The following is a 57,671-nucleotide window of genomic DNA, read 5'->3' as shown; positions in this document are numbered from 1 at the left end:
TATTTGCCAATACATATTTAGCCATGAGGGTTGCCTTTTTTAATGAACTAGATTCATATGCAGAAGTACGAGAACTAGATACCAAACAAATTATTGATGGAGTTGGATTGGATCCGAGAATTGGTGATCAGTATAATAATCCATCTTTTGGTTATGGTGGCTATTGTTTACCTAAAGATACGAAGCAACTCTTAGCGAATTATGCGGATGTCCCTAATAATATAATGACAGCAATTGTTGATGCAAATAGAACAAGAAAAGATCATATTGCAGAAATGATTATAAAGAGAAATCCTAAAGTTGTAGGTATCTATAGATTAACTATGAAAATGGATTCAGATAATTTTAGACAATCGGCTATTCAGGGAGTTATGAAGCGCATTAAAGCAAAAGGAATTGAAGTCGTTGTATATGAACCAGCACTTCGTGAAGAGACATTTTATAATTCTAAAGTAATTAATGACTTTGAAGAATTTAAAAAAGTAAGTAATGTAATTGTAGCTAATAGATTAACTGATGATTTATACGAAGTAGAGGAGAAGGTTTATACAAGGGATTTATTTAGTAGAGACTAGCAGTGAAGGCATATTGGTTTTATTTTGTAGATTTAAAAGAAAAGGGTACATGGTTAGTATTACTGAAGAATTTTTCAACACTGATCAAGTTATTTAATACAGCCTTTTTATGAATTTTATGATAGATCAAAAAGGTTATTAGGATTAAAAATCAATCGGTCTTCTTGGAGATATCTCTAAAAAATAAAAGGGGAATTTGAAAAGAAATTAAAAATTAACTTCAGTAATGAGTTAACGGTGGAGGATTATATATGAATATCTCAAATAGATGGATTGCTATTTTTTTGCTTCTACCCCATCTGAATATTTATTTTTTTAATTTGGATCATATTAATAGCTTTGTTTTTGCGTGGAAATCATTAATAGTGTTAGTAGCCTTTTGGTTAATATTTAAGCGGATAAATATTTTGAACCTGCTAATAGTGTGTTATATGATGGTAGTTCTATTTTCTGCTGTTATTAATGGGAATTTGACTAATGGGATTACAGTTACTATAGTAATTTTTATGTCTTTTTGTATTTATATTTCTTATGCTATGAAAGAATCTAAAGAGTTTTTTAGCGGGGTATATTATTTATTTTCAGTTATTATTATTTTGAATTTCCTGACAATAATAATGGGTGGAGTTACAATTGATAATAATGGATTTCCCGTGTATTTACTGGGAGGAAAAAATGCAATTACAATGACAGTATTACCAGCAATACCGATTACATTTATTTACTCTTATATAATGTATAAAAAGCTAAAGGTATTCCCACTCATTGTGATAATATTAAGTATTGTATCTATCTATTTATCGGCAAGTGGAACGGGAATTGTTGTGGCAATAGTAACGACATTATTTTTAGTGGTAAACAAAAGATACTTCCCGTCTTTAAAAAACTATCTCTTAATTTATGTTATACTTTTCTTCTCCATAGTCGTTTTTAGATTGCAAGAATTTTTATTTGGGGATTTTATTATAAATGTTTTGCATAAAGATATAACATTTACGGGAAGAACTTATGTGTGGGACTTAATATTCAATACTATTCAGGATTCTTATTTTATAGGTTTTGGAAGAGGAAATAATATTATTAACCAACATTTTATTAATTTGTATGAGGCACATAATGGATTACTTGAAATTCTTATGTATTCTGGCATTTTTGGTATCTCCTTTTTTATCATAATTTTAATAATGGTCGCTAAAAACTTAGGGCGTTTTAAGAATCACGTTATATCTAAAGTTTTGTCCTTTTCAATTTTCGCATATATGATAATAGGTTTAACAGAGAGTGTTTTTTTCAAAAATGAACTTTGGATGTTAATAATTATTTCATATGGAATCAGTAATATTATAAAGTGCATCGAAATAGAAAATTAGCGATTAGATAAGTAAATTTGCAAATTTTCAATAATGTATGGTGTTAATTTTGTATAGGATTGAGTCTATGCGAAAATATAGTTGTATTAGGCGTTAAGTAACGAATAGGGCACCGTTGAATAAAGAAAATCAATTCTTTGATGAACCTATAAGGTGGTTTTAAGAAAGAAGGTTAAAAAATGAAAAAGAAAATCCTATTTTGGATATTAGGAATCATAGGAGTCCTAATTATAGGCGGAGGAGTCTATGCTTATAATATATATTCTTCCGTGTCAAAAACGTTAGATGAAGTTCATAAACCATTAAAGCGTGATGAAGGTAATAAACAAGAAGAGAAAATCAGTAAATCAGCACCAGTTTCAATCCTATTATTAGGAGCTGATGAACGCGGTGAAGACAAAGGACGTTCAGATTCTTTAATGGTCATCACATTAAATCCTAAAAATAATTCAATGAAAACAGTAAGTATCCCTCGTGATACATATACAGAAATCGTTGGAAAAGGGAAAAGTGATAAAATTAATCATGCTTATGCATTTGGTGGCGTAGACATGTCTGTAGCGACAGTGGAAAAATTCTTGAATATTCCTATTAACTATTATATTGAAGTGAACATGGAAGGGTTTAAAGATATTGTAGATGCAGTTGGTGGTGTAGATGTAAATAATGATTTAGAATTTACACAAGATAAGCACCATTTCGCCAAGGGAAATATACACTTAACAGGTGATGAAGCTTTAGCATTCACACGTATGCGTAAAGCAGACCCACGAGGTGACTTCGGTCGTCAAATGCGTCAACGTCAAGTGATGCAAGCTGTTATTAAGAAAGGTGCAAGCTTCTCTTCTTTATCAAGCTATGGAGATGTACTTACAGCGATTCAAAAGAATGTGAAGACAAACTTAACGCAAGATCAAATGTTTGATATGCAAAAAAATTATAAAGATTGTCTGCAGAATAGTGAAGATATCCAAATCTCAGGTGACGGTCACATAGCAGCTGATGGTATTTGGTACTACTATGTTCCAGAGGCAGCAAAACAAGATTTAACGAATAAGTTAAGAGCGCATCTTGAAGTGACTAAATAATATGTAATAACCCAACTCCTTTGGAAGGAGTTGGGTTTATTTTTGCATGGATTTATATTAGTATTATATATTGTGAGATTAATAGATGAGGTGAATCGATGAATAAGAAAGCAGTACTTGTCCTTGTTATTTTTGTATTGTTTGTTGCTTCGATTGTGAGCGGTAAATTGTACTGGAATAAGAAGATTGCGAATGCAACAGGACAAACGAGTGAAGTAACGAAAACAAAGGCTGAAGTGAAAGATAGCGGAGCAAAGAAAGAAGAGAAAAAGGAAGAGAAAAAACAAGATACAAAGTCATCTTTTAATGAAGCATATGCGAAGAACTTGCCAGATGCAGTGAAAGAGAAGTTAAAGAAAGCTGCTGAGGCTAAAAAGCCAGTAAACCTTGTTATTGTTGGTGATGAAGCTTCTTCATCTGCAAAAGATGCTTGGGCAGCTAAGTTAACAACTAATTTAGAAACAGCTTACGGTAAAGGTTTATGGAATGTGACGGTAAAGGAATATAAGGGTGAAAGCACAGAAGAGTTAATCGCGAATAAGCGTGATAAAGAGATTGCGAAAGACAATCCAGATGTGATTTTATTTGAACCACCATTCATTACTGATAACGGTAAAACTGGTAATGGGAACTCTGTTGTGAATACACAGAAGTTTGTTCAAGCACTTTCTACTAGTGCAAAAGGCGCTACGATTATGATTCAACCATCAAATCCAGTGTATGGTGCGAAAAATTATCCGAAATCGATTGAAGCATTAAAACAATTTGCAGCGCAAAATAATTATACATATATTGATCATTGGGGAGCATGGCCTGATGCGACAACAAAGGCTATCCTACCATATTTACAAGAAGAATTTGGTTTCCCAAGTGCAAAAGGACATGACGTTTGGGCGAAATATGTAACTGATTATTTTGTAGCTAAGTAATGAAGGAGAGATAAAAGGTGTACGAGTTCTCGTATACCTTGTCTTTTTATAATTAAGAGATTTGAAAATAGTAGGAGGAAAACAATGAACTCAATCCTAATCTGCGGCGGAGCCGGGTACATCGGTTCTCACGCTGTGAAAAAATTAGTAGACGAAGGTTTATCTGTAGTAGTAGTAGATAACTTACAAACTGGTCATGAAGATGCAATTACGGAAGGCGCGAAGTTTTATAATGGCGACCTTCGTGATAAATCATTTTTAAGGGATGTTTTTAAACAAGAAAATATTGAGGCGGTTATGCACTTTGCAGCTGATTCTTTAGTTGGAGTTAGTATGGAAAAGCCCCTTCAATATTATAATAACAATGTGTATGGTGCACTTTGTTTATTAGAGGTAATGGATGAGTTTAAGGTAGATAAGTTCATTTTCTCTTCTACTGCGGCAACGTATGGTGAGGTAGATGTGGATCTTATTACTGAGGAAACGATGACAAATCCTACGAATACGTACGGAGAGACGAAGTTAGCAATCGAGAAGATGCTTCATTGGTATAGCCAAGCTTCTAATTTACGTTATAAGATTTTCAGATACTTTAACGTGGCTGGTGCAACTCCAAATGGTATTATTGGGGAAGATCACCGTCCAGAAACACATTTAATTCCTCTTGTGCTGCAAGTGGCTTTAGGTCAACGTGAGAAGATTATGATGTTTGGTGATGATTATAATACACCAGACGGTACTTGTATCCGTGATTATATTCATGTTGAAGATTTAGTAGCGGCTCATTTCTTAGGGCTTAAAGACTTGCAGAACGGCGGAGAGAGTGATTTCTATAACTTAGGAAATGGTAATGGTTTCAGTGTAAAAGAAATCGTTGATGCAGTTCGAGAAGTTACAAATCATGAAATTCCTGCTGAGGTAGCACCGCGCCGTGCGGGCGATCCAGCACGTTTAGTTGCTTCTTCTAAGAAAGCGAAAGAGAAGCTAGGATGGGATCCTAAGTATGTAAATGTTAAGACAATCATTGAACATGCTTGGAATTGGCATCAAAAGCAACCGAATGGATATGCTAAATAAATATAATAAGTGAAAGAGAGGGTATCGTCGACAAAATATGTTCGACATTACCCTCTCTTTTTTTGTACGATTTTTGCTATACTAAACTGTACTATAATACATGATGGAAGGAGGAAAATAATGAAAATACTTGTGGTTGATGATGAATCGAGTATTCGTAATTTGATTCGGATGCAGTTGGAGATGGAAGGTTATGAAGTATTGGCAGCGGCTGATGGGAGAGAAGCTTTAGAGCGATGGAATGAAGGGCCGGATGTATTGATTTTGGATGTTATGCTTCCGGATACGGATGGGTATGAGTTGCTTCGTTTGTTCCGTGAGAGGGATAGGGATATTCCGGTGCTTATGTTAACGGCAAAGAGTCAGATGAATGATAAGTTGCTTGGATTGCAGCTTGGTGCTGATGATTATGTGACGAAGCCGTTTAATTATGCGGAGCTTATTCTTCGGGTTAAGAATATGGCGCGGCGTGTAAAGAAGACGGAGGCGGCTGTAAGTCATGAAGTAATTGAGGCTGGAGAGATAGTGATTTGTCCTAAGGAAAGAAAGGTACATGTGAGTGGACAAGAGATTCAGTTAACGTACCGAGAGTTTAATTTATGTCAGTTGTTTGTTTCAAATCCGCAGCGTGTGTTTATGAGGGATGAGTTGCTTGAGAAAGTATGGGGATTTGAGTATATCGGAAATACGAGAGCAGTTGATATTATGGTACAGAGACTTCGAAAGAAGCTTGGGACGAGCGGAGAATATATTAAGACAATTTATGGCGTTGGCTATAAACTAGATTGTTAAGTGGTGATGGTATGTCTTTAAAGCGAAATATGGTGTTCGGAATAGTTGGGCTGTTAATTCCGATTTTTGTTCTTTTATATGCAGTTGTTTATATTACGTTAGAAAAGAATATGTATCATAACGCAGCAGATTCTTTAGAAAAATTAAGTGTAGAAGCACAAATTTATACGATGAATTATTTAGAGAAGGAAGCAGAAGTGGATACGCTTGGTCCTAATTCACTTTTAATTGCGTCGTATTTAGCGAAGCGTATGGATGTCCGTGTGCAAATGATTGGAAAGAATGGCGATGTTGTTGCAGATACACAAAAAGGAGCGTTGCTTCACCGTAACGTCGACATTGAGAGTTCTTTGAAGGGGAAGAAGTCTTATGTTTTTGAGGAGGCGGATCCCGCTCCCATTCTTTTGTTTTCAAGCCCAGTGTATTATGGAAACGATGTCATTGGAAGTATTCGTTTTATAAATGAGTTAACGGGTGAGAAGGAAGTTTTAACAAATGTGAGCTGGACTTTCTTAATGACGTCGCTTTGTTTAGTAGCTATCGGTATTTTCTTTGCGATTCGTTTGGCGAAGTCTCTTCATAAACCAATTGATCAGTTGAGACAAATGGCACAGCGGCTTGCGAATGGTGATTATAAGAGTAAGATTGAGTTAAATGAGTACGTGGAAATCGCTCAGCTTTCAGCATCTTTTAACGCGATGGCTGATGGAATTGAACTGCATATTAAGCAATTGCAGGAGGAGAAAGAGAAGCAGAAAGATTTCCTAGATCGCATTACGCATGAGCTAAAAACACCGCTAACAGCAATTATCGGTTATGTTGATTTAATTCCAAAGTTACATTCGAAAGAAGATGTACAGGAAAGTCTTCGTTATGTGGCTGTGGAAAGTGAGCGTTTATTATCACTTGTAGAGGAACTGCTTAAGTCCTCGAAATATGGGACGAGTACGTTTGAAGTGTCTCCTACAGTTGTGAATATAAAGGAATTGGCAGAAGAAGCAGTTTCAATTGTGAAACCTCGTCTAAATCAGTTTGAAATTGAAGTGATAAATGAGTTAACGGATGTACATGTTGTTGCGGATTTTGATAAGACGAAGCAGATTTTCTTAAATGTGCTTGATAATGCAATTAAGTATAGTGATGCTTCGCACATTCGTATGAATGTAATTGTGAATGAGTATGAGGCAAAGGTTTTTGTTCATGATGATGGGATCGGTATAGATGAAGTGGTGCTTGCAGAGTGGAATGAGTCTCCGAAAGGAAAGGCACTTCCGTCTAGTTACGGGAATGGTTATGGTTTGTATATTTGTCAGGAGATTATGAATAAACAGGGCGGAAGCATGCGGATTGAGAGTAGTGAAGAAATAGGTACTACAATATTCATTACATTTTTGCTTCCGAGAAGGATGGAAGACATAAAAAACTTGAAAGCGGTTAAATGATACATTTATGAAACAATTATGCGGTATTTTCGAAACAACGTTTTTTTATCTTGGAGGTAGGCAGAAATGAAAAGGCTATCATTTCAAATTCTTATGTTTGTCATTTGTATGATTGTTTCTCTTGTTTTGTTTTATGTTATGGAGAAGCAAATCTATAATCGAATTAACATTGTAAATGATAAACAAGCCGTTTTACAAAGGGTGAATGAATCTCTTCCAATTGAAGTGAAAGTAAGACATGAAAAGTGGGGAGAAATTGTTGTAACGGATGAAGTTCGTTTGCATACGATTGTTTCATTCTTTGACCGAATTCGAATAGAGCCTGAGGGCGTTAAGAGTCAAGAACAAGTATTTACTGGAGAAGTAACGTACTTGAATGGACATAAGCGTACTTTTGCAGTAGGTGACTTGTTCCAGTATGGGGAAAATGTATACGGAAAGAATGGCATGGATCCGATGATTTCAGCACTTCAAACGTATTTATTAAGCCTGTATTACACGCCAGAGCGTATTAGTGATTTCTTTGCTTCAGCAAAGGACGTCGTAGTACGTCAAGGCGATGTGGTACGTACTATCAATCTTACGCACATACTTGATTCTATTCGATACGCAAAGCAAATTACAGATTACGGAGAAATTCAGAAGTTATTACAATCGCAGAATGAACCGATTGCTTATATTACAGCTTATAAAACAGGTAAGCGTGTAAAGAATGATCGTGAAGATATTCTTACGATTTCTGTGTATCCATCGTACTTTGTTGTGCAATATCTCGGTGATAATAACGGAAATGTCATGTATATGAAAGGCTCTCTAGCAGAGTTATTAGTAAAGGAGAATGCGTCATGAGAAAGATAGCCTTTTTCTTCTTTTTGCTAGTAATTGGAGGAGCGATGTCTAGTTGCTCTCGAGATACAACCTCTATTAAATATAGTAAAAATGGTCTCCCTATTTTGGATGATCGTCATATTGTTGCGTATGTAGCGGCTCGTGAGGAAGTTGGTGAAGCGTTACTTTCATCGTTTTGTAAGCCGCGCGGATGTACGTATGAATTTATTCGTCTTTCAACAGAAGAACTTCTTCGTAGAGTGGAAGAAGAAGCTGGAAATCCGAAGGCGGATATTATTATTGGCGGTACAGTAGATGCGCATCAAATGATGAAGCAAAAAAATCTTTCTATTCCTGTGATAAGCCAACATGCAAATCGTATTTCAAAAACTGTTAAAGATAAAGATGGTTATTGGTACGGTTATGAAGTGGAGAAGCTGGCAATTGCGATTAATAAAGAGCGGTGGAACGAGGAAATAGCACCGCTCGGTCTCTCGTATCCGTTAAGATGGAAAGATTTATTGAATCCAGTATATAAGGGAAAGATTGTCATGCCCGATCCAAATGTTTCAGGTACAGCATATACGTTTTTTCAATCACTTATTGATACGTTAGGTGAAGAGGAAGCGAAGGAATATGTGAAAAATCTGGCAGAACAAGTTGGAGAAGTAACAGTGAATGGTTACATCCCAGCAGAACTTGTTGCGAGTGGTGAATATATGATAGGCATCAACTTTATGGGAGATCAGAGAATGCTTCAAAAACAAGGCTTTCCGATTTTAAGTAACGAACCTGAGCAAACAGGGTTATCCGTTAATGCGATTTCGAAACTAAAACGTGCACCGAGTGGTATTATTGCGGATTTATTTATTGATTATTGTTTATCAGAAGAAGCGGGTCACATTTTAGAAAAAGTGTCGTTTGGCGTACCAACGATGTTTGCGAAGAATGAGAAAGAAATAGAAGGACAGCCGGTTAGAAGGACGAATCAAAATATATCAAATAGCGGAATAATCGAGATATGGAATAGACAGCGTCTCTCTCTGAAGTGAGAAAAGGAGACGAAAATATATGTTTAAATGGCTCAAGCCAGCACCTGCAATTGAAAGATTGCCAGCGGATATGATCGACCGTGTATATCGATTACTACGTATTCGTGTGTTAATCGGGATTTCAGTTGGATATGCTGCTTATTATTTAGTTCGTAGTAACTTTACGTTATCAAGTACGTATTTAGTACAAGAATATGGTTTTAGTACAGCTGAAATTGGTCTACTAGGTTCAGTAATGGCAATTGTTTATGGATTTAGTAAGTTCTTTATGGGTAATTTATCAGATAAAGCTTTCGCCCAGCGCTTTATCGCAGTCGGTTTATTCTTATCAGGGCTTGTAAATATTTGCTTCGGCTTTGCATCATCATTTGGGATGATTGTTACATTACTTGTTGTTAACGGTATTGTACAAGGTATGGGAGCACCACCTTGTAGTATTGTTATGACGAAATGGTTCTCGAAGAAAGAACGCGGTACGAAAACAGGTCTTTGGAATATTTCACATAACGTTGGTGGAATGCTTGTGCCACCACTTGTCGGAATTGGTGTAGGTATTTTTGGTGAAAACCATTGGCAAGGCGGCGTGTTTATTTTCCCTGCAATTATCGCAATGGTAATTTCGGTTCTTGTTTGGATTAATGCGAAGGATACACCAGAATCTGAAGGTCTTCCTCCAATTGATGAGTATCGTAATGACTATGAAAATCTTGAAAAAGCAGATAATGCTAACAAGATGTCACCAAAAGAAATTTTAATGAAGTATGTAGTGAAAAATAAATTTGTATGGTTCTTATGTATTGCGAATGCTTTTGTTTATTTAATTCGTTTCGGTGTTATTAACTGGGTTCCACTTTATTTAACGACAGTTAAAGGATTTTCAAAAGCAGAAGCGCATGCGGCATATGCAATCTTTGAAGGTATGGCAATTCCAAGTTCATTAATCGTTGGTTTTTTAAGTGATAAATTGTTTAAAGGAAAACGTATGCCATTATGTATTATTAGTATGGTTGGAGTTGTTATTGGTACGTTTATATATTGGCAAGCAACTAGCGTACTTGTTGTAAGTATTGCAGTTTCTATTATCGGTTGTTTAATTTATGTACCACAGTTCTTAATCGGTTTAAGTGCGATGGAATTAGTACCGAAATTTGCAGTAGGTACGACAGTTGGTATGTGTGGTCTATTCGGTTATGTAGGCGGAAGTCTTGTAGCTAACGCAGCAATTGGTGTTATTGTTGATCGTTCTGGTTGGGATGGTTGTTTCATCTTACTATTAACAGGTGCGGTTTTATCAACAATCTTTTTATTTATTGTTCAACGTGGACATGAGAGAAAAGATCCTAAAGTAGCGTAATATTTTGTTTGAAAAAGCTATCCAATTGTGTGTGATTGGATAGCTTTTATATTAGAAAAAACAAACAGTATGTAAAATTGCAGTTTAATATATAAATGATTTTTGTTAATTAATATAATTTTTTTAGATTTAATAAACCAATTACGTACATAGTTAGACCGAAAAATCCGCCGCCACAGATGAAAATTACAACCTTAAATAAAGAAATAGAGATTTCTTCTGAACCTACATAGGGAAGGATATAATTCATAAAAACAAACATTTGAAAGCCCCAAAGCACACCTGCTTTTAAGCCAGCTTTTCTTAATTTTTTCTTGTGCTGTAAATATTCTTCTTTTGTTGCACATTCAGTATCACTTAAACCTTTTTTCTTGAATTTAAAGGCTAAGTAATTAGCGTAAATCATATTAGATAGAAAAATAAATATAGTTCCTATAGATATTGTGTGATTCATAGTATCAACAAGTAACATAATAAGCATTACCAACATATTTAACCACCACAAACCAATTCCAGCTACAGATAACTCTTTATTGATTTCTTGTTTTTGGTATTCATCTCTCTCACTTAGTGTTCCAACAAAACTATTATAAACTCTTTCTTTCCATTCAATTTTCATCATTTAATCTCCCTCCCAAAATAGACTATTTAAATCTGTTTTTAGTGCTTTTGCTAATTCGATACATAAGGCTAAAGAGGGGTTATATTTATTGTTTTCAATTAAATTTATTGTCTGTCTCGCTACGTTAACTTTTTTAGCTAATTCTAGCTGCGATAAACCTTCAGATTTTCGATATTGTTTAACGTTATTCAAATATAACCCTCCCATTGATGGTTGTAGACCTCGTGTACCAAAATGTCATTTATATGTGACATTTTATAATTGAATAGATGAAATGTCAAATATATATGACAAAATAGCGATGATGCAATTAGGAAAATGATTTTAATGATTCATTTTGGCAAGAAGTTTGTTAATAAAGAATGGCTTCCATTCAATTAAAATTGCCCTTTTTCCTTTCCTTAAATCTATCTTAAAAGATATAATGTCATATTTCTAATCATTGGAATTTTTGTTACAATATAAATGGATGTGTAAAACTTTGTAAAAATAATGTAATAATATGTAATCTATTTTCAGAAAGTTTTATACAATTTTTATATTAAACTATTAAGTTATAAAAGGGAGCGAGAATATGTTACCAAATACGGTTCGTACTCCAAACAAGAAGAAATGGATTATTATTGGGGTTATTGCACTAATTGTTATTGTAGCGGCAATTAATATTTTTGTTATGCAAGGTAAGAAGAAGGGTGCATCAACAAATGCTGATGCTGTAAGTTTTGAGAAAGTGACAGAGCGTAAGCTGAATAATACAAAGTTAATTTCTGGTCAGGTGAAGCCTGGTAATATTGAAAGCTTCTATGCAGATCCGGCCAAAGGAAAAGTGAAAGATATTGAGGTAAAAGAAGGGCAAGAGGTAGAAAAAGGTACGAAGTTATTCTCTTATGACAATGAAGAGATTAACCTTCAAATGAAGCAAGCTGAGCTTGATCAGAAGATGGCGGATATGCGTTATGATCAAGGAAAGAAGAAGATTGATTCGCTCAAGAAAGAAATTAAGAAGGCAAAAGATAGCGGAGCTGGGAAAGAAGTAACAGATCCGATGGACGAGCAAGTAAACGAGTTAGAGATAGCTCAAAAGACAACTGATCTTGAGAAAGAAAAAGGAAAGTTGCAGAAAGAAGAGTTAAGTAAGAAGCAGAAAGAGCTTACGATTTATAGTAATTTCGCTGGTGTTGTTCAAAAGTTAGATAAAGATGCGGCACAAAGTTCATCTCAAGCGTTAGGTGGTCAAGGAAAATCGTTTTTACAAGTAGCTTCTAAAGATCCATTCCAAGTTCAAGGTACGTTAACTGAGCTTCAGAAGTCACAAATTCAAAAGGATCAAACATTCACTGTAACAGCGAAAGCAAATAATAAGAAGAAGTGGACTGGTAAGATTACAGAGGTAAGCGAATTCCCAACAAGTGCAGAGATGGCGCAAGCTGGCGGCATGGGTGAAGCAACTCAAAATATGTCCCAATATACATATAAAGCTAGCCTTGATAGTCAAGATGGTTTATCTCCAGGTTATCATGTTTCCCTGCAAGTAAACTTAGAGAATAAGACGATGATTGCTGTTCCAAGTAAAAGCATTGTAGAAAAAGGCGATGATGCATTTGTTTATGTTGAGGATAAAGGAAAGCTTCGTAAACAAAATGTGAAAAAAGGTTCTACTGATGGAGACTGGACAGAGGTTGTAGAAGGCGTAACAGTGGGGCAAAAGGTGGTTAAAAATCCTTCCGACGATGTGTATGACGGAATGGAAGTGAAAGAAAAATGATTACGTTAAATAATATTGCTAAAACGTATTATCAGGGGAAATTGGCGGTGCCGATTTTGCACGGTATTAGTTTAACGATTCAAAGCGGTGAGTTCGTTTCAATTATGGGACCGTCGGGTTCTGGTAAGTCAACGCTTATGAATATTATTGGTTGTTTAGATCGTCCAACAGAAGGCGAATATATGCTAAATGACGTGAATATCTTAACAGCAGACGAGTCAAAGCTTGCTTTAATTCGTAATGAATATATTGGCTTTGTATTCCAGCATTTTAATTTACTGCCTCGTCTTTCCGCAGTGGAGAATGTTGAGCTTCCGCTCGTATACGGTGGCGTGAAGAAAGCGGAGCGTCGCAAGCGTGCTTTGGAGGCGTTAGGTAAAGTTGGATTAGCAGACCGCGTGCATCATTTACCAAATGAGTTATCAGGTGGACAGAAGCAGCGTGTAGCGATTGCAAGAGCGATTGCGAATAACCCAACGTTCATTATGGCCGATGAACCGACTGGTGCACTTGATACGAAGTCTGGTGAGCAAGTTATGGATATTTTCACGAAGCTTAATGCAGAAGGTACAACAATTGTTATGGTTACGCATGAAGAGGAAGTAGCAGCGTATTCTTCCCGCCGCATTGTACTGCGAGACGGGAAAGTTACAGAAGATAGAAGGTGTGCGGTATGAGTTTACTAGATAGTATAAAAATTGCCCTATCTTCTATTTTAGCTCATAAATTACGTTCAGCTCTTACGATGCTCGGTATTATTATCGGGGTAGGTTCGATTATTACGGTCGTTGCAATCGGGCAAGGCGGGGAAGCGGCATTGAAATCGCAGTTTGTTGGGGCAGGTAATCAAACAGTTCCGATTCATTATAGTGCAGATATAAACGATCCTTTCGGTATGGGAATGGTAGAAGCACCGAAGATAACTGAAGAAGACATTTTTGAAATTAAAAAAATTCCAGAAATCGCACATGTGGTAACAACAAATTCAACCATGGAACCACTTGATATTGAAGATAAAAAAGAAATGGTGAGTATTACTGGATTAGATAGTGAGTACTTTGCAGTAAATAAAGTAAAGTTGTTAAAGGGACGTTCTTTACAAGAATCAGATGTGGATCAAGGTAATAACGTTGTTATGATTAGTAAACAAATGGAAGAAAAGGTGTTTAAGGATACCAATCCAGTCGGTAAAATTATTGAAATGAAAGGTCAACCGATGCAAATTATTGGTGTCTACAAATCAGATAATGAGTTTATGGGAATGGGACCATCAGAAGCGCTAGTTCCAATTTCATTATGGCCGACACTGTATGGAAAAGATGAAATTCAAAATATTTCTGTTCAAGCAAAAAATGTAGATAATCTAGAAAAAGCAGGTAAAAAAGCTGCAGATGTTTTAAATAGTCGTAAACCAACTGATGCAACTGGTAAATATGAAGTTATGAATTTAAAAGAAATTCAAGAAGGTATTTCGAAGATGACCGGTATTATGACAATGATCATCGGTGGTATCGCTGGTATTTCATTAGTCGTTGGTGGAATTGGTGTTATGAACATCATGCTTGTATCTGTAACGGAGCGTACGCGTGAAATTGGTGTACGTAAAGCACTTGGAGCAACGCGTAGTAAAATTTTATTACAGTTTTTAATTGAAGCAGTTATGTTAACACTTCTAGGTGGTTTAATCGGAATTGGTCTTGGGTATGGCGGAGCATATATCGTTTCTACATTCGCAAAATGGCCACCACTCGTTTCATGGGAAGTTGTCGTTGGAGGCGTACTATTCTCGATGACACTCGGTATTATTTTCGGATTAATTCCAGCAAACAAAGCTGCGAAATTAGATCCAATTGAAGCATTGCGTTATGAGTAATTAATAGTGTAGTAGAACTACACATTACCGTTCTAGTGGGCGGTTCATAGCCTCTATATGAGGAAGTGAACCACCCGTTAGAACGGGTTATATAAATAGAAGGAGGCGTTATAATGGAAGCTAATTTGAATACGCAAAAAGTTGGCGGAGAAAAGCCATCATTATTTGGAATGATTACTTCTCCGGGTTTGCAGTTTGAGCGAATGAAGACAACGGAGAAAGTTTGGGGTATGTTCTTCTTAGTCGCATTGTTACAAGGGCTTGTAGGTGGTTTAAATTCGTATGTTATGTATACATCACCTGAGATGATTGAAATGCAAAAGAAATTGGGAGGCGAATTTGCAAAACAGGGTTCGCTTGTATCAGAGGTAATTTCTGGTACGATATGGGGAATAGTAGGTGTTATGATTGCAACACTTGTTATTGCAGCTATTTATAAGGTGTTTATGATGTTCTATGGAAATGATACTTCTTATAAAAAAATAGTAATGATTATTGTATACGCGGATATTGTTGTTATTATTGGTGGACTTATTAATGGTGTTATAGCTTTAATTTTAGGTGCTGGACCAACTGCGTATACAAGTTTAGGACCACTATTCGATCAAGGTTCACTTGCATATGGAATTGGTAATACAATTGAATTGTTCTATTTATGGAATATCATTTTAATTTGGCTAGGGTTACAAATTACAGCTGGAGTAAGTAAAGTGAAGGCAGCTATTCCAATTATTGTTTTATTCATTATTAAAGCGGGATTCCTAGCTGCGATTGTTGTATTGATTGCAAAGTTCTTACCTGGTTTGCCTGTATAATAATATGATTGAATTAAAGGGTGACTCTTCAAGGGAGTCACCTTTTTTATTTTTATCCCTATTTCAAATACCACCAATAAAATTTCAAATTCTACATAGTGTAATTTCAAATTCCGTCGGTAGTATTTGAAATTACTTACAGTGAAATCTTTTCTTTATTTTTATATTGTGAAGGTACCGCGGAATACTAGAAAGGTATACCTTTTAGAAACGGGTACTGTGTGAAGCCAGCGACTTTTACAGAGGCAGTTGTTTTGTATGAAGGGATGATTGTAAATCAAATAAAGAAATTAGGTATTCGCCAAGATTATGAAGAGTATTATCAATGTGGTTTAATTGGTCTTTGGCATGCGTATGAAAGATTTGATGCAAAGAAGGGGTATTTCCCTGCATATGCACTTGTAACGGTGCGTGGTTATATATTAGAAAGATTGAAGAAAGAATCTACTGTACAAGAAAGATGTGTATGTGTAGGAGAGTATGAGGACATCTTTCATTTTGAAGATGTTGAAATGAGAGTGAAGGATTTTATGAGTGTGTTAGACGAGAAGGAGAAGTATATTATTTTTGAACGTTTTTTTGTAGGGAAGACGATGGGAGAAATCGCTTTAGAGACGGAAATGACATATTATCAAGTAAGATGGATGTATCGGCAAGCACTCGAGAAAATGCGAGATAGTGTAAGAGGATAAAAATAGCAAATAGAATGGAAGGTAAGGAAATACTACCTTCCATTCTATTTGTTATTAAGGTGATGAATCTTGCATGTTCATTTGGGATAATACATATCCAGCTTTCCATAATTGCTGACTTAGCTTATGGGAACTAATTTGTATCGTTACGGTAGCTCCGTTTGAAAAATGAATTTTAGCTCGTTTAGCTTTTTGGAAAAACTCTATTGTATGAACATGTTTAAAGAAAAGCCAAATACAATTTGGAGAAGCAGGAGATTCTGTTGGGAAAGCACAAATATATTCTCTATGATTGATCGGAATTGGAACGTTTTGTTTAAATTTAAATTTTGTTTTTACGGCATTACGTCTCCCTTGATAAGTAGAATGAATATTTGTTAGACAAGATTTCTGTATAAGTTGGAGAGCAGTTTGACAGGAGTAAAGATGGTTCCCGCTACTGTCGATAATCTTTGTACGGTAATAAGGGTGTTTACATGGTTCAAGCATCATTGTAGAACTAGAAATAAAAATGTTGTTTTCATTATCCATAATTCTATATCCTCCCTTATAATTTTCATTCTGAATATAATTATATATAAATTAAGTAAATTGATTGTTAATATTCTATTTCATATTGTAAATTTTGGCTATTCGTTTACAATCAATAGGTGATAGTCTTTCTAATTTGCATCGCTTGTACATATATATGAAAATAGAAAAGAGTAGGCGGTGATATAGTATGAAGAAAAAGTATATTATTATGGCTTTAGTTGTCGTTCTCCTAGTATATTTAGCAAACAGCAATCCGAGTAAAGGAGAATATACAGAATGGGCAGCGAAGCAGTTTATGAAGCGTAATGATGTGAGTAAGAAGCTAGATGAAGTTCAAAAAGAGAATGAAGAGGGTCTCCTTGGCGACTTGGCATCGGCCGGTAAAAAGTTAGCGAAAAAGTATGTTGAGCCACAAGTTGGGTTATTAATTGATCATTATACGAAGCGAAATGATTATATATTCTTCTCAACATATACGACTGAGTTTGATATAGGTGAAGAACATTATAAGTACGTATGCGTCGGTTTTTCAAAGATTTTTATTCCGATTGAAATGCCGAAGAAAAAAGACGAATCTGCAAAATGATGCAGATTCGTCTTTTTCATTTTATAGAGTAATTGGAACTTCAGATACATTTTTTTCTACAAGGCGAGCTCCCTTTTTTCTTGTATTTTCATCAATGGATGAAAATACAGATGAGGCAAGGATTGTATCCATTACTTGATTTACGACTTGTGCATCGATTGGTGTGATGGGCGTATCGATAGAAAAAACGACTGTTTTTCCATCTTCTTTCGCGAAAATTAACTCTAGTACTTGCATGTGTTATTCCCTCCTTTGTATTTATCCCGCTATTTACGGGACTCGGGTCTGCTGGTTAAATTGCGGCTAATAATCAGCGGGGATGAATAAAATCCCCACTGATCCGAGTTTTACTTTATAGTTTAGAAAGATCTGATGTGCTAACAAGTTGTACAGCGTGAAGTGGTGATGCTTGTAAGGAAGCGAGAGCATGAGCTACGTTGTGTACTTGATCTAAGCTCGCATTTGTTTTAACACGTTTAAATTGTTTGCTCTTGAAAACTGTTTTGCCGTTCTTATCTAATCCGTTGTTTAAGACAAGACGTAAAGTTAAATCCATTACGATTGTTTCAATTGCCATGTGTATCACCTCCTTTCACTTTATAAATAGGGTACAAATGTCATGTTTTGGCGTGAAATTTTTTCTTTTTTTTGGTACCCTTAAAAGATTAAGAGAGGAGAATTCTGGATAATGAATCGTAAATGGTTATTTTGGATTCCTGTATTACTATGGATGGGGCTGATTTTCTATTCTTCGGCACAACCATATAAAAAGCAGGATATGCGTTCAGATATTGAACAATATGTGAATGTTGAATTTGTGAAAGAGCATTTTTCATGGGTATCTATCGATTATGGTGGAGGAACCCCTGTTAGTATTGCCAATAAAGGTGTAGGCGGATTTATTGAGTTTTTCCTTCGTAAAGGTGCTCATTTTATGGTGTTCTTTATGCTAGGTTCATTGATTTATTACGCTTTTCATCGATCAGGTCATTCGAGGAAAAGATGTTTTATATATGCCCTTCTTTTCGTGGCAGGTTATGCAACATTTGATGAAATCCATCAATGGTATACGGGGGACCGTACACCAATGTGGCAAGATTCATTGCTTGATACGTGCGGCGGATTAACCGGGATTATAATAAGTAATTGGTTTTGGAATAGAAAAAAGAGCTAATCTCATTTTGAGATTAGCTCTTTTTGTTTTATGTTTATACACCAAGTAATTCTTTTAGTTCGTCTGTTGATAGTTCAGTCATCCAACTATCGCTTGTGATGACCGCATTGTTTAGAGATTGTTTTCTCTCTAGCATTTCATCGATTTTTTCTTCTAATGTTCCTGTAGTAATGAGTTTGTGAACATGAACAAATCGTTTTTGACCAATGCGATATGCGCGGTCCGTTGCTTGATTTTCCACAGCTGGATTCCACCAACGGTCGTAGTGAATGACATGGTTGGCAGCGGTTAAGTTTAGTCCTGTTCCGCCAGCTTTTAAAGATAAGATGAAAATGTCATACGTTCCATTTTGGAATTCCTCAATCATCTTGTCACGATCTTTTTTCGGTACACTACCGTTTAAGAAGAGGACACGCTGGCCGAATTTTTCTTCTAGCACACGTTTTAGCATGTTCCCCATGCCGATGTATTGAGTGAAGATGAGGCAACTTTCATCTTGATCCTTTATATTTTCGATGAGCTCCATTAACGTTTTTGTTTTCATGGAGCGTTCAATGACATTTTGTGGCTCTTCTTCTTTTAAATAAAGAGCAGGATGATTACAAATTTGTTTTAGCTTGTTCAGCATAAGTAATATAAAACCGCGTCTTTCAATTCCGCTTAATCCTTCGACATTTTGCAGTGTATCTTGAACAAGTTGTTCATATAAGGAAGCTTGTTCACCAGTAAGAGGACAGTAAGCTTTTTGTTCTTGTTTATCTGGTAAATTTAATGCGACTGTTTGATCTTTCTTCGTTCGGCGCAGTAAAAATGGTGAGATAAACCGTTGAACTTGTTGGATTTTTCCTTCATCACGATCTTTTTCAATCGGTGTGACGAAGCGGCGCTGGAATTGCCCTAAGCTTCCGAGATATCCATGATTAATAAAGTCGAAAATGGACCAAAGTTCAGCGAGGCGATTTTCCATCGGCGTACCAGTTAAAGCGATTTTGTGATTTGCTTGCAAGTTTCGTACTGCTTTCGACTGTTTCGTATGTGGGTTCTTAATATTTTGTGCTTCATCCAAAATAACAGCATCCCAGCATAATGAAGTCAGTTCTTCCTCATCGAGCTGAGCCAATGCATAAGATGTTAATACAACATCTGCCGATTGAAGGAAATCTTCAAATAAATTGCCCTTATCTCTATTACTTCCGTAATGTAATTGAACACGTAAATTCGGTGCGAAACGCTCAAATTCTTTTTGCCAATTTCCAAGAACAGATGTCGGCGCTACGATTAATGCAGGGCCTGTTTTGAGATTGTTTTCTTTTATATATAGTAAGTAAGAGATTGTTTGAATACTTTTCCCGAGTCCCATATCGTCAGCTAGCAATGCTCCAAATCCAAGCTTTCGTAAATATAATAACCATTCAATACCGTGTTGTTGATACGGACGAAGTGTTGCGTTTAGTGAAGTAGGGACATCTACTTTTGGAATATCTCCAATATGAAGCAGCTTCTGGAAGAGTTCTTCATAATATCCATCTAGTTCGATTTCAATATCAGTAAACGGGCTATTATCTTCTACAATTTCCGTTTCAGCCGTATTTGATAAATGTTGCTGCAGGACATCTTTCATCTCTAGTCCGTATTTATCGGCACGGTTCATGAGTTTCCTTACTTCTTCGATAAAGGCTGGATCTAGTCGCATCCATTGACCGTTTATATTAAATAGACGTTTGTTTTGTTCAACGAGTTCGAAAAATTCGCTTTCTGATAAATCAATGCCGTTTGTCGAAATGCGCCAGTCAAAATTAACGAGCGTATTCATACCGAAGAACGATTGTGTTTGTGCTGTATTTTGCTTCAACTGGACACGTAATTTCGGTTTTGTTGCTTTTAAATTTTGCCACCATGATGGTAGTAAAATTGTAATGCCAGCTGCAAGTAATTCATTGCTTGCTTCTGTTAAGAAGTTCCACGCTTCGGTTTCAAAGAGCTCATTTCGGAACGTATCTTCTTCTTTTAACCACGGTATGAGCTTACTAAAACCTTCTTGTGTTTCTGTAATCCGTTCTTCGTAATCGTGCCATCTTTTCGGTAAGGAATCGATGTTTTCATATACATATATGCGATGCGCCCCGCGCTTTGGTGTCACAATTGTTTCAAGCTTCCACATTTCAAATTCTTCTTGTGGTTCTTGCAGTCTTAGTCCGATTGTAAACGGAAGATCATCTTCAATATAACCAATTTTTCGAAGCCAATCTTCTTCATGTAGTGCTGTTTCCAATTGTCTTTTCGTAAAGTCGTAATGTTCATATAGTCTTTTGGCATCTTCCCAGCCGTCATTTGAGCGATTATCTTGTAATATGCTTTCATTAACTGCTGCTGAGAAAAGAGATGCTAATGTGTCATCTTCAATTGGTGTATTTTGAACTTTCCAAGATGGTTGTTTGGACCAATGATTCATATCTGGTACGAAGCTACCACTCGTAAAGGCATCCCATAATTCATTTGCATCTTTCGTAAGGGCTGTAATAGGTCCGTTTATTTGCATATGTGCAAATGAATTCATCGGTTTGTTTGCAATGTATTCAAATGCTTGTGCGTTTGTTAGCATAACACCTTGTTTTCCTTCGAAGGTTGCTTCTTTTAGAAACGTACCGTAGAAAGAAGTGGAGTGCCATGTGAATGCATTTCGTTTCCAACTTGTTACGGATAATGGAGTACCGCTGTCATCTTCTCCCCAAAGGAACCAACCTTGACTAACATGCTGGAGCCTAATTGTTACTTCAGTTTGATTGATCATCGATTAATTTTCCTTTCCGTAATTCCTCTTGTAGTGCACGCAGACGTGAATGGAGATTGGCGATGTGAATAATGAAAGCATCCCATTCATCGGTGCGTTTTAATCGTTTATATAATGTACGTAATTTCTTTAAGTAACGAACTGCGCGTTTATATGATTTGCGATTTCGTTCTTCAATTGCCTCTACAGCAGCAAGATGGTAAAGAGGAAGTGCCGCTTCTGGCGCTTCTTTTTCAATATCTTTCAGTGGCTCTTTTAACAGTTCAATTGCTTCAAATCCATATAGGAGATGAAGCTCTGCCCATGTGCGATACTGTTTTTTCGCGAGTACGTACTGTTCATAGTTTGTGAAACTATACGGTAATAGTTCTTGTAAGATCATTTCGAAACCAGCTTGTTCATTTGTATGTGTTGCATATGTTTCATACATGATTACAAATAGGCGAACGACATCTTTTATAAAAATCGTATTTTCGTGATCTTGGATTGTTTTCTTTACTTGTTTATACGTAAAGGAAAGCCAATTTTTCGCACGATCCCACTGCATGGCACTTAATAGTTCTTCTAACCAATAGAAGTATAGACTCACAACAGAAGCAGGCTGTTTTTTTAGTAAGTCCATCGCTAGTAGATCTTCGTCATTCAAAAAGAGAAGATGGGAAGACGCTAACGCTTTGGATAGTGGATTGATTTTCGTATCGATTCGTTTTTCTTCTTCTTGTATTTTCTCTTTATTGTTTAAAAGTTCACTCCATATGTGACGATAAATGAAAAATCGCTCTTGCGTATAAGTGTCGGTAGAGAAGAATACTTCATGAACGAGACGAGCTGTTTCTTGTAAAATTATTTCAGACTCTGAAGGAATCGCTTCTGATTGTAAGTCCCGAACGATGGATTCCACTTTGTCTACAAATAGGCGAATGACATTAACAGGTTGGTGATAAGAATACGTTTTGTTTGCGTTGAATGCCTGAATTTCTTCTAATAACTTTTGAAAGCAGTAAAGTGCTGCGTGTAACCTGAATAATTCATGTATCGCAATGACACGCGGAGCTTTCCGCTCAAGTTTCGTATAGAAATCTGTAAAGATACTCATAAGAAAATACATTTGTTTATAAGTAAGCCGAGCTTGTTCTTTTTTAAATGATTCATATTCTTTTTCAAAATACGATTGCCAACTTTTATAATCGGTTTCTTCAAAAGCTGATGATTGCAATACTTGTCTTGCAGTTCGAATAGGAGGAAGGGAAGGTTTCGTATTATTTTTAAATAAAGTTAATACATCTCCTACTTGCCCGAAACTAGACGCTGCAGATAGTAATACAGCAAGCATATGCTCACATTGTGTTGGTGCGAAGCAATCACAATAACTTTCAGCGACGTTACGAATCGGAATATGAACGCTATATACGTTGCCTTCCGCATCTACAGTTCCTGATAGTGTATAACCATCAAAGTCAACGTTGTAGACAACACCACTACGATATAGGTGCCGAGCTGTAGCGACATGTTCCTGATCAGCTGTTTGCTGTGGATCTAGTCCTTGAACGAACTCATTCGCAATCATCATAATTTCATCTTTCGTAATTGAGTGTTGCAGCATAATATTCCTCCGTACACATATTTCTTTCCTTTACCATTATAAACAAAAAATGCTCAAAACAGAAAAAATGAAATTTGGATTACATAACTTGAAAATCATGGTAATATATAAAATGTTAATTTCATATATGAATATATACATATAGGAGGAGAAATGATTTGTCAGATTTACAGACGAAGTTAGGTAGTGGAATGAATAAGTTACAAGAAGGAATAGAACAAGGGAAAATGAAGTTGCAAGTTGCACAAGAAATTGCTCAATTGAAAAAGGGAATGCAAGTGCAAATGCAGAAAAAAGCAGAGGTTCTATTAGAGGTTGGACAGCAAGTGTACGTTCAATTAAGAGGAAATGGAGTAAATGAAGCGAGCTTAAAAGAAATGATTGCTCCAGTTCAAGAATTTGATGTAGCTATTTATCAAGCAAGAAAACGCATTGTTGAATTGCAAAAACAACAAGGTGAAAAAGCTACATGTGAATGTGGTGGACCTTTATCAATAAATGATAAGTTTTGTGGTTCGTGTGGAAAGCCTAACCCAATGTTAGCAGTAGAAAATGAAGGTGAAACGGTAAATTGTATTTCATGTAATGAGCATATCGATAAAAACTCTACTTACTGTCCAGTTTGTGGAATTAAGCAAAGTGGGGAGTGAATTAAATGTATTGTCGCACATGTGGAAAACAACATGGTGAAGAAGTAAATTATTGTCCAAATGAAGGTAGTATGGAGATTGCAGGAGCTATAGATGCAATAACATTAGAAAAAGATACTGCAAAATACTGCAAAGGTTGTGGCAATGAAAATGCTCAAAAAAATTTATATTGTCAAAGGTGTGGGTATTCTTTATTTGTTGCGAAGAAAAAAGAACAATCTGTAAAATTGCCTACAATGGATGGTGCTCCTAAAGTTGAATTTAAAGCAGATAAAGCCGTTTTACAAAAAGGTTTTATTGGTGGGGCTGTTGCAAGTATTCTCATGTTAATTGCTGGTTGGATTGGTAGTTTATTATTTGCTTCTATGTTAAGTGAGATGTTTAGCAAATTTGCGAAAGAATTAGAAATGTTGCCGAATTTTTATTCGAGTGCAACTTCTACGATGTTAAGTTATCATTTACTGGGTTTTACAGCTAACGACGATAGTGGATTGATATTTTCTTTATCTTGGCATACTCCATTTACATTACTATTAATCATTCCATTTATTATTTTCGCTGGTACAGGAATTTGGTTAGGGAAGCAGCATGTTGCGAAAACGATTAAAGATCAAATTTTTATGGCATCAACAGTTGGTATTATTTATGGCGTCTTTTTATTCATTATAAGTTTTATAGCATCACAATCTTTTGCAATTCCATTCTCAGATGCAGGTAAGATTACGGTTGGCTATTCAGCGATTAAGGGTTTATTGAGTGGTTTTGTATGTGGGACATTATTTACCTTATTAGGATTTATTGCTCATACAAGCAAAAACAATATGGCAGCAGCATTTCAAGAGTTAATGCCATATGGAGCGTCTGTTTATTACGGTGTTTCAGCTATGATAAAAGGACTTTTAGTAACAGCGGTAGCGGTTTGTATTATGGCGTTAGTAAGTAAGGAAGACGGTATTGAACCATTAAAAGAAATAACAACTTTAAAATCTGAAAGTACATTATTAGCATTAGAGTTAACACCTCAATTATGGAGTATGGCTCATTTTGCACCGTTAGAAGTATCAAGTCCAGCACTTAGTAAGGAATTTACTGGAATTGGTAAGAAATCAAAAGCATATGAGAGCACATTATCGTTTTCATTTATATCAGGCGTCTCTGTAAATGGCGTAGAGCTCAGAGAGATATTGATTTCAAAAGGAGCAAATGAGGAAAGCCTTGCAGAATTTGATAAAGTGAATAACGTATTCCATTATGGTTTATTACTGCTTATTATTCCATTGTTCTTTATGTTTAGAGCGGGAAGAAAGTTAGCTAAATTACCGACTGCCAATATATATATTACATTAGCGGTATGCAGTGGTTCTTACACAATTATGATGATTATAATGAATATGATTTCTAAGTTCCAAATTAATGTTTCAGGAACTGTAACAGGTTTATTTGGAACAAGTGGAACGGTATTATCTATGCAAAATTCATTTATATATTTAACTTTGTTTAGCTTGATTGTGACATATGTAGCAGCATTTGCTGGAATGAAATTAGCTAAAAAATAGGAGGAGAGCACGTTGAAGTTTTGTGGAACATGTAAAAAGAACGTTGCAGACCATTTAAACTTTTGTCCTGAGTGTGGGAGTAAAGTAGAAGTAATCGTTGATAACACTGCTGCTTCATATACAGAATTACAAAGCGAGACAAAACCAGTGAAAAGTAAGAAAAATGTATTTTTAATCATTGGTTTTGCTATTATTGTTATTTTATTATTTGGGGCATATAAATTTGGAGCATATAAGTTTTCAAAAGAAAAGCAAGTAAATGTAATGATTGAAGCATTCCAAAAGAAAGATATTAACGCAATTGATGAGTTTGTGAAAGCAAATGATTCAAGCTTAAAGATTAAGACAGAGGATATTAAAGCGTACATGCGTTATTTAAAAGAGAATCCTTCTTACAACAAACAATTGTTGTCTTATTTACAGAAAGAGACAGTAGATCAAAAGTTAACAAAAGATAAACCTGCATTTAAAGACGGGGAAATAGTAGAAGAGGGAAAAGAGTGGTTCTTATATCCAAAGTATAAGTTCAGCATGAAATCTTATTATATGAATGTAAGTACAACTGCAAAGAATGCAGAAATATATGTGAATGACAAAAAAGAAACAGAGCTTTCTAGTGATAAAAATTCGAAAGAGTTGGGGCCATACTTCCCAGGTACATATGTTGTAAAGGCAACGGCGAAGACAGAACTTACTGAATTAGAAACAGAGAAAGAAGTAGATTTAGCGGATGAACAGAGCGAGAAAGTGAAAATTGATTTATCGCTTGAAGGCAATTATGTAAGCATTTCTTCTGATGAAAGTGATGCAACTGTATTTGTGAACGGGAAAAAACGTGGAAAATTAAGTTATGGAAGTTATAAGCTTGGTCCTGTATCCACAGATGAAACAGTAGAAGTACATTTAGAGAAAACTACTGATTTTGGTGTGATGAAATCTGAAAGTATTAAAATTGGAGACCAAAGCACGTATTACTTAAAATTCCCGAAAGAAACATCAAATTCAGCAGTGGGCGAATTTGTAAAAAATCATATTTATGCTAACGTACGTGCAATTTCATTAAATGATTTTAGTTTAATTGAAAATAATTATGATAAGAGCGGGAAATCGTATAAGGAAGACCGTGATTATATACAGTATTTACACAAAAAAGGAATTACAGAAGACTTGTTAACGATGGAAGTTCGTAATGTAGAGCGTCAAAGTGATACGAAATATAAAGTAACGACATATGAAGAGTATCATATTCGTTACGGTGATGGATCTGTGAAGTTCAAAAGTTTTAATAACGAACATATTGTAACTGTGAATGGAAATGGAAAGATGCTGTATCATTCTCTTGGTGCAAATAATACGTTGAAATCAGAAGATGTATCTGGTCCAACTCGTTAATATGAGAGAAGCTGTTCAATATTTGAACAGCTTCTTTTTTGTAGCTAAATCGATATTTCGTGTCAAACCGTTGATATATCGTAAGTTATGATAGATATAATTGAAAAACCGTTGATATATCGTAAGTTATGATAGATATAATTGAAAAATCGTTGATATATTTTTCTTAAATTTTGTTCATGAAGGGAAAATAAAAAAGATATCACTTAGCCGAAAAATCCGGCGAGGGGATATCTTTTTTTACGATTATGAGTGCGTTTCCTTTAATATCGCTTGTACATACGGATCATGTAATATTTGCTCTATAATTGGCAACATATTTTGTTCAAATGGAATGTCGATAGGAAATGGTTTTTGAGAGCCTGGTTTTATTCCATATTGCACAATTTTGTAATGTGTATTGTTTTCAGACTTGAGCACAATTAACTTATAGCGATTATCATCGCCAGCGAGTGAGAAATCAATAGAAGTAGCGTTATATGTTACGTCATCTTTATATATGTACGGCTTTGGCGTACCAATCCAGTCTACTTTTGCTTGTACATTCATGGGCATAGCCTCCTTATATGTATTATAAATAAATAAAAGCCAGCTCTCAATAAAGAGAACCGGCTTGTAATTTAGCAGTCATTGGTTATTTTAAAATTTTCACTTTAACAGTTTTGCGTCCCCATTTTTGAGCAGCGCTATCTGATCCAAGTAAGATGTCGATACGGTTACCTTTAATTGCACCACCAGTATCTCCAGCGATAGCTTCTCCGTAACCTTCTACCCATACTTTAGATCCTAATGGGATTACTTTCGGGTCAACAGCGATCATTTTCATGTTTGGATTCGCAGTTAAATCATGACCCATTGCAGTTAATACACGGCCGCCATATGTGCCACCGTTTTCGCTCGGGTGAGCTGTATATGCTGTAGCTACAACTGTTAACTCACGACCACCAGATGGTGTGTTAGTTTCAGCAGCTTTCACAGCAGGCTTAGCAGCTGGTTTTGCTTGTGCTGCAGGTGCTTGAGCCTTAGCTGGTGCTTCAGCTTTAGCAGGAACAGTCGTTTCTTGTTTCTCAATTACAGGTGCTGTACCTGTTAAGAAAGGAACATGAACATAAGCTGTTTTCCCATTATATTCAAATTGTAACCACTCATTTTGTACTTGGTTCGTTGTTTCGATTACATCGTCTTCCTTCAACTTTCCAAGAATTTCTGAGTTTGTGTTCGCTTCAGCACGTACGTTTAATACGTTAGCTGTTACGTAGTAGATGCTTTTTGTGAACTCTGCACTTACGAATGCGTCTTTACCGTCTAAAGTAACTTTTGACCATCCGTTCTCTGTATTTTGAACATCTATCTTATTACCGTTTAGTAATTTACCGACAACTTTTGATTCCGTAGTAGGGTTTTCGCGTACGTTTAGTACGTCTGTTGTTACAACAGTTTCTGCATTAGCAGATGATGTGAAAATCCCAAGACCAAAAACTGCTGCTGTTGCTATACCAATTAATTTTTTCATGATAGCCTCCATTGCGTTTGTTTTCGTGTCCTCATTATAGCAACAGATTTTTTCGGATTTGGGGAAAACACACAATTACAAACCATTCGTAATAAGTCGTTAACATCCTGTAATATAACAAAAAATATAGGAAAGCGTTTTTCATTCTATATGACTCATAGGTTTCTAGTTATATTCAAAATATTTAATACAACATGTTTTTTTCGACGTAAATAAGAATATTACAGGAATGTTACATGATGTTTACTAAATGATTACATTCCTTGAGTATTTTACCGTTTTATGGGTAATATAGTTATATAAACATAAACATTTTGTTTGTGAAGCTATAAACACGTGCTATATACTAGCAAAAAAACCGCATAATTGTTACAAAACGAAAGGGTTGCAAGGAAGAACTTTGCCCTTTTTTACATATGTAACACATCCTTTTTTAGGAAAATACATTCCTATCCGCGTTTTTCTCACACAATTTGACAGCAGTATTTCTAACTTGTAGCTCTTGCAGAGTGAAAAGGTTATACGAAAGGTAAGGCTGTCCATAAGAATTCGAATTGGTGAAGGTGAAAGTAAGAAAATCACCGCAAAATTATAGTTTTCTATCCGATTTTACATATCGGAATTTATGTTATTTACAAAAACGAAACCTACGAAGGGGGATTTGATGAGGAAACTGACAAAAACATTCATCGTTTCATTAACATTATGTATTGCATTTACAATTTGGGGGATTATTCCCGAATCTATTATTGGAAAAGGTAGCTTAGGAAATGTAACAACCGCAATTCAAACTGCATTAGTTAGTAAGTTTGGCTGGTTTTATATTATTTCCGTTTCTATTATTTTAGGTGTATCTATCTTTTTAATTGTTTCGAAATACGGTTCTATTCGTTTAGGTAAAGATGATGACGAACCTGATTATAGTTATATGACATGGTTTGCTATGTTATTTAGTGCTGGTATGGGTATTGGCTTAGTTTTCTGGGGCGTTGCCGAACCATTAAACCATTTATACGCACCTCCGTTTGGAGATAGTGCAACTGAGGAAAGTGCGCGCCTTGCACTGCGTTTTTCATTTTTCCATTGGGGATTACATCCTTGGGGACTATATGCGTTTGTAGCGTTATGTATTGCTTACTTTACCTTTAGAAAAGGAAAAGCAAGTACGATTAGTGCAACAGTAGGTCCGTTATTTAAGGGCGGGGAACACGGACGTATTGCTCATTCGTTTGATGTGTTAGCTGTTTTCGCAACTGTGTTTGGTGTTGCAACGTCGTTAGGTCTCGGTGCAAAACAAATTGCAGGTGGTGTTAGTTATTTAACATCTATCCCGAACTCATTAACGACACAGTTAGTTATTATTGCAATCGTAACAGTATTATTTATGTTATCTGCGCAAACAGGTCTTGATAAAGGAATTAAATATTTAAGTAATACGAATATTATTTTTGCCTTTGCACTTATGATCATTGTATTATTTGCAGGTCCAACAAACTTTATTATGAATTACTTCACTTCAACAATCGGTTCTTATATTCAGGAATTACCAAGCATGAGCTTCCGTTTAAGTCCATTGGATGAAGGTGGAAATCAATGGATTCAGTCATGGACAATTTTCTATTGGGCATGGTGGATTGCGTGGTCACCGTTCGTAGGTACGTTTATTGCTCGTGTTTCACGAGGTCGTACGATTCGTGAGTTTGTTATCGGTGTGTTACTTGTGCCGACCGTAATTGGTGCACTTTGGTTCTCTGTGTTCGGCGGTACTGGTATTCATATGGAGCTGTTTGGTGATGCACATATCTTCGACAAAGTGAAAGAAATGGGAACAGAAGTAGGATTATTCGCTATGTTTGATCAGATGGGCAGCTTTGGATCAGCTTTATCGGTTTTAGGTATTTTACTTATTGCAACATTCTTTATTACATCTGCAGACTCTGCAACATTCGTTTTAGGGATGTTAACGACACATGGTAGTTTAAACCCACCAAATCGTATTAAAATGATTTGGGGTATCGTTCTAGCCGCGATAGCTTCTACGCTATTATATATTGGCGGATTAGAAGCATTACAAACAGCAGCTATCATTGCAGCATTCCCGTTCGTCTTTGTTATTTTCTTTATGATGGCAGCCTTATTTAAAGAGTTACAAAAAGAAGGACGTATGAAGCGTCATTAATAATAGAAGGAAAAGAGCTGATTTCATATCAGCTCTTTTTTTATCCCTCTATTTGCTGAGCAGTAAGAACCCCACCTCAAAATTCAGCAAAAGCAAATAAATCGAGCTGCTTGTAAAAGCCCGATTGGTGATGGCTAATGAAAGTTTCACTTTATATAGAAGGAATTTGAAATGCGGGTAGGGGAAATAAAATACTTTACCATATAAGTAGTATGCCTTTTATACGAAGAAAAAACGATAGGTTTCGACAATATTCGATACCTTACGAATTCTATTCGTATTTTTGTCAAAAATATGTCGGAAATGTGTTGTCACGTTTATATATATGTGCTATATTATTTCCTGTAAGCGATTTCAAATAGTTTTAAAGCGCATTCAAGGGGGACATCTAGAATAATGAAACGTTACGAAAGAAAGTGGAAGCATATTTGTTTGAAACGTGTGGCACATCGTAGTGTCCAAGAAAGCACGGAACCTAAGACTGAAACGCGCAAAGAACAGCAAGAGAAGCAATTGGTTCTACAAAAATAGCAATCACTTTTTCGTATATAAATGAAGGTCGATCGTTCGTTGGGGGATGGACGTGAAATTACTTTCAGCTAAGGGGTATTGTCTGATATATAATTTATACGGCAATAAATAAGCACAGAGCATACGGCGCTCTGTGCTTATTTTTATTATTTATCTTTTTTGAATCGAACTGTCTTATCCCAGCCGATGACTTGTTTCTTACTCTTTGCACGTAAGTATAAGATTAAGCTACGAATAAATAAGTACGTAAAGAGCTGTGCGTACGTAAAGTACATAATAACGCTAATAAAAATATTAGTCGGTGTAAAGGTTCGTTCGACACTCTGGGCACTAAATAATTGAGAAACATATGTAATATATGCGACATACCACATAAATAGTAGCGGAATGCTATATTGAATTTGGAATATCCCGAGTAGCCCAATTACAAACCAAACGTTCGAAATGATTAGGAATAGCCAAAATACAACATACACTAGAACTTGTTGTAAGGAATGAACGAGCAGTTTTCCTTTAAAGAAGCTTAATGACGAGAACATTTTTTCTAAAATGTATAAATTCCCTTGGAGCCAACGTGTACGTTGTTTAATAAGAATTTTTAAATGCTCTGGTTCTTGTTCCCAAGTAACTGATTCTGGGACGATTGGTAAGAGATAACCTTTTTGTGTAATTCGTAATGTTAATTCGGCATCTTCTGCAATTGCATAAGGGTCATAGCCACCAAGCTCTTCTAGTGCAGAGCGACGAAGAAGCATGTTTGTTCCTGTCAGTGAGCCTGTTTGGAATAGTAACCAGCGTCCAGATTGCATAAGGAGCTGGAAGATTTGAAATTCTAGCGAAATCATTCGCGTCAGCCAGTTTCTTTTTTCATTTACTGTACGAACATGTCCAACAGCCCCAACAGCATCTTCAGTTGTTTCAGCGTGCTCTACAAGCATTCGCAGTGCGTGTGGTTCAGGCTGGTTATCTGCATCGTAAACACAGAAGTATTCACCATCTGAAATACTAAGGCCATAGTTTAGTACACGTGATTTACCCTTCGGTTCACCGGGTGGAACACGAATGTGACGAATGTGGGCATAAGCTTTGTCGAAATCATCGCCGATTTCAGGTGTTTCATCTTGAGAGTTATCATTTAATAAATAAATGGTTAGCTTTCCTGGATATTCAATCTTCGCCATTGCCTCTAAAGTATCTTTAATAACGACCCCTTCATTATGAGCAGGGATGAAAATATCGACGCTCGGATAATGTTCTAATGTACGATCTTTTCGTTTACTATTTCGGTGAATTAAGCCCGCAATTGTTAAGAAAGAGTAGTAAACGAGTAAGCCAGAGAATAGAAAGGCCGTAAAAATAAGAACATATTTAATTGAAAATGTGATACTGATCCAAAAAACGAGTACGCAAAACAGAAGAAATAAAAGAAGTATAACGAGAGTCATCATAACAATGTCTGTCCTTTGTTTCCAATTTGCTCACGTGAAATTTTTATATCTCGGATTGCTTCAGCTGCAAGCCATTGCTCCATTTTTGGCTTTAGGCGGTTCATTACAATATCAGCACCAGCTTCATTTGTGTTTTGTAATAAAATAACTAGCGTATTATTATCATATTCAGCAGCAAGGTCAAAATCATTCCTTACCGTTTCAACTAATAAGGAAGCTACACGGTCCATAACACTTTCCTTCGTATATTTACTAAAGGAAGTGAAATCAAAGTAAACAATAAAGCCTGTTTCATTACGACGATTCATTGCAGTCGTTAATAACGCTTGGCGTCTCTCGAATTCTTGTCTTGTTAGTAATTTTGATTCTCCAATATATTGTTCCAACGTTCTCACACGCTCAGTCAAAGTTTTATTTTCATGAATAACTTTTTTCAATAGGTGAGTTGTTATGTATACAATGAAGAAGTTAGCTGCCATCAGGAAGTGGGTAATCATATATTGCCATTGAACTGATGTACTCCATAAATGAAGCCATGCTTCATAAAATAAATAAAATACGGAAATGATGGTTCCTAGTATGAAGAAAATAAATGCTGTTTTGTCAGCTAAAAATAAGAATAGTACATTTACGATTACGTATATTATTGTAAAAATGAGCGCATGCTCATAATTCGTCACATGTACAGTAGTAAAATAAAATACAATTTGTAGAATCCACATAGAGAGGATTTTATAGAACTTATCTTTCACAAAACTTTCCTCCTTAAAGCTATTTCATCCATAGATACTTGTAGTATGCGCAATTATTAAGAAATTGACTATGTCGTTAAATTCTTTTGAAGGGCAACAACAAGTAGTATTTCTATTTTCATCAGAAAAATAAAAAGATCTAAACATTATTGTATCATAATGTTCTTATATTTGGGATAAGGTGGTTGATAGATATATATAATACGTTTGGATTGCATGAAAAAAGTCTTCTCTTGGAGAAAGAGAAGACTCTATATAAGTTTATAGGAACATCATACCTGCAACTGCTGCGTTTAAGAAGTTCGCTAATGTACCAGCGATAACTGCTTTAATCCCTAATTGTGCAATTTGTTTACGGCGAGTAGGAGCTAAAGTTCCTGTTACACCTAACTGAATTGCGATAGAAGAGAAGTTTGCGAATCCACAGATTGCGAATGTTAAAATTAGATTTGTTTTGTCAGAGAACTCTGCCATGTGTGGTCCTAAGTTTGCGTATGCAACGAATTCGTTGATTGCAAGTTTTTGACCGATAAAGCTTGCTGCTTGTACAGCTTCACCTGGAGAAACACCGATTAAGATTGCAAATGGTGATAATAAGTAACCGAAGATTAAATCAAGGCTAAGTTTAATATCGAACCAAGAACCAACCCATCCTAATAATCCATTTAATAAAGCGATTAATGCGATGAAAGCCATTAACATTGCTGCTACGTTAATAACAAGTTGCATACCTTCAGATGCACCGCGTGCAGCTGCATCGATAACGTTTGCATCTTCACGTTCTGTAGAAAGTTCAACGTTATTATCTACTTTTTCTGTCTCTGGCATGATTAGTTTTGCAATTAATAAGCTTGATGGAGCTGCCATAATTGCAGCTGCTAATAAGTGCTCTAACGGAATACCCATTGCTGCATAGCCGACAAGAACGGATCCAGCAACAGCTGTCATACCGCTTACCATAATAGTGAAGAATTCACTATTTGTTAAGCGTGCTAAGTAAGGTTTAATTAAAATTGGAGCTTCAGTTTGTCCTAAAAATACAGTCGTTACTGAGTTTAAGCTTTCTGCTTTAGAAGTGCCAAGAAGTTTACTTAATGCACCACCAACGACACTAACAAATTTCTGCATAATACCGAAATGATATAAGATTGCTACTAATGAACTAATAAATACGATTGGAAGTAGTGCTTGAATAAAGAATACAAATCCCCAAGGTCCTTTTGCGTTGACTAAATCCCCAGCAACGAACTTAATTCCCTCGTAAGAAAAATTAATTAATCCTTGAACACCGTCAGCAGCGTGTTTTAAACCTGCTTTACCAGCATCCCATCGTAATACGATAAATGAAAATGACATTTGTAATGCTAGCGCAATTAAAATTGTGCGCCAATTAATAGCTTTGCGGTTGGAAGATAGTAAGAAAGCAATTGCTAATACTCCAATCACGCCGCCAATTCCCCATAAAAGATTCATGCAGTGTATGCTCCTTCCTCATAGTAAAAAAAGTGTATAAACCAGTTGTCTATACTTTTGCGAATATACATCTTAAGTAACTTATCATAATGGACATCGGAGGTCAAACGTCTAACGAAAAGTTTAAATAAAAAGAAAATTCTTCAAAAAAACACATATGAAATGAATGGACATGAAATAGGTTATGTTTTTTATGAGAATATATACATTATGATAACGTTATGGATTATTTTTGCAGAATAAAGTGTATGAAATGGAAGAATGGATACATTATTTTTATAGAGAGAAGGTAGGAGAAAGGGAGTAATATGTTGAACTCATAGCAAAAAGCCTTCTAGTAAACTAGAAGGCTTGGAAACTATTAATTAAGGTGCTTTCGTGTATCCTAAGAAGTGGCTCTTCCAATAAGAGTTACTTAATGAAGCGATTGCTACACCTTTATCTCCAGCTTGGATAAATGATCCGCCCCCAAGGTAAATACCCATGTGAGAAGGACCTGATTTATAAGTGTTTTGGAAATAAATTAAGTCACCTGGTTGTGGATTTGAAGTTTGTGGTAGGCTACTCCAATATCCCGCAACACTTTGACGGCTAATGTTATGACCAAATTTCTTAAATACGTGGTAGATGTAGCCACTGCAGTCTACGCCGTTAGCAGAAGTTCCGCCCCAAACGTATGGTACACCTTGCATTGATTTTGCATATGCAAGTACGGAAGAACTGTCGCCACTATTATTGCCTGTATTATTATTGTTGTTATTGTTTTGATTGTTATTTTGGTTATTGTTAGGCTTATTATCTACTGCGCCTCCAACTGGTGTTTTAGATAGGTAACGTGTTCCGATATAACCATTTTGACCGTTGTAGTTAATTTTGCTCCATCCAGAGTTTTCAGAGATTACTTGAACCTTCTGACCTTGTGGAAGTGCGCCTATGATTCTATAATTTGTACCTTCGCCGCTACGTACATTTAGTGCAGAAGCATTAATGTAATAGTCGCCAATTGCACCTTGGTTAGGGTTTTCAGGTTGTTTTGGTTGCTCAGGAGTAGTAGTGCCACCTTTAACGAATTTTACAAATTCGCTACTAACAAAGCCTGTTTTTCCTTGGTAATTTACTTTAAACCAACCGTTTTCAGATCCAACTACGTTTAATGTTGTACCGTTTAAAACGCCACCAATTACACTATGGTAAGCGGCAGGGCCTGTACGAACACGTAAAGATGTAGCGTTAACTACGTAAGAACCACCAGTTTGAATAGTTCCATTATTATTGTTTTGCTCTTGTTTGTTGCCTTCTGTAACGTTTTCGTTAGAACCGCCTTTTGTTACGTAGTCTTTGCTTATATAAGCAGTTTGTCCTGCGTAATTGATTTTGAACCAATCTTGAACTTCGCCGACAACTTGTACTACTTGTCCTTTTTTGACAGAACCTACAGTTGTGTGAGAAGTGCTAGGACCTGTACGAACGCGAAGGGAAGATACATTTACTGTATAGTTTCCGCTTGCTGGTTTTACTTCTTGGTTGTTATTATTCGTATTGTTGTTTGAAGAACCCCCATTAGAAGAAACGCCAGATACGAATTCGCCACTTACATAACCTACTTGTCCATTATGGTTAATTTTCACCCAACCATTTTCTTGTCCAATTACGTTTAATGTTTGTCCTGCATATACACGTCCAGAAACAGAACTAGAAGTGTTAGGAGCTGTACGTACACGTAATACATCAGCAGTAACTTTATTGTTTCCACCTGTGCTTACATTGTTGTTTGCTGCTCCACTTTTTGATACAAATTCGCCACTAACAAAGCCTGTTTTTCCGTTAATGTTAATTTTGAACCAACCATTTTCTTCGCCAATCACGTTTAATGATTGACCGTTATAAACACGTGAGATGATGTCGTGAGAAGTGCTTGATCCCGCACGAACATGTAAGACGCTCGCGTTTACCGTATAAGATGAGTTGTTTGACGCAGAAGCTTGGACAGTTGTAGCAGCTTTTTGTGTATTTTGTTCAGGTGCAGCTTGAACACTATCAAGTGTAGGTGCTGCTCCTCCTGCTACAGACACTGCCGCAAGACCGGCAAGATACTTTTTCATAATTTGTCGATTCCTTTCTGTCTGTAATGTAGTGAAGAAATATTTACCAACTGTTAAAAATTCTAAAGAGCATGTCGATTACTGTCAAGGCTTATGTGGGAATCTGAATATGACAAAAAGATTACAAGAAAAAATCAAGGCATAAATTTACACCTTGATTTCCATTTAAATGCATATATTGAATATGAAAGGACAGAAATTATTCGTGTTTAAGAAGATGACATATTGGATTGTAACAAGATTTTATTAAAAGATTTTTGCAGTTTTTTGGTGATAGGTCCAACTTGCCCATCTTGAATCGCGGTTCCATCAAGGTGGGTCATTGGTAAAATTTCAATCGTTGTGCCGGTGAAAAAGCATTCATCTGCTTGATAAACGTCACGAACGCTGAAAAGTTCTTCCTGTACAGGTATGTGAAGAGTATTCGCTAAAGAAAGGACATATTGACGAATAATGCCATTTAAAATAAGGTGATTGGCTGGATGTGTGTAAAGGGTTCCGTTTTTAATTAAAAAGAAGTTGGAATGACTTCCTTCCGTTACAATACCATTCCTTACGAGAAGTGCCTCTTTACAGCCTTTCCGTTCAGCTTTCGTAGCAGCTAGTACGTTTGGTAATAAATTTAATGATTTAATGTCACAGCGTAACCATCGAGTATCCGGTTCTGATATAGCGCGTATACCATATTCGATCCATAACGCTGGTCTTTCTTTTTTTGTAATATAGGCATAAATTGTCGGAGGGTTGTCATATGAAAATATATGTGTGCGAGCTTGTACACCGCGAGATACTTGCAAATAAATTGTGCCATCTTCGTGGAAATGGTTTCTTTCAATTAATTTGTAAAGTAAAGTGATGAGTTCAGCTTTTGAGAAAGGGAGCGATAATTCTATTTCTTCCATGGATCGATATAATCTCGTTATGTGCGGATCTAATAAGTGAAAGTTCCCTTTATATAGGCGAATAACCTCGTAGACACCATCTCCGAACTGCAAACCTCTTTCTTCAAGTTCTATGTACGTTTGTTGTTTTGTTGTATCAATAACTTCATCATTCCAAAGTACAAATTTTTCGTATGCCAATTTCCGTCCCATCCTTTCGTAAGTACGTAAGTAACGTGAAACTTTCATTCATGCGAGATAAGAATCACTATAGTAATTTTTATGTAAGTAATTCTCTACATATGCCCGTAAATGCCCGATTGGTGAGGGCTGATTAAAGTTTCACTTTACAGCATTTTGTATATACAAATTCGAAAATAAGAATGAGAATCCTGCTTTTAAATAAAAAAAAGCAACATTCTTATGGAATGCTGCACAAGGAGGGTAGCTATCTTTCATAGGGACATTGTCTCGTTGAATGCTTTGTGTATGGAAACAAAACATGTTGAAAGACAATTATAAGAAAGTAGAAACAAAAGATTTACACATTTCTTTAAGGGATCTTACGAAAGATGAGAGATAAGAAATATGTAGAACCTTGTTTACATATTTTATTATAGAGATTCTTCATTAACACTATGTGAATATTTGGTAAAGGTTATGTAATTTTAAAGTTAATGAATATAAGTAGTTGTATGGAAGAAAATAAAAAAAGAGGCTGAGATTACTCAGCGCTCTTCTTTTCTTCTTTAATAGCTGTTTTTACTTCACCAGTTTTGATCTTATTACTTTCAGAGAAGCGAAGTAAGTCACCTTCAATGATTTTATCAGACATGTTCAATTCATTTTGGGCACGATCAATTAGTGGTTGAGATTCTTCTTTCGGTAATTGTACAACTTCGCCAGTAGCACGGTCGTAGAATGTACTGTTTGTGTACATGTATTTATCTGTAACGAAGCTACCGTCACGAAGAACAACAAATCCTTTATTATCAGGTGAGAATACATCATGACCGAATCGAACGTCATTTGTAGAATCTACACCAAGTAAGTTTAGAATAGTTGGTTTAATGTCAATTTCACCAGTTGGTTTCGAAATTGTTTTACCTTCTTTTTGACCTGGAACGTGAATAAACATCGGTGTTTTTTGTAAGTTCATATGGTCAAATGCAGTGATTTCTTCTTTTCCTAAGAACTGTGCCATTGCACGGTTATGGTTTTCAGAAATACCGTAGTGGTCACCGTAGAATACGATTACTGAGTTGTCGTAAATACCTTCTGCTTTTAGACGCTCAATAAAGTGTTTCATTGCTTCGTCTAAGTAACGAGCAGTTACCATGTAACGGTCAAATACTCCATCACCAGAATTATATTCGTCGATTAATTTTGTACTGTCATCGTAAGTGAATGGGTAATGATTTGTTAAAGTAAGGAAGCGAGTATAGAATGGTTGCTTCACTTCTTTCAACATATCAATAGATTGATCGAAGTATTCGATATCTTTTAATCCCCAGTTTAATTTTGTTTCCGGCGTAATCTTGTAATCAAGTTCGTTGTAGTAACGATCATAACCAAGTGCTGGATACATAATGTTACGGTTCCAGAATGTTGCGTTGTTTGCGTGGAATACCGACGTGTGATACCCTTGCTGACGTAAAATTTCTGGAGTTGCTGTATATTCATTGTTACCGTGTGTGAAGAATACAGCACCGCGGTCTAGTGGATATAACGAAGTATCTACTAGGAATTCAGCATCAGATGTTTTACCTTGACCAGTTTGATGGAAGAAGTTATCAAAGTAATAACTTTCTTTCGTAAATTGGTTTAAGAATGGTGTAACTTCTTGTCCGTTAACTGTGGCACCAATTAAGAATGTTTGTAATGACTCAAGAGAGACAACAATTACGTTTTTCCCTTTTGCAGTACCGAACATATTTGGATCTGGTTTACTTTGTGTTGTTTTTACGTAGTTTTCTGTTTCTTGTAATTTACTACCGTCAGCGAATGCTTTTTGTGAACTTGATTTTGCTTGTAAGCCAAGATCGTATACTTGGTGTACATATAATCCTAAGTTTTTAACAAGCATAACGCGGTCGAATGAACGTGTTAATAGTTCTGGGCGTTCAGCTTCTGCAAGTCCTAAGTTTGCGAAGAAAATAGCAACTGTTGATACGAAGTATAGAGAACGCATCGGGCGTGCTACACGCTCTGTAGGTGCAAAGTTTTTCATTTTCTTCAACAGAACGAAGAATATGATAATGTCTGCAAATGCAAGAATAATTTTGTAGTTAAATAATTCTTTCACACTAGAACCTAAACTTCCGAAGTTAGATGTTTGTCCGAGTACTGGTAAAGTAACGAAGTCATTGTAGAACCCGTAGAACATTACGTTACCAACAAGAACGATTGTTAAGATAAAATTAATTCCTAGTGCTATATAGTTACGTTTTTTCCCTTTTGCAAATAATGCAAGACCAACAAGCAGTAATGATGCTGCTAATGGGCTAAGGAATAAAATGAATTCTTGCATGAAAGATTCAAGTTTTAAATCAAAGCTTGTGCGTGTAATAATGTAAGTTTTCAGCCATAAGGCTAAAGCTACGAATACAGTGAAACGCACATTTTGAAATTGTGATTTCAAGGTTTCTTTCATTCATTTCCACCCTTTCTCTATCAGGCTTGGTCGATTTTGGAGCGAAAAATGCTAAAATAAAAAATACATAGTTTTCTTGGCCATAATTAAAGGTTCTATATTCACCCATATACGACTATAACTATGCATACCCTTTTGGTTTCTTTTGTTGCTCATAAGCATAACGTCATTTCTGTATTATACAACAAAATTCATTTCTGAGAAACACTATAACATTTTACATTTTTTGTATAAGATTTGTCACTACCAGAGAAAACTTTAACATTCGTTTATATGTCCGTCAACTAGAAAATATAACAAAGATAGAGCAGAATGTTAAGTGGAAGTGAAAATTTTCTTTGTTGAGAAATAAGAAACGAAGATGGGCAAGGGTTATCTAGAAATCTATTATATGAAGGAAATCGTGTAAAAATTAACGAACACTTGTTCTTTTTTAGTTTGTTTGTTACAATGAAAGTTCATTGATAGGTTTTGTGTAATTTCCATGAACTTTTACTGATAACATATTGTAGCTTATTTCTTTTTAAAAATAGGGAGGCTTTTACATGAAACAAAAATTTTCAGTTGAAGCGTTTTGGAAGAAAGTAAAACATGTTGCAAAGCAAGCAGGGCAGTCGGTCATTTATACAAGTTTATTACTGTTTTACGTTTTGCAAAGACCCGATGTTCCAAAGCGAGTGAAAATTATTGTAATTGGAGCACTTGCTTATTTTATTGCACCGATTGATGCGATTCCAGATTTCATTGCTGGAATTGGCTATACGGATGATTTAGGGGCGTTAACGGCCGCACTAATACAGGTGTCGTTATACGTCAATGAAGATGTGAAAGATAAGGCACGAGTGAAGTTGGCAGAATGGTTTGGTTCGGATATAGACACAACATTTATCGATCAGAAATTAGGTCAATAGGTGAAACCTGTCATAAGGTGACAGGACGAACGTAAGCGAGGAAGTGCATTATGCCATCAGGAAGAACGCATACGAAAATAAACTTAATATCCCTTCCGGTTGTTTTGTTTTTGCTTTTTTCGTATGGATTAACAAATTTTGATTTTTTATTAACTTTTGCAATTGGTTTTTTAGTAGGTACTTCATTTTTAACACCGGATTTAGATACGTACAGTAATGCTTATAACAAATGGGGTTTCTTACGTATATTTTGGTATCCTTATAAAAAAGTAATGCCGCATCGATCTTTCTTTACGCATACGATTATACTTGGTGATGTGATTCGTATTGCGTACATGTTAATCGTCTTTTCTCCATTTTTATTTCTATTAAATGTAATCGCACTGGATGGTAATTTAATAGAAATTGCGAAGAAACATGAGGTTGAAATTGTAACGTTCTTAATGGGAATTGTTGTGGCAAGTACGCTCCACATTATAGCGGATAAAGTGAATACGCGCCGAAAGAAAATGATGAGAAAAAAGAAGAAACGCAGAAGATAAAGTGAACGGAAAAGGACCCTTGCAATTTGCAAGGGTCCTTTTTTAAACAAACGTTTGTTTCAAATTAAGCTTTCAGTATTTTAATTCCTTTTACAATGTTCCAGATGAAGTAGTATAAGCTGATGATTCCGCAAATAGCTAAGACAATCATTGATCCAATTCCAAGTGTTATATCTGCTTGTTCAGATCCCATGCCCATAATTCCTAAAATGGCTACGCCGATAAATGTAGCAATACTTGGAATGATGTGTGTCCATAGAGCACGTTTTGCATGTGGCTTTGTTTCAGCGTCCCCCACAATCCAAACGATAATTGGGAATAAGATAGGGGCAAATAGTACACTAAAGTACGATAAAGCAGCTAATATTTTGTTTCCATTCATATATATCACCTCATAAATAATGTCCGTTGTTATACTATTATTATGCAATAAATTTTGCAAGCTTTCTATCGATGAACATTACAGGAACATGACGATTTTGTAAGATTTTTTTGTTAAATGATAAAATTTTCAAAAAAATCTTTTTTAATGGAAATTGTTATGGTACAGTATAAATGGAAGTTGTTGAAAACGTTTTCTTAAACGTTTTTTTATTTTAGGCTTAAAGGTATGATGACCTGATAGTCTATTGATGAGGTTATTCTATTTAAAAGGGGATTCTTTAGGGGGAGAGAACAATGAACACATGGACACAAGTTTATGATCCATTCGGAAACATTTGGATTTCGGCAGCGGTCGCACTTATTCCGATTATCTTTTTTTTCTTAGCTTTAGCAGTTTTCCGCATGAAAGGGTATGTGGCAGGATTTATTACAGTTGTACTTACAGTTTTAGTAGCGTTATTCGCTTATAAAATGCCGTTCACGATGGCAATGGCAGCGACCGGATATGGTTTCTTATACGGATTATGGCCGATTGCTTGGATTATCATTATGTCGGTATTTTTATATAAAATTTCTGTAAAAACAGGTCAATTCGATGTGATTCGTGCATCGGTATTATCGATTACGAACGATCATCGTCTACTCGTTATTTTAATTGGATTTTCATTTGGAGCATTTTTAGAAGGAGCGGCAGGATTTGGAGCACCAGTAGCGATTACAGCAGCGCTTCTTGCGGGTCTTGGGTTAAATCCTTTATACGCAGCAGGTCTTTGTTTGATTGCAAATACTGCACCAGTGGCGTTCGGAGCGATGGGAATTCCGATTACAGTTGCTGGACAAGTAACAGGTATTGATCCACATAAAATTGGACAAATGGCTGGACATCAATTACCGTTCCTATCATTATTTGTTCCATTCTTTATCGTATTTTTAATGGATGGATTTAAAGGGATAAGACAAACGTGGCCTGCGTTACTTGTAGCGGGTAGTTCATTTGCAATTACGCAGTTCATTACAGCGACATTTTTAGGGCCGGAACTTCCGGATATTACATCGGCACTTGTAAGTTTAATTAGTTTAGCGCTGTTCTTAAAAGTTTGGCAGCCGAAAGAAATCTATCAATCCGAGCAAGCAAATAGTGAAGCAGCAACAACAACGACAGCAGCATCGATGCCGAAATTAACGTTTGGAAAAGTAGTAAAAGCATGGTCTCCATTTATCGTATTAACGGTTATGGTAGTCATTTGGAGCCAAAGTTTCTTTAAGGCATTATTCGCTCCAGGAGGGGCTTTAGCAAGTCTTGTATTTAAGTTTGAAATTCCAGGTCTGCATAATCTAGTAATGAAAGCAGAGCCGATTGTAAATAAACCAACGCCTTACGAGGCAATTCTGAAGTTTGATGTATTATCAGCAACCGGAACGGCGATTTTAATTGCTTGTATCATTTCCATGTTTATTTTGAAAATGAATGTAAAAGATGCAGCAGTGACATTTAAAGAAACGTTAAACGAATTAAAAATGCCAATTCTATCAATCGGATTCGTACTAGGGTTTGCATTTATCGCAAACTATTCTGGTCTATCTTCTACGTTAGCGTTAGCATTAGCAGGAACTGGCGGACTATTCCCGTTCTTCTCGCCTTTCTTAGGCTGGATTGGCGTATTCTTAACAGGGTCTGATACGTCTGCGAATGCACTGTTCTCGAATTTACAAGCCATTACAGCGCAGCAAGTCGGCGTATCTGAAGTGCTTCTTGTTGCAGCAAATACAACAGGCGGTGTAACAGGTAAAATGATTTCTCCGCAGTCGATTGCGATTGCTTGTGCAGCAGTTGGTCTTGCTGGAAAAGAATCGGATTTGTTCCGTTTTACAGTGAAGCATAGTTTGTTCTTCGTAATTATTGTTGGTATTATGACTTATGTTCAGGCTTATTATTTAACGTGGATGATTCCATAAACAACAAAAGAAATAAATTTTTAATTTTCCAAATTATGGTGTATGATGGAAAGGTGTTGAAAATTAAATCAGTGATAAACTAGGGGTGCCTAACGTATGCGTAGGCTGAGAGAGAAGCGTAACCCTTTGGACCTAATCTGGCTCGTACCAGCGTAGGGAAGTTAACGGCTTTACATAATGATGTCTTTATGAGCCAGGTCCTTATTTTTTTATGGACCTGGCTCTTTTTATGGAAGATGCGCAAATTGGGAATACCGACAGTAGTGGATAGGGTTGTTCAACAAGCAATCAGTCAAGTGCTTGGTTCAATATTTGAAAAACAATTTAGCGAATCTGGTTACGGCTTTAGACAAGGGCTCTTTTATGTTTGTATTTCGGAACTTCATCATATTTCTTTAAATAATAAGCACGGTAAGTAGCTTCACGAAGTTGTACAGAGTTGGCAGCTTCAACCATGTAATAACGAAGATACTGGTTTCCCGTTCGTGTCATGGGTGTTCGTTCCGATTCAAAGTTTCCAGATTGCGATTTTTTCTAGTAAAGACCGGTGTATTTGGCCAATTGTGCTTCGTTCTCAAAGCGTTCAATTTGTCCAACTTCCGCAATGATTCCCGCGGCGTATACGACTCCAATGCCTGGAACACTTGTTAAATATCTCGCTTCTGGAATGGCTTAGAATAAAGCAGTAATGCTTTTTTCTATCTCTTTGATTTGTTTTTTCAATGTTTGAATCAATCGTGCATAAGTGGCTAATACAACGTCCACAGAGTCTTGAACGACCTTACCTAGTCGGTAGGAGTCACGTATGGCTTTCTTGATGGTTTTCGCTAAATCTTCCGGGTCGCTAAAGCGTCCTTTCCCCTTTTTCTGAAGAAGAGTAGCGAGTGCTTCTAGATCCATTTCTGCGATTTCATCCAACGAAAGGGAATCTGAGAGTATTTCCATCATCGTCGCACCAAAAACAGAGGTATTTAACTCTTTCGATAACGTATTACATTTGTAGTAAAGGTTCTTCAGAAAGTGTTGCTTACATTCTGTTTGCTGGTGAACGAGTTGATATCTAGATCGTGTTAAACGTTGAAGGGCAACGTATTTTTCCTCCTTGATAAGAAACTTATTATACCGTCCGATTCGTAAAAAATCGGCAATACGGAAAGCATCTATTTTATCGGTCTTATCTTCTTCAAAGAGTTTTTTATACCGATGGATGGCTTTTGGATTTTGTACGACCACTTCCACGTCTAAAGCCCTCAAATCCTTATCTTCCGTTAGGAACATGGAAGGATGGAAACTATAGACGGAAGTAGATTCCATGCCAATGACAATTTTTTTATAGTTGTACAACTGGTGAAAATGGAGAACATCCTCCTTAATGGCGTTGGCACCATTCACATCGTTTGAAAGACAAATTTCTTTCAAAACAGTGTCATGACTGTCAAGAAAACATACATCAAGTTTTTCAGAGCTTACATCAATAGCTACGAATAATCTCAAAGAAAGGACCTCCTTTCTTTGAATAGTATTTGGAATGAGCTTGGATACTGTGGGATCTCCCTAGAGTCCAAAACATAGCCACAACCTCGCGTATGAGTATTCAATGATTACCTTCATCTAAGCTGCCCTTCCACCACTATGAGAGGTAAGTGAAGGAAACCGATACAGCTTGTGCGTATGCAGTGCATTTTGGTCTGGGTCACAGTCTTTTAACGTGGTCGAACTACAGGAGGAGTAAGCATATTCCCGATGGGTCCATTTCTATACTTCCATTATCTGGGTAAATCCCCCAGTATCCAAGACTAAATTTTACCCATACATCATTTTTTTGATGTAGCTCTTGAAGATAAAAACTATTTAATTTTCAAGGAACAGTTATTAACTTAAAACTTATTATAAGAGGAGGGTGTATCATGAAAAAAATATGTTTTGTATTAATTGTCGACGCTGGTATAAATTATGGTTCAATATTTTCTCTACCATTTTTAAGGAATCAGAATGATTTGAAGGAATATTTTTCTAAGTATTATGATGTTTCAATTAATTATATTAGGGATAAAAACTCAGTTGACTATTTGGTAGTTCCCAAACCGTGTCCAGCTTTTGATAATGAAAATAATCTTCCAATAATTGAAGTACCAGCAATCTTATTTATGGAAAAGAATTTTGAAAAAATAAAGACTTATATAGACAATTATTTTTCTAATAACTCATAAAGAAAATAAAAGTACAGTAAAAAGAAGTCCGATAAAAAACGAGTGGTGTAGAATATTTCTATTAATCATTCGTTTTTTATTATATTTACATATATTTTTTAAAAGAGGATTATAGACGTTCTGAAAAAAATTAATTATAACAAGAACAGTGTTCGTGCTACTATCTACGGTTATTTTTTGTACTAAGTACCCCTTTAACTAACAAGACAACAAAAAAAAATTAACGTATTAAGGAAAATGTTACTTTAAATGTAAGAGCTTTTTCTTTGAGTTTTAGCTCTGAATAATAAAGGTAGTTAAATCACTAAATGGAGGAGCAGGTCAATTTTGTTCCTTGTATAGTAAATTGTTACCTATCTCTATTGCAGGTTGTATGGCAGGTAGCAGTTGTAGCGAAATGCAGCAGAGACAAAGGCTCTTTGTCAAACGGGACTGATGAATGTATTTGGCAAGTAAAAAATGGTTCTTTCCGGAGTTAGTTGAAAAGTCTCATTCTCTCCAAAAGTAGAATCTTTGTCCGCGATGTGGAGAATTTGTATCGACCATACATGATTCTTTTAATAAGCTTTAACTTGTTTATGCTCCCTTCGGCAAGACCATTATTATTCTCATAAGTTACCGCATTTCTGACAGCTTCAATATCCCCGGCTAATCCATTCGTAAAGCTCTTAAACTCTTGTATATTAGTATTCTTCATTTTCTCAATACAATGGTCGAAATTCTCAACACTCTTTGTGGTGAAGATGTTTTTAAACTCCCATGTTAAGTCATAAACTATTTTTACAATAGGGTGTTCTTCGTAATTATTGTTGGTATTATGACGTATGTTCAAGCATATTATTTAACGTGGATGATTTCATAAAGAGAAAAAGAAATAACCTTTGCATTTTTCAGATTATCGTGTATGATGGGAAAGTATTGAAAATTAAATCAGTGATAAACTAGGGGTGCCTAACGTATGCGTAGGCTGAGAGAGAAGCGCGTGATCTTCTTAACCCTTTGGACCTGATCTGGCTCGTACCAGCGTAGGGAAGTTAACGGCTTTACATAATGATGTCTTTTATGAGCCAGGTCCTTATTTTTTTATGGACCTGGCTCTTTTTATTTTGGCATGCGCTGGCCATATCTCGTCCTTGTCACGAACAGGGGAGGCAACAAAGGTTATGAAACAGTCTGTTTCAGCTGAGCAAATTGAATTGAAATCGAGTTTACCAGGGAGTAAGAAAGTATATGTGGATGGACCACGCGCAGGCATGAAAGTGCCGATGCGTGAGATTGAACAAAGCGAAACGAACGGCATCCCAAATCCTCCAGTCCGTGTGTATGATACGAGCGGTCCTTATACGGATCCGGCGTATAAAGTGGAGCTGGAAAAGGGAATTCCAACGCCGCGTCATTCTTGGATCATGGAGCGCGGGGATGTAGAGGCATATGAAGGGCGCGAGGTGAAACCAGAGGATGATGGTGTGAAAGTGGCTTCGAAACATACACCTGTTTTCCCGCAAATGGATCGCCAGCCGCTTAGAGCGAAGCAAGGTGCAAATGTTACGCAAATGCATTATGCGCGTAATGGCATTATTACGTCTGAGATGGAATACGTTGCAATTCGTGAAGGAGTAGAGCCGGAGTTTGTTCGTAAGGAAATCGCAGAAGGCCGCGCTATTTTACCAGCGAATATTAATCATCCAGAAGCTGAACCGATGATTATCGGGCGTAACTTCCATGTGAAGGTAAACGCGAATATCGGAAACTCTGCTGTATCTTCTTCTATTGCAGAAGAAGTAGAAAAGATGACGTGGGCTACTCGCTGGGGTGCAGATACGATTATGGATTTATCTACAGGTAAAAACATTCATACGACGCGTGAGTGGATTATTCGTAATGCGCCTGTACCAGTTGGAACTGTGCCGATTTATCAAGCGCTTGAAAAGGTAAATGGAATTGCAGAAGATTTAACGTGGGAAGTGTACCGTGATACGTTAATTGAGCAAGCGGAGCAAGGCGTGGATTACTTTACGATTCATGCTGGTGTATTACTTCGTTACATTCCAATTACTGCAAAGCGTACGACAGGTATCGTTTCGCGTGGTGGTTCGATTATGGCGCAGTGGTGTTTATTCCATCATAAAGAAAACTTCCTATATACTCATTTTGAAGAGATTTGTGAAATTATGAAGCAGTACGATGTTTCGTTCTCTCTTGGAGATGGATTACGTCCAGGATCGATTGCAGATGCAAATGACGAAGCACAATTCTCTGAGCTTGAAACACTTGGTGAATTAACGAAAATTGCTTGGAAACATGATGTGCAAGTTATGATCGAAGGACCTGGACACGTACCGATGCACTTAATTAAAGAGAATATGGAGAAAGAGCTTGATATTTGTCAGGGCGCGCCGTTTTATACACTTGGGCCACTAACGACAGATATTGCACCAGGTTATGACCATATTACATCGGCAATTGGAGCTGCGATGATCGGTTGGTTTGGAACGGCGATGCTTTGTTATGTAACGCCGAAAGAACATTTAGGTTTACCGAATAAAGATGATGTACGCACGGGTGTTATTACGTACAAAATTGCAGCGCATGCGGCTGATCTTGCAAAAGGACATAAAACGGCTCATCAGCGTGATGATGCACTTTCAAAAGCACGTTTCGAATTTCGTTGGCGCGATCAATTTAATTTATCTTTAGATCCTGAACGTGCGATGGAATATCACGATGAAACGTTGCCTGCAGAAGGGGCAAAGACAGCTCACTTCTGTTCAATGTGTGGACCGAAGTTTTGTAGTATGAGAATTTCACATGATATCCGTGAATATGCAAAAGAAAATGATTTAGAAACGACAGAAGCAATTGAAAAAGGAATGAAAGAGAAAGCAGAAGAATTTAAAGAAGCTGGTAGTCATTTATATCAATAACACATTACACCTCTTTACTTGATTGATCACACTGTAGTACCTAACTTTATTATAGAAGAAGCCCCATTTGCTAAGACGGTAGCAAATGGGGCTTCTGTTGTTTATCCCGCTATTTGTGGGCAGTAAGACCCCCACCTCAAAATTCAGCGGAAGCAAAGAAGTTAGGTCGGGGTCGGGCTGCCCGTAAAAGCCCGATTGGTTAAGGCTAATAATCAGTGGGGGATGAACAAAACCCCCACTGATTAAAGTTTCACTTTATAAGGCGAAGAAGAGATGTACCCAGTAGAATAAGAGGAATAGTGTGACGACTGTTGTGAGCGGGATAACGATAAGGGATACACTTAAATAGTCTTTCCATTTTACTTTAATTTTGTTTTGTTTCAGAATATACATCCAAATGAGTGAAGCTAGTGTACCGATTGGTAGTAATAGTGAACCGATGTCACTACCAATGATGTTTGCAAGATAGATTGTTTTTAATGTGACTGGATCTAGTCCCATTTCTGTTAATGTAATTGTACCAATCATAAGGGCAGGATGGTTATTGAAGACGTTAGAGAGGATGGATACAAGTCCGCCCATTGCAAAGCTAGCATAGAGTAGATGCTGATTCACAATTGGCTCGAGCCATTGTACAAGTGCAGCTGTTAATCCTGCGTTGTGGAGTCCGTAAATAATGACGTACATAGAGAAGGCGAAAATTAAAATGTGCCACGGTGTCTTTTTCAAAATGTCGACAGGATTTGTTCGTAAGTAGTACCATCTCCAAATGAGAAGAACGAGTGAACCAAGTACTGCAACGATTTCAATTGGGATGGATAAGAAGGATGCAACGAATAGAAGACAGCGCATAAGGAAGACGAAACCTAATACTTTTAACATGAATCTTGTCCGTTTTTGTTTCGTATCAACAGAATTATTTCCTTTTAGTGGATGGAAGTTTTTCGTGAAGAAAATTTCTTCAATATCATATGAAGAAACAGGTAATTTTTTCGGAAGTTTTTTCTTCAAAACTGTATACATGAGCCATGACATAAATAATAAGCCTAATGTTGCAGGTACAAACATCATAGCAGTATGCATATAAAGAGTCATATTAACGATATTTAATGCGATTAAATTTACGATATTACTTACACCAATTGGTGCACTAGATGCCGTAGCGATTAAAGCACCACTTAATAAATAAGGAATTTGCTGATGAGGTTTTAATTGAAGATTTTTTAGAAGAAGAATTAAAATTGGAGTTGTAATTAAAATACTACCGTCGTTATTGAATAAAAGAGTCATGAGAAAACATAATAATTGAATATACCAGTATAAGCGGCGTCCAGAACCCTTTGCTAAATTTGCTAGTTTCGCTGCGGACCAATGGAAAAAGCCGAAGCTTTCTAATATAACTGCCATGACGATGGTCGCTAATATTGTTATGGAAGCACCGCCAATTTTACTTATAATATCCATGACGTCTGGTTTTGATACAAGTCCAGTAATTATGATGATACCAGCTCCGATTGCTGCTGGCCACGCCTCATTTAAACCTCGAGGCCGCCAAAAGATAACAATCATCGTTAAGAAGAATACAATAATAGTAATCCATATTTCAATGCTCATATTTTGCCTACCTTTCTATTTTCCCTTGAATAGATGTAGCTTGTCTCAAGGTTATATTGGTAGTATATTCAGCAAAAAATAAGAAGAACTAGACGTATAACGAGATGAAGCGAATATGTGTTTTTCATGCTAAAGGACAAGTGTCACTAGTAGTGAAATAACTATTGTGATAGGAGTCTATAAATTGATTGGGCAGTAAGGTAGTAAATGAGATTTATATCAGCGTAACTGAAAATGTATCAGCGATTATTGAAATATATCGGCGTAACTGAAAATATATCAGCGATCATTGAAATATATCGGCGCAACTCAAAATATATCAGCGATTTTTAAAATATATCGACTTATCGACAAAACATGACAAAAGGAGCCCATCCCAAAATGCCTTTTGGAACAGACCCCAAGACTATATTATTTTTCCTTCAAAAAAGTACGATCCTTCAAGAATAAATTCCAGAAGAAAATAAATCCTGGTAATAAAATTGCAATCCCAATTGCGTATAGAATGAGCAGTGCATAGAACGTTTCTGTCGTTGTAAAGCTTGTAAATACAGTTACGTCAGGATAAATAATATAAGGTAAATGCGCGACGCCGTAAGCGTAGCTTGCAAATGCATATTGAGCGACGACAGCTAAAACGGCAATGCGAGGATATCCTAGTGTATTGTACTTTTTGTTTGTCCACCAAAGGGACGAGTATCCGATAACGAATAAAACAATAGAAACTGTAAACCACGGGAATTGCTTTATTAATCCTTGCATAAGCCAATGTGTTTCAGGATCCATTACAACGAGGGCGATGATCGCCGTAACGAGCGTTGCAGGACCAAGGATGATGGCATTTCTTCTATAAATTCTATACGTATCTTCTGAACTTTGTTCTCTCGCAAAATCAGCAAGAAAGAGAGAGGAGAGAAATAGTTCAGACGTTATTCCGAAGAGCATATAGCAATAGATAACCGGGCTAGAAAGAAGTTTTCCATACAAGAGTACTTCTTTTCCTTCAGACATTGTAATATAGGCTCCCTCTGTAACGGGTAAAACGGTAATTAATAGTGCTGGAATTAAGAGACCAGTAATACCTGAAATAACCCGAAGAAGGTACTGATATTTCGGCAAGGAGTAAGCAAACACCATAAATGTACTACGTACTGCAACGAGCACTAAAATTAACATAACTGGTACGAACATTACTGTCGCAAGGGTAAAGGCCGCTTTCGGAAAGAAGCCGAGAAATGCGACAACGACGAAGACGAGAAACGTATTTGTTACTTCCCAAGTGGGTGATAAGTACCGATTCGCAAGCTTGGCAGCGAGCGTTGGATGTTTTGCGTATACCATGCCCCAAAAACCAGCTCCAAAATCGATGGACCCTAGTATACTGTATACGAAAATAAGGGCCCATAAGATGATGATTGCAATACTTTCCTCATGCATGAGAATCGCCTCCTTGGTGTTGTAAATCATTCTTTAATGGATGTCTTCTAAAGAATGTCCGTAGAACAAAGACTGTTAAAATAGCGAGTCCAATATATAAAATGATGAACAAAATAAATAAAGGACCGACGAAATCAGCGCGTGTAGCTGCATCGACGGTACGTTGCATACCATAAATTGTCCATGGTTGACGACCGCTACAACTGAAAATCCATCCGAATTCAATACCGAGCATCATAATTGGTCCGCATGCGGCAGCCCCCCAAAGTAGCCACTTCGGTAGTTCTGTTCCCTTTTTTCGGTACACGAAATACCAATATAAGAGTGCAATTGCTGCAACTGCAAAGGTAAACGCAGCAGTGCCGACCATTAAGTTGAATAGTGTATGTGTATAAAATGGTGGCCATGTTTCTTGTGGGAATTCCTTTAAACCTTTTACGACAGTGCTAGGGTCTAGTCCCACTAATAAGCTAAGCATGTTTGGAATTTCAAGTGCGTAGTTTAGTTCAAGTGTATTAGGATCCACAACTCCGCCAATGGATAGCGGTGCGTGTGATGTCGTTTCAAATAAAGCTTCAGCAGATGCAAGTTTTTCAGGTGAGTGTTTATGTAAGGCAATCGCTGATTCATGTCCTGAAAGCCACATCGTAGCGCCTGTAATAAATGTAACGACAAGCCCTAATAGTAGCCCTTTTTTATGATAAGCAATTTCACGTGTACTTAAATTTTTCTTCAATAATTTAAATCCAGCGATAGAAGCAATGACAGCCGCACCAGTTGCATAAGCCGTAATAACAACATGGAATGCACTTGTGCCAAAACTCGGATTAAAGAAAGCTTTCCACGGATCAACGTTAAAAACAGATCCATCTGGATTCATTGAAAAGCCTGCTGGTGTATTCATCCATGTATTTGCTGATGTAATGAGTACGGCGGATGCCGTGGCACCAAGCATGACGAAAAATAGCGAGATTAATCTCATAAATGGAGGAAGTTTATCAGCTGCATATACGTAAATCGACATGAATAAAGCCTCCAAAAAGAAGGCGAAAATCTCAATTTGGAAGGGAACAGAAATAACTTGCCCAACAATTTTGGCGAAACCAGGCCAAAGAAGTGAGATTTGCACACCAACAATTGTTCCAGTTGGAATTGCTACACCGAGAAGAATAGCAAACGCCTTTGTCCATCTTTTCGCCATAATGGCATAGTCGGAGTCTTTCTTCCAGTGATAAAGTATTTCGCTTATAAAAATCATCAATGAAAGTCCGACGCCAAGTGTTGCAAAGATAATGTGGAATGCTAATGAAGAACCAAAAAATGCTCTTGCTAATGTTACCGTATCCATATGTAAACTCCTCTTCTTTTTTGCCATTATTTTCTGATTGAATTGGAAGATTTATTCAAAAAAACTACCAAAAATATATATGTATTTAAAAAGTGAATATGATAATATAATGTTGTAATATTTTGAATAGAAAGAAATAAATGGTTGGTCATGTTTTGTTTGTTTTTTGCTCAGGAATCTTTTATAATCTTTTATGCGAACATAAGTTCTATTTTTCGGAATCAAGAAGTTTATGTGAAATGGAGAGGGTGTTTTATGTATCCTGAAGTCATTAAAAAGATGGCATTTTCAAAAGAGCATAGAGATTTATTATTGAAGCTATATAATAAAGAAATTACGCGTCGTGAATATGATCGACTTGTACAATCGCTATATAAACCTTCTAAAGAGGTTTGTGAGGGATAGAAATGCGGGAGACAATCTAATAGATTGTCTTTTTTAAATTTATGTATGTTCTGATAAAATTAAGGTTAGCCTTACTAGGGAGGTGAAAAGATTGCGGAAACGTTTATATATAGGGATTGGAGTTATCTTCTTAATCGCTTTAGGTGGAATTGTATTTTGGTCAGCTTTACAAGGAAACCGTACAGAAAATTTTATTTTAAGACATATGGTGAATGACAATGGAACACTTGCCACGTATCGTTTAGTAGATACTAAGGCAGGTACGGGTGAAGCTAAGGGACGTGAAGCATTATCAGAATCGGCGGGATTATGGTTACAGTATACACTTGATAAAGATGATCAGGCGTTATTTGATGAGCAAGTAAAGGTTATTCAAGATAATTTCATATATAAGAATCATATCGTTTTATGGAAACTCTCTGAAAAGGGAGAGAGGCAGTCAGCTACAAATGCACTTATAGATGATCTTCGTATTATAGAACAATTATATCGTGCTTATGAAATGTATAAGGAAGAGCGTTATAAAAACCTTGCTGATCAATTAAGTGATGCTGTACTTCGTTATAATAAAAAAGATAATTATTATGTTGATTATTATGATGCAGATGCCGGGAAACAAAATAATTTTGTAACAACATCATACATAAATCCGCGTGCATTCTCCTATATGAAGAAGTACGGCAAAGTTTCTGCTCAGCAATATCAGGAAGTCGTTCAATTTTTAGCGGATTATCCAAGGCATGGCTGGGCATTCCCAAAAGAGTATAAAGAAGATGGTACATTTACGTACGATAAAGAAGTGAATCTTATTGACCAATCATACGTTGCATATCATCGAAGTTTAGGAGATCTTTCATCAGATGCTTATTTGGAATTTATAAAGAAGAAGTTCCAAGAGGATGGAAAGCTATACGGTCGTTACAATTTAGAAACGGGAAAACAAACTGTGAATTATGAATCGCCGGCCGCGTACGGATTAACGATTTTGTACGTACTACAAACAGGTGATACAAAGTTTGCGAAGGAATTGTATGATCATATGTCCACATTCCGAAATGATAACGTATTTAGTAGATATTACGGTGGATATGTAACAGGTGAAAATAATAATACGCATATTTTTGATAACGTACTACCACTTTTAGCTGAAATAGAATTAAAAAAGAGTGAACAATAAAAGGTGCCACCATATGAGGGTGGCACCTTTTATTTGTTCATATAATTTTACGTCCTAATATTAGAGAAGTAGTCAATCACGAATTCACGGAATTGCTGAGCTGTTTTTGATAAGTAACGTTTTTTTGACCAACTTAATCCGATGGTTCGCTGACAAGTGGGTTCAATAATACGCAACTTGCTTGATGCTAAAGTAGAGTTTTTTAATAAAGTTAAACTTGGAACAAAAGCGATGCCGAGACCTTGCTTAATGAGGTCGCTAATCACGGTCGGTTCATCGACTTCAAAAGCAATATGCGGAGTGAAACCAGCTTCTTTACAAAATTCATCCGTTAAGTGCCGAAATCCGTAGCCAGTGTTCATACTAATAAACGGTTCGTCTTTTACTTCTTGCAAATATACACTTTCACGTTCTGATAAACGGTGCCCTGAAGGGACGACTAAGAAAATTTCTTCTGTAATAAGTGGTTCCCAAATAATCTCTTCGCCTTCAATTGGCACAGAAGAAATGCAAAAGTCAATTTCTATATTATCTAGTTGTCGTTTCATAGAAGGAGTAGATGCGAGAAATTGTTGGAACCGAACGTTAGGATGTTCTAGTAAAAAAGAACCAATTAGTTCGGGTAATATTCTTGGAATAGAAACAGCCAACGTAATAGAGCTTTGTTGTAAGTCAGCTAAATCTTTAATTTCTCGTTCGCCTTCACTTAATTCATGAAAAATGCGCTCTACTCGTTTTAAAAATACTTTCCCGAAAGAGTTTAATGTAATTTGTCGACCTTGGCGGTCAAATAACGGAACGCCTAAGTCCTTTTCTAATCTAGCAATTGTTTTGCTGAGAGAAGGCTGTGCGATATGCAATTCTTCAGCCGCTTTTGTCATATGCTCTAATCGTGCAACTGTTTGAAAGTATTTTAGTTGAAGAAATTCCATTTCGAATCTCCTTTCTATAGACCAAAAGGAATGAATTGATAATTAAAGATGTATTATACAGTATGGAAAGTGACGTGTATAGTAAATCTGTTAAACCATTCGAAGGGTGTTAAATTAGAAAAAGGAGTATGTTTCATGAAGGGAATTCAACTAATATTTAAAGATTGGAAAGCGATGTGGCACCATAAACATGGACGTATCGCTTTAATTTTTTTATTAATCGTTCCGTTAATTTATTCAGGATTCTTTTTAGCTGGGTATTGGGATCCGTACGGAAGATTAGATAAATTACCCGTTGCAGTTGTGAACTTAGATAAGGGTGCTGTGATGGATGAAAAAACAATTCATGCAGGAGACGATTTTGTTAAAAATTTAAAAGAGAATAAGGAACTAGCTTTTCATTTCGTATCAGAAAAAAATGCGGATGAAGGGTTAAAAGAAGATAAATATTATATGGTTGTTACGATTCCAGAGAATTTCTCTAAAAAGGTAAGTACACTTATGGATGAGAAACCAGAGCCGGCAAAGTTGCAGTACAAAGTAAATCCAGGTAAAAACTTTGTAGCAGCTCAAATTGGAACGACAGCTGTTGAAAATATGAAAACAAAAATCTCAAACAGTATTACGAAATCTTATACAGAAGGTGTCTTTTCAAAGTTTCAAGATTTGGCACAAGGATTGAGTGATGCAAGTAATGGTGCTGAGAAGTTACATGAAGGAACGACCGATGCAAAAAATGGAGCGAATCAGCTTGCGGATGGTATTGATCGTTTAAGTAATGGGACATCGAAATTGAAAGAAGGAAGTGAAAAGCTTGCATCCAGTCAATCTGCTTTAACCGGGGGAGCAAATGAGCTGAGTCAAGGAGCGACATCACTTCATAGTGGTATGGAATTACTAGCACAAGGTGAAAAAACGTTACAATCAGGAATTAGTGAATTAAGTGCTGGTACAAATGAATGGGTGAATGGAAATGAAAAACTTGCTGAAGGGCAAGCGAAAGCGGACAATGCGGCAAATAGTGTAAAACAACAATTAGAAGAGTACGTGAAAAATCATCCAGAAGTGCAGCAAGATCCCGCTTTTCAAAAAATTGTTGCTACGTCTAATGGACTAGCTAAAGCAACAAGTACTTTAAATAATAGCCAACAACAATTGACACAAGGTGCGAAGAAGCTTACTGACGGTCAACATAAGATTGAAGAAGGCATAAATACATTCGGAGTTAAGTTAAATGAAGCTACTGCTGGAACGCAAAAGATAGCAGATGGTGCATCGAATTTGGCTGATGGATTTACGAAGTGGGGAAATGGATTTACATCATTGCAAGAAGGTGTAAACCAGCTTGCGAGTGGTGGAACGGAGCTGAATAACGGTGCTAGTAAATTAACAAATGGACTTGTTAAACTGGATGATGGTGCGAAAGAACTTTCTGCGAAATTGGGAGAGGGTGCAGAGAAGATAGCGAATGTTCGTAATGATGATGCACGTAATACGATGTTCTCAGAGCCAGTTCAGTTAGTGAAGTCAACAGTTTCTGACGTTCCTAACTACGGTTCAGGCATTGCACCATATTTCTTATCGCTTGCATTTTATGTTGGCGGAATTATGGCATCGAATATTTTACCGCTTGGTCGTAGACAAAATATGAAGGTAAGCGGAACGGTACATTTTATTAATAAACTAGGATTGGTATATTTAATTGGACTTATTCAAGCGCTACTCGTAGATGTAGTTGT

Annotated in this window: 52 protein-coding genes, 2 pseudogenes and 2 riboswitches (2 of these 56 running past the window's edge); of the genes and pseudogenes, 31 read left to right on the top strand and 23 right to left on the bottom strand. The window is 36.4% G+C overall.

The features are described from left to right. The 10 genes from N2V79_RS25820 to N2V79_RS25775 all read left to right on the top strand — a co-directional run. Positions 1 to 575, top strand: partial view of a nucleotide sugar dehydrogenase gene (locus tag N2V79_RS25820; RefSeq protein WP_265938487.1) — the 3' end only. The gene continues 592 nt to the left of window position 1, outside the view; the window shows 575 of its 1,167 coding nt (coding positions 593-1,167); the start codon falls outside the window, past its left edge; it ends in the stop codon at positions 573 to 575. A 251-nt stretch (positions 576 to 826) separates the two neighbouring features. Then, complete coding sequence (locus tag N2V79_RS25815; RefSeq protein ID WP_265938488.1) at positions 827 to 1,945, top strand: O-antigen ligase family protein; 1,119 nt, start codon at positions 827 to 829, stop codon at positions 1,943 to 1,945. Between the two features lie 179 nt (positions 1,946 to 2,124). Continuing rightward, positions 2,125 to 3,033, top strand: coding sequence for a polyisoprenyl-teichoic acid--peptidoglycan teichoic acid transferase TagU (gene tagU / locus N2V79_RS25810; protein WP_265938489.1), 909 nt, complete (start codon positions 2,125 to 2,127; stop codon positions 3,031 to 3,033). 98 nt (positions 3,034 to 3,131) lie between these two features. Continuing rightward, complete coding sequence (locus N2V79_RS25805; RefSeq protein ID WP_340720309.1) at positions 3,132 to 3,962, top strand: SGNH/GDSL hydrolase family protein; 831 nt, start codon at positions 3,132 to 3,134, stop codon at positions 3,960 to 3,962. An 84-nt stretch (positions 3,963 to 4,046) separates the two neighbouring features. Continuing rightward, complete coding sequence (gene galE, locus N2V79_RS25800; RefSeq protein ID WP_001084657.1) at positions 4,047 to 5,039, top strand: UDP-glucose 4-epimerase GalE; 993 nt, start codon at positions 4,047 to 4,049, stop codon at positions 5,037 to 5,039. A gap of 120 nt (positions 5,040 to 5,159) precedes the next feature. Further along, the gene (locus tag N2V79_RS25795; protein WP_000699553.1) at positions 5,160 to 5,831 is read left to right on the top strand and encodes a response regulator transcription factor; all 672 of its coding nucleotides are present in this window, start codon (positions 5,160 to 5,162) and stop codon (positions 5,829 to 5,831) included. Between the two features lie 11 nt (positions 5,832 to 5,842). Continuing rightward, on the top strand, positions 5,843 to 7,273 hold the full coding sequence (locus N2V79_RS25790) for a HAMP domain-containing sensor histidine kinase (RefSeq protein WP_340720308.1): 1,431 nt from the start codon (positions 5,843 to 5,845) through the stop codon (positions 7,271 to 7,273). A 66-nt stretch (positions 7,274 to 7,339) separates the two neighbouring features. Continuing rightward, positions 7,340 to 8,122, top strand: coding sequence for a DUF3919 family protein (locus N2V79_RS25785; RefSeq protein WP_000826619.1), 783 nt, complete (start codon positions 7,340 to 7,342; stop codon positions 8,120 to 8,122). Next, positions 8,119 to 9,153 (top strand): ABC transporter substrate-binding protein, encoded by a 1,035-nt coding sequence (locus N2V79_RS25780; protein WP_001225641.1) that lies wholly within the window; start codon positions 8,119 to 8,121, stop codon positions 9,151 to 9,153. Before N2V79_RS25785 ends, N2V79_RS25780 begins: the two co-directional genes overlap by 4 nt. Positions 9,154 to 9,172: 19 nt before the next feature. After that, a complete protein-coding gene (locus N2V79_RS25775) occupies positions 9,173 to 10,507 on the top strand; it encodes an MFS transporter (RefSeq protein WP_000477603.1) in 1,335 nt (444 codons plus the stop codon). Positions 10,508 to 10,616: 109 nt separating this feature from the next. Here the strand turns inward: N2V79_RS25775 and N2V79_RS25770 are convergent, their stop codons facing one another. Both N2V79_RS25770 and N2V79_RS25765 read right to left on the bottom strand, forming a co-directional pair. Next, on the bottom strand, positions 10,617 to 11,129 hold the full coding sequence (locus N2V79_RS25770; protein ID WP_000975591.1) for a DUF3278 domain-containing protein: 513 nt from the start codon (positions 11,127 to 11,129) through the stop codon (positions 10,617 to 10,619). Beyond that, positions 11,130 to 11,321, bottom strand: coding sequence for a helix-turn-helix transcriptional regulator (locus N2V79_RS25765; protein ID WP_001067016.1), 192 nt, complete (start codon positions 11,319 to 11,321; stop codon positions 11,130 to 11,132). It abuts the gene before it with no gap. Between the two features lie 382 nt (positions 11,322 to 11,703). Here N2V79_RS25765 and N2V79_RS25760 point away from each other — a divergent pair, with 382 nt between their 5' ends. From N2V79_RS25760 to N2V79_RS25740, 5 genes are all read left to right on the top strand, one after another. Beyond that, the gene (locus N2V79_RS25760) at positions 11,704 to 12,894 is read left to right on the top strand and encodes an efflux RND transporter periplasmic adaptor subunit (RefSeq protein WP_340720307.1); all 1,191 of its coding nucleotides are present in this window, start codon (positions 11,704 to 11,706) and stop codon (positions 12,892 to 12,894) included. Continuing rightward, entirely contained in the window at positions 12,891 to 13,571 is a 681-nt protein-coding gene (locus N2V79_RS25755) for an ABC transporter ATP-binding protein (protein WP_000631624.1), read from the top strand. Before N2V79_RS25760 ends, N2V79_RS25755 begins: the two co-directional genes overlap by 4 nt. Continuing rightward, positions 13,568 to 14,767 (top strand): ABC transporter permease, encoded by a 1,200-nt coding sequence (locus N2V79_RS25750; protein WP_006922891.1) that lies wholly within the window; start codon positions 13,568 to 13,570, stop codon positions 14,765 to 14,767. The genes N2V79_RS25755 and N2V79_RS25750 overlap by 4 nt, the downstream gene beginning before the upstream one ends. Before the next feature lie 113 nt (positions 14,768 to 14,880). After that, positions 14,881 to 15,582, top strand: a complete 702-nt coding sequence (locus N2V79_RS25745) for a Yip1 family protein (protein ID WP_340720306.1) — start codon at positions 14,881 to 14,883, stop codon at positions 15,580 to 15,582. Positions 15,583 to 15,803: 221 nt separating this feature from the next. Further along, positions 15,804 to 16,274: a sigma-70 family RNA polymerase sigma factor gene (locus N2V79_RS25740; protein ID WP_000801297.1), complete on the top strand. Its 471-nt coding sequence runs from the start codon at positions 15,804 to 15,806 to the stop codon at positions 16,272 to 16,274. Between the two features lie 54 nt (positions 16,275 to 16,328). On the opposite strand, the gene N2V79_RS25735 is transcribed toward N2V79_RS25740, so the two are convergent. Then, complete coding sequence (locus N2V79_RS25735; protein WP_000368314.1) at positions 16,329 to 16,805, bottom strand: competence protein ComK; 477 nt, start codon at positions 16,803 to 16,805, stop codon at positions 16,329 to 16,331. A 190-nt stretch (positions 16,806 to 16,995) separates the two neighbouring features. Here N2V79_RS25735 and N2V79_RS25730 point away from each other — a divergent pair, with 190 nt between their 5' ends. Continuing rightward, complete coding sequence (locus N2V79_RS25730; RefSeq protein WP_000731405.1) at positions 16,996 to 17,394, top strand: DUF4359 domain-containing protein; 399 nt, start codon at positions 16,996 to 16,998, stop codon at positions 17,392 to 17,394. 21 nt (positions 17,395 to 17,415) lie between these two features. Here N2V79_RS25730 and N2V79_RS25725 read toward each other — a convergent pair whose 3' ends face one another. After that, complete coding sequence (locus N2V79_RS25725; protein ID WP_001197593.1) at positions 17,416 to 17,631, bottom strand: DUF2922 domain-containing protein; 216 nt, start codon at positions 17,629 to 17,631, stop codon at positions 17,416 to 17,418. Between the two features lie 115 nt (positions 17,632 to 17,746). Then, positions 17,747 to 17,971 carry a DUF1659 domain-containing protein gene (locus N2V79_RS25720; RefSeq protein WP_000963861.1) on the bottom strand — a complete coding sequence of 75 codons (225 nt, stop codon included), beginning with the start codon at positions 17,969 to 17,971 and terminating at the stop codon, positions 17,747 to 17,749. Between the two features lie 111 nt (positions 17,972 to 18,082). Here N2V79_RS25720 and N2V79_RS25715 point away from each other — a divergent pair, with 111 nt between their 5' ends. Then, positions 18,083 to 18,568 (top strand): VanZ family protein, encoded by a 486-nt coding sequence (locus N2V79_RS25715; RefSeq protein WP_023523524.1) that lies wholly within the window; start codon positions 18,083 to 18,085, stop codon positions 18,566 to 18,568. Positions 18,569 to 18,602: 34 nt separating this feature from the next. Here the strand turns inward: N2V79_RS25715 and N2V79_RS25710 are convergent, their stop codons facing one another. Beyond that, positions 18,603 to 21,359: a DEAD/DEAH box helicase gene (locus N2V79_RS25710; protein ID WP_340720305.1), complete on the bottom strand. Its 2,757-nt coding sequence runs from the start codon at positions 21,357 to 21,359 to the stop codon at positions 18,603 to 18,605. After that, positions 21,343 to 22,962, bottom strand: coding sequence for an SWIM zinc finger family protein (locus N2V79_RS25705; RefSeq protein ID WP_340720304.1), 1,620 nt, complete (start codon positions 22,960 to 22,962; stop codon positions 21,343 to 21,345). Before N2V79_RS25705 ends, N2V79_RS25710 begins: the two co-directional genes overlap by 17 nt. 158 nt (positions 22,963 to 23,120) lie before the next feature. Here N2V79_RS25705 and N2V79_RS25700 point away from each other — a divergent pair, with 158 nt between their 5' ends. The 3 genes from N2V79_RS25700 to N2V79_RS25690 are packed head-to-tail and all read left to right on the top strand — an operon-like array spanning position 23,121 to position 26,560. Further along, entirely contained in the window at positions 23,121 to 23,612 is a 492-nt protein-coding gene (locus N2V79_RS25700; protein WP_001281749.1) for a zinc ribbon domain-containing protein, read from the top strand. A gap of 5 nt (positions 23,613 to 23,617) precedes the next feature. Next, complete coding sequence (locus N2V79_RS25695; RefSeq protein ID WP_078401586.1) at positions 23,618 to 25,168, top strand: zinc ribbon domain-containing protein; 1,551 nt, start codon at positions 23,618 to 23,620, stop codon at positions 25,166 to 25,168. A gap of 12 nt (positions 25,169 to 25,180) precedes the next feature. Continuing rightward, positions 25,181 to 26,560 carry a zinc ribbon domain-containing protein gene (locus tag N2V79_RS25690; protein ID WP_098975955.1) on the top strand — a complete coding sequence of 460 codons (1,380 nt, stop codon included), beginning with the start codon at positions 25,181 to 25,183 and terminating at the stop codon, positions 26,558 to 26,560. Positions 26,561 to 26,806: 246 nt separating this feature from the next. Here N2V79_RS25690 and N2V79_RS25685 read toward each other — a convergent pair whose 3' ends face one another. Beyond that, the gene (locus N2V79_RS25685) at positions 26,807 to 27,109 is read right to left on the bottom strand and encodes a DUF3910 family protein (RefSeq protein WP_075717922.1); all 303 of its coding nucleotides are present in this window, start codon (positions 27,107 to 27,109) and stop codon (positions 26,807 to 26,809) included. Between the two features lie 85 nt (positions 27,110 to 27,194). After that, on the bottom strand, positions 27,195 to 28,073 hold the full coding sequence (locus tag N2V79_RS25680) for a cell wall-binding protein EntA (protein ID WP_340720303.1): 879 nt from the start codon (positions 28,071 to 28,073) through the stop codon (positions 27,195 to 27,197). A gap of 664 nt (positions 28,074 to 28,737) precedes the next feature. On the opposite strand from N2V79_RS25680, the gene opuD reads away from it, so the two are divergent. Beyond that, positions 28,738 to 30,252 (top strand): glycine betaine transporter OpuD, encoded by a 1,515-nt coding sequence (opuD, locus tag N2V79_RS25675; RefSeq protein ID WP_001229103.1) that lies wholly within the window; start codon positions 28,738 to 28,740, stop codon positions 30,250 to 30,252. A 677-nt stretch (positions 30,253 to 30,929) separates the two neighbouring features. Here the strand turns inward: opuD and N2V79_RS25670 are convergent. The 6 genes from N2V79_RS25670 to N2V79_RS25645 form a co-directional block, all read right to left on the bottom strand. Further along, positions 30,930 to 32,231, bottom strand: a complete 1,302-nt coding sequence (locus tag N2V79_RS25670; RefSeq protein ID WP_000988751.1) for a glycosyltransferase family 2 protein — start codon at positions 32,229 to 32,231, stop codon at positions 30,930 to 30,932. Next, entirely contained in the window at positions 32,228 to 32,983 is a 756-nt protein-coding gene (locus tag N2V79_RS25665; RefSeq protein WP_000653228.1) for a diguanylate cyclase, read from the bottom strand. The genes N2V79_RS25670 and N2V79_RS25665 overlap by 4 nt, the downstream gene beginning before the upstream one ends. 261 nt (positions 32,984 to 33,244) lie before the next feature. After that, entirely contained in the window at positions 33,245 to 34,456 is a 1,212-nt protein-coding gene (locus tag N2V79_RS25660) for a NupC/NupG family nucleoside CNT transporter (RefSeq protein WP_001051020.1), read from the bottom strand. A 365-nt stretch (positions 34,457 to 34,821) separates the two neighbouring features. Next, entirely contained in the window at positions 34,822 to 36,558 is a 1,737-nt protein-coding gene (locus N2V79_RS25655; protein ID WP_053563348.1) for a C40 family peptidase, read from the bottom strand. A gap of 209 nt (positions 36,559 to 36,767) precedes the next feature. Continuing rightward, positions 36,768 to 37,652: a D-amino-acid transaminase gene (locus N2V79_RS25650; RefSeq protein ID WP_075717958.1), complete on the bottom strand. Its 885-nt coding sequence runs from the start codon at positions 37,650 to 37,652 to the stop codon at positions 36,768 to 36,770. 511 nt (positions 37,653 to 38,163) lie between these two features. After that, positions 38,164 to 40,092 carry an LTA synthase family protein gene (locus N2V79_RS25645; RefSeq protein ID WP_000665343.1) on the bottom strand — a complete coding sequence of 643 codons (1,929 nt, stop codon included), beginning with the start codon at positions 40,090 to 40,092 and terminating at the stop codon, positions 38,164 to 38,166. A 545-nt stretch (positions 40,093 to 40,637) separates the two neighbouring features. Between N2V79_RS25645 and N2V79_RS25640 the strand changes: the two genes are divergently transcribed. Then, the gene (locus N2V79_RS25640) at positions 40,638 to 41,003 is read left to right on the top strand and encodes a YkvA family protein (protein WP_000810378.1); all 366 of its coding nucleotides are present in this window, start codon (positions 40,638 to 40,640) and stop codon (positions 41,001 to 41,003) included. A 50-nt stretch (positions 41,004 to 41,053) separates the two neighbouring features. Next, a complete protein-coding gene (locus tag N2V79_RS25635) occupies positions 41,054 to 41,545 on the top strand; it encodes a metal-binding protein (RefSeq protein ID WP_001139059.1) in 492 nt (163 codons plus the stop codon). A 64-nt stretch (positions 41,546 to 41,609) separates the two neighbouring features. On the opposite strand, the gene N2V79_RS25630 is transcribed toward N2V79_RS25635, so the two are convergent. Then, positions 41,610 to 41,927, bottom strand: a complete 318-nt coding sequence (locus N2V79_RS25630; RefSeq protein ID WP_340720302.1) for a DUF4870 domain-containing protein — start codon at positions 41,925 to 41,927, stop codon at positions 41,610 to 41,612. Between the two features lie 296 nt (positions 41,928 to 42,223). Here N2V79_RS25630 and lldP point away from each other — a divergent pair, with 296 nt between their 5' ends. Together lldP and N2V79_RS29270 are read left to right on the top strand one after the other, a co-directional pair. Beyond that, complete coding sequence (gene lldP / locus N2V79_RS25625; protein ID WP_327886506.1) at positions 42,224 to 43,885, top strand: L-lactate permease; 1,662 nt, start codon at positions 42,224 to 42,226, stop codon at positions 43,883 to 43,885. A gap of 71 nt (positions 43,886 to 43,956) precedes the next feature. Beyond that, positions 43,957 to 44,061: riboswitch (TPP riboswitch) on the top strand. A gap of 69 nt (positions 44,062 to 44,130) precedes the next feature. After that, positions 44,131 to 44,304, top strand: a complete 174-nt coding sequence (locus N2V79_RS29270) for a hypothetical protein (protein ID WP_445661890.1) — start codon at positions 44,131 to 44,133, stop codon at positions 44,302 to 44,304. Here the strand turns inward: N2V79_RS29270 and N2V79_RS29265 are convergent. Continuing rightward, positions 44,231 to 44,491, bottom strand: a pseudogene (locus N2V79_RS29265) (transposase). The gene N2V79_RS29270 and the pseudogene N2V79_RS29265 sit on opposite strands and share 74 nt — an antisense overlap. A gap of 66 nt (positions 44,492 to 44,557) precedes the next feature. Further along, positions 44,558 to 45,379 (bottom strand): IS110 family transposase, encoded by an 822-nt coding sequence (locus N2V79_RS25615; RefSeq protein WP_372584150.1) that lies wholly within the window; start codon positions 45,377 to 45,379, stop codon positions 44,558 to 44,560. Positions 45,380 to 45,792: 413 nt separating this feature from the next. Between N2V79_RS25615 and N2V79_RS25610 the strand changes: the two genes are divergently transcribed. Beyond that, on the top strand, positions 45,793 to 46,095 hold the full coding sequence (locus N2V79_RS25610) for a hypothetical protein (protein WP_089171997.1): 303 nt from the start codon (positions 45,793 to 45,795) through the stop codon (positions 46,093 to 46,095). A 475-nt stretch (positions 46,096 to 46,570) separates the two neighbouring features. Here the strand turns inward: N2V79_RS25610 and N2V79_RS25605 are convergent, their stop codons facing one another. Next, positions 46,571 to 46,840 carry a transposase gene (locus N2V79_RS25605; RefSeq protein WP_445661889.1) on the bottom strand — a complete coding sequence of 90 codons (270 nt, stop codon included), beginning with the start codon at positions 46,838 to 46,840 and terminating at the stop codon, positions 46,571 to 46,573. A 45-nt stretch (positions 46,841 to 46,885) separates the two neighbouring features. Between N2V79_RS25605 and N2V79_RS29260 the strand changes: the two are divergent. After that, positions 46,886 to 46,957, top strand: a pseudogene (locus N2V79_RS29260) (L-lactate permease); the annotation flags it as partial. 71 nt (positions 46,958 to 47,028) lie between these two features. Beyond that, a riboswitch (TPP riboswitch) is annotated at positions 47,029 to 47,144 on the top strand. Positions 47,145 to 47,258: 114 nt separating this feature from the next. Continuing rightward, positions 47,259 to 49,019 (top strand): phosphomethylpyrimidine synthase ThiC, encoded by a 1,761-nt coding sequence (gene thiC / locus N2V79_RS25600; protein ID WP_000814450.1) that lies wholly within the window; start codon positions 47,259 to 47,261, stop codon positions 49,017 to 49,019. 255 nt (positions 49,020 to 49,274) lie between these two features. Here thiC and N2V79_RS25595 read toward each other — a convergent pair whose 3' ends face one another. From N2V79_RS25595 to cydA, 3 genes are all read right to left on the bottom strand, one after another. Beyond that, positions 49,275 to 50,633, bottom strand: coding sequence for an arsenic transporter (locus tag N2V79_RS25595; protein ID WP_000021123.1), 1,359 nt, complete (start codon positions 50,631 to 50,633; stop codon positions 49,275 to 49,277). A 411-nt stretch (positions 50,634 to 51,044) separates the two neighbouring features. Continuing rightward, entirely contained in the window at positions 51,045 to 52,070 is a 1,026-nt protein-coding gene (locus tag N2V79_RS25590) for a cytochrome d ubiquinol oxidase subunit II (protein WP_000544183.1), read from the bottom strand. Next, a complete protein-coding gene (gene cydA / locus N2V79_RS25585; RefSeq protein ID WP_000381975.1) occupies positions 52,063 to 53,418 on the bottom strand; it encodes a cytochrome ubiquinol oxidase subunit I in 1,356 nt (451 codons plus the stop codon). The genes N2V79_RS25590 and cydA overlap by 8 nt, the downstream gene beginning before the upstream one ends. Before the next feature lie 255 nt (positions 53,419 to 53,673). Between cydA and N2V79_RS25580 the strand changes: the two genes are divergently transcribed. Further along, the gene (locus N2V79_RS25580) at positions 53,674 to 53,823 is read left to right on the top strand and encodes a hypothetical protein (protein ID WP_000283179.1); all 150 of its coding nucleotides are present in this window, start codon (positions 53,674 to 53,676) and stop codon (positions 53,821 to 53,823) included. Positions 53,824 to 53,914: 91 nt separating this feature from the next. Next, entirely contained in the window at positions 53,915 to 55,000 is a 1,086-nt protein-coding gene (locus N2V79_RS25575) for a transcriptional regulator (protein WP_340720300.1), read from the top strand. 47 nt (positions 55,001 to 55,047) lie between these two features. On the opposite strand, the gene N2V79_RS25570 is transcribed toward N2V79_RS25575, so the two are convergent. Continuing rightward, positions 55,048 to 55,932, bottom strand: a complete 885-nt coding sequence (locus tag N2V79_RS25570; protein WP_340720299.1) for a LysR family transcriptional regulator — start codon at positions 55,930 to 55,932, stop codon at positions 55,048 to 55,050. A gap of 135 nt (positions 55,933 to 56,067) precedes the next feature. Between N2V79_RS25570 and N2V79_RS25565 the strand changes: the two genes are divergently transcribed. Beyond that, positions 56,068 to 57,671, top strand: the 5' portion of a protein-coding gene (locus N2V79_RS25565; protein WP_340720298.1) for a YhgE/Pip domain-containing protein. Its footprint extends 397 nt past the window's final position; the window shows 1,604 of its 2,001 coding nt (coding positions 1-1,604); it begins with the start codon at positions 56,068 to 56,070; its stop codon lies beyond the right edge, outside the window.

This window comes from Bacillus sp. CH_70, from assembly GCF_038007045.1.
GTDB classification, from domain to species: Bacteria; Bacillota; Bacilli; order Bacillales; family Bacillaceae_G; genus Bacillus_A; species Bacillus_A cereus.
This window is presented reverse-complemented; position numbering and strand designations above follow the sequence as displayed.

What these genes read in the sequence shown, in the direction of transcription:
- N2V79_RS25815 (WP_265938488.1), top strand. Translation starts at nt 827, where the DNA reads ATGAATATCTCAAATAGATGGATTGCTATTTTTTTGCTTCTACCCCAT.
- N2V79_RS25595 (WP_000021123.1), bottom strand. Translation starts at nt 50,633, where the DNA reads ATGAGCATTGAAATATGGATTACTATTATTGTATTCTTCTTAACGATG.
- N2V79_RS25635 (WP_001139059.1), top strand. Translation starts at nt 41,054, where the DNA reads ATGCCATCAGGAAGAACGCATACGAAAATAAACTTAATATCCCTTCCG.
- N2V79_RS25610 (WP_089171997.1), top strand. Translation starts at nt 45,793, where the DNA reads ATGAAAAAAATATGTTTTGTATTAATTGTCGACGCTGGTATAAATTAT.
- lldP (WP_327886506.1), top strand. Translation starts at nt 42,224, where the DNA reads ATGAACACATGGACACAAGTTTATGATCCATTCGGAAACATTTGGATT.
- N2V79_RS25790 (WP_340720308.1), top strand. Translation starts at nt 5,843, where the DNA reads ATGTCTTTAAAGCGAAATATGGTGTTCGGAATAGTTGGGCTGTTAATT.
- N2V79_RS25680 (WP_340720303.1), bottom strand. Translation starts at nt 28,073, where the DNA reads ATGAAAAAATTAATTGGTATAGCAACAGCAGCAGTTTTTGGTCTTGGG.
- tagU (WP_265938489.1), top strand. Translation starts at nt 2,125, where the DNA reads ATGAAAAAGAAAATCCTATTTTGGATATTAGGAATCATAGGAGTCCTA.
- N2V79_RS25745 (WP_340720306.1), top strand. Translation starts at nt 14,881, where the DNA reads ATGGAAGCTAATTTGAATACGCAAAAAGTTGGCGGAGAAAAGCCATCA.
- N2V79_RS25630 (WP_340720302.1), bottom strand. Translation starts at nt 41,927, where the DNA reads ATGAATGGAAACAAAATATTAGCTGCTTTATCGTACTTTAGTGTACTA.
- N2V79_RS25805 (WP_340720309.1), top strand. Translation starts at nt 3,132, where the DNA reads ATGAATAAGAAAGCAGTACTTGTCCTTGTTATTTTTGTATTGTTTGTT.
- N2V79_RS25645 (WP_000665343.1), bottom strand. Translation starts at nt 40,092, where the DNA reads ATGAAAGAAACCTTGAAATCACAATTTCAAAATGTGCGTTTCACTGTA.
- N2V79_RS25735 (WP_000368314.1), bottom strand. Translation starts at nt 16,805, where the DNA reads ATGGATAATGAAAACAACATTTTTATTTCTAGTTCTACAATGATGCTT.
- N2V79_RS25760 (WP_340720307.1), top strand. Translation starts at nt 11,704, where the DNA reads ATGTTACCAAATACGGTTCGTACTCCAAACAAGAAGAAATGGATTATT.
- N2V79_RS25780 (WP_001225641.1), top strand. Translation starts at nt 8,119, where the DNA reads ATGAGAAAGATAGCCTTTTTCTTCTTTTTGCTAGTAATTGGAGGAGCG.
- cydA (WP_000381975.1), bottom strand. Translation starts at nt 53,418, where the DNA reads ATGGATACGGTAACATTAGCAAGAGCATTTTTTGGTTCTTCATTAGCA.
- N2V79_RS25795 (WP_000699553.1), top strand. Translation starts at nt 5,160, where the DNA reads ATGAAAATACTTGTGGTTGATGATGAATCGAGTATTCGTAATTTGATT.
- N2V79_RS25570 (WP_340720299.1), bottom strand. Translation starts at nt 55,932, where the DNA reads ATGGAATTTCTTCAACTAAAATACTTTCAAACAGTTGCACGATTAGAG.
- N2V79_RS25685 (WP_075717922.1), bottom strand. Translation starts at nt 27,109, where the DNA reads ATGAATGTACAAGCAAAAGTAGACTGGATTGGTACGCCAAAGCCGTAC.
- N2V79_RS25655 (WP_053563348.1), bottom strand. Translation starts at nt 36,558, where the DNA reads ATGAAAAAGTATCTTGCCGGTCTTGCGGCAGTGTCTGTAGCAGGAGGA.
- N2V79_RS25770 (WP_000975591.1), bottom strand. Translation starts at nt 11,129, where the DNA reads ATGATGAAAATTGAATGGAAAGAAAGAGTTTATAATAGTTTTGTTGGA.
- N2V79_RS25785 (WP_000826619.1), top strand. Translation starts at nt 7,340, where the DNA reads ATGAAAAGGCTATCATTTCAAATTCTTATGTTTGTCATTTGTATGATT.
- N2V79_RS25670 (WP_000988751.1), bottom strand. Translation starts at nt 32,231, where the DNA reads ATGATGACTCTCGTTATACTTCTTTTATTTCTTCTGTTTTGCGTACTC.
- N2V79_RS25750 (WP_006922891.1), top strand. Translation starts at nt 13,568, where the DNA reads ATGAGTTTACTAGATAGTATAAAAATTGCCCTATCTTCTATTTTAGCT.
- opuD (WP_001229103.1), top strand. Translation starts at nt 28,738, where the DNA reads ATGAGGAAACTGACAAAAACATTCATCGTTTCATTAACATTATGTATT.
- galE (WP_001084657.1), top strand. Translation starts at nt 4,047, where the DNA reads ATGAACTCAATCCTAATCTGCGGCGGAGCCGGGTACATCGGTTCTCAC.
- N2V79_RS25730 (WP_000731405.1), top strand. Translation starts at nt 16,996, where the DNA reads ATGAAGAAAAAGTATATTATTATGGCTTTAGTTGTCGTTCTCCTAGTA.
- N2V79_RS25705 (WP_340720304.1), bottom strand. Translation starts at nt 22,962, where the DNA reads ATGCTGCAACACTCAATTACGAAAGATGAAATTATGATGATTGCGAAT.
- N2V79_RS25710 (WP_340720305.1), bottom strand. Translation starts at nt 21,359, where the DNA reads ATGATCAATCAAACTGAAGTAACAATTAGGCTCCAGCATGTTAGTCAA.
- N2V79_RS25660 (WP_001051020.1), bottom strand. Translation starts at nt 34,456, where the DNA reads ATGAATCTTTTATGGGGAATTGGCGGCGTGATTGGAGTATTAGCAATT.
- N2V79_RS25590 (WP_000544183.1), bottom strand. Translation starts at nt 52,070, where the DNA reads ATGCATGAGGAAAGTATTGCAATCATCATCTTATGGGCCCTTATTTTC.
- N2V79_RS25695 (WP_078401586.1), top strand. Translation starts at nt 23,618, where the DNA reads ATGTATTGTCGCACATGTGGAAAACAACATGGTGAAGAAGTAAATTAT.
- N2V79_RS25725 (WP_001197593.1), bottom strand. Translation starts at nt 17,631, where the DNA reads ATGCAAGTACTAGAGTTAATTTTCGCGAAAGAAGATGGAAAAACAGTC.
- N2V79_RS25580 (WP_000283179.1), top strand. Translation starts at nt 53,674, where the DNA reads ATGTATCCTGAAGTCATTAAAAAGATGGCATTTTCAAAAGAGCATAGA.
- N2V79_RS25715 (WP_023523524.1), top strand. Translation starts at nt 18,083, where the DNA reads ATGAATCGTAAATGGTTATTTTGGATTCCTGTATTACTATGGATGGGG.
- N2V79_RS25640 (WP_000810378.1), top strand. Translation starts at nt 40,638, where the DNA reads ATGAAACAAAAATTTTCAGTTGAAGCGTTTTGGAAGAAAGTAAAACAT.
- N2V79_RS25650 (WP_075717958.1), bottom strand. Translation starts at nt 37,652, where the DNA reads ATGGGACGGAAATTGGCATACGAAAAATTTGTACTTTGGAATGATGAA.
- N2V79_RS25720 (WP_000963861.1), bottom strand. Translation starts at nt 17,971, where the DNA reads ATGGCAATTGAAACAATCGTAATGGATTTAACTTTACGTCTTGTCTTA.
- N2V79_RS25755 (WP_000631624.1), top strand. Translation starts at nt 12,891, where the DNA reads ATGATTACGTTAAATAATATTGCTAAAACGTATTATCAGGGGAAATTG.
- N2V79_RS25775 (WP_000477603.1), top strand. Translation starts at nt 9,173, where the DNA reads ATGTTTAAATGGCTCAAGCCAGCACCTGCAATTGAAAGATTGCCAGCG.
- thiC (WP_000814450.1), top strand. Translation starts at nt 47,259, where the DNA reads ATGAAACAGTCTGTTTCAGCTGAGCAAATTGAATTGAAATCGAGTTTA.